The 56,730-nt window shown below is 42.3% G+C and carries 62 protein-coding genes; 14 read left to right on the top strand and 48 right to left on the bottom strand.

Annotation, left to right across the window (positions count from 1 at the left end; genetic code table 11):
* Positions 1-537 precede the first annotated feature (537 nt).
* Positions 538-1,452 carry a class I SAM-dependent methyltransferase gene (locus tag Q3W56_RS17510; protein WP_302896321.1) on the top strand — a complete coding sequence of 305 codons (915 nt, stop codon included), beginning with the start codon at positions 538-540 and terminating at the stop codon, positions 1,450-1,452.
* A 74-nt stretch (positions 1,453-1,526) separates the two neighbouring features.
* On the opposite strand, the gene Q3W56_RS17505 is transcribed toward Q3W56_RS17510, so the two are convergent.
* The 3 genes from Q3W56_RS17505 to Q3W56_RS17495 form a co-directional block, all read right to left on the bottom strand.
* A complete protein-coding gene (locus Q3W56_RS17505) occupies positions 1,527-1,955 on the bottom strand; it encodes a GNAT family N-acetyltransferase (RefSeq protein ID WP_302896320.1) in 429 nt (142 codons plus the stop codon).
* Between the two features lie 25 nt (positions 1,956-1,980).
* Complete coding sequence (suhB, locus tag Q3W56_RS17500) at positions 1,981-2,778, bottom strand: inositol-1-monophosphatase (RefSeq protein ID WP_302896319.1); 798 nt, start codon at positions 2,776-2,778, stop codon at positions 1,981-1,983.
* Positions 2,779-2,915: 137 nt separating this feature from the next.
* Positions 2,916-3,104 carry a hypothetical protein gene (locus tag Q3W56_RS17495; RefSeq protein ID WP_009967148.1) on the bottom strand — a complete coding sequence of 63 codons (189 nt, stop codon included), beginning with the start codon at positions 3,102-3,104 and terminating at the stop codon, positions 2,916-2,918.
* Between the two features lie 238 nt (positions 3,105-3,342).
* On the opposite strand from Q3W56_RS17495, the gene Q3W56_RS17490 reads away from it, so the two are divergent.
* Complete coding sequence (locus Q3W56_RS17490; protein WP_302896318.1) at positions 3,343-3,981, top strand: YktB family protein; 639 nt, start codon at positions 3,343-3,345, stop codon at positions 3,979-3,981.
* A gap of 31 nt (positions 3,982-4,012) precedes the next feature.
* Here the strand turns inward: Q3W56_RS17490 and Q3W56_RS17485 are convergent, their stop codons facing one another.
* A complete protein-coding gene (locus Q3W56_RS17485; protein ID WP_019714280.1) occupies positions 4,013-4,279 on the bottom strand; it encodes a UPF0223 family protein in 267 nt (88 codons plus the stop codon).
* 184 nt (positions 4,280-4,463) lie between these two features.
* On the opposite strand from Q3W56_RS17485, the gene speA reads away from it, so the two are divergent.
* Positions 4,464-5,936 (top strand): arginine decarboxylase, encoded by a 1,473-nt coding sequence (speA, locus tag Q3W56_RS17480; protein ID WP_019714279.1) that lies wholly within the window; start codon positions 4,464-4,466, stop codon positions 5,934-5,936.
* A gap of 33 nt (positions 5,937-5,969) precedes the next feature.
* Here speA and Q3W56_RS17475 read toward each other — a convergent pair whose 3' ends face one another.
* Positions 5,970-6,089, bottom strand: a complete 120-nt coding sequence (locus Q3W56_RS17475; RefSeq protein WP_079996350.1) for a GapA-binding peptide SR1P — start codon at positions 6,087-6,089, stop codon at positions 5,970-5,972.
* 420 nt (positions 6,090-6,509) lie between these two features.
* Between Q3W56_RS17475 and slp the strand changes: the two genes are divergently transcribed.
* Positions 6,510-6,884 carry a peptidoglycan-associated lipoprotein Slp gene (gene slp, locus Q3W56_RS17470; protein ID WP_019714278.1) on the top strand — a complete coding sequence of 125 codons (375 nt, stop codon included), beginning with the start codon at positions 6,510-6,512 and terminating at the stop codon, positions 6,882-6,884.
* 44 nt (positions 6,885-6,928) lie between these two features.
* On the opposite strand, the gene lpdA is transcribed toward slp, so the two are convergent.
* The 5 genes from lpdA to Q3W56_RS17445 all read right to left on the bottom strand — a co-directional run bounded on the left by lpdA (position 6,929) and on the right by Q3W56_RS17445 (position 12,979).
* Positions 6,929-8,341 (bottom strand): dihydrolipoyl dehydrogenase, encoded by a 1,413-nt coding sequence (lpdA, locus tag Q3W56_RS17465; protein WP_019714277.1) that lies wholly within the window; start codon positions 8,339-8,341, stop codon positions 6,929-6,931.
* A gap of 4 nt (positions 8,342-8,345) precedes the next feature.
* Entirely contained in the window at positions 8,346-9,674 is a 1,329-nt protein-coding gene (gene pdhC / locus Q3W56_RS17460; protein WP_302896317.1) for a pyruvate dehydrogenase complex dihydrolipoyllysine-residue acetyltransferase, read from the bottom strand.
* Between the two features lie 114 nt (positions 9,675-9,788).
* On the bottom strand, positions 9,789-10,766 hold the full coding sequence (gene pdhB / locus Q3W56_RS17455; protein ID WP_003222291.1) for a pyruvate dehydrogenase complex E1 component subunit beta: 978 nt from the start codon (positions 10,764-10,766) through the stop codon (positions 9,789-9,791).
* 3 nt (positions 10,767-10,769) lie between these two features.
* Positions 10,770-11,885 (bottom strand): pyruvate dehydrogenase (acetyl-transferring) E1 component subunit alpha, encoded by a 1,116-nt coding sequence (gene pdhA, locus Q3W56_RS17450; RefSeq protein WP_003222294.1) that lies wholly within the window; start codon positions 11,883-11,885, stop codon positions 10,770-10,772.
* Positions 11,886-12,307: 422 nt separating this feature from the next.
* Positions 12,308-12,979, bottom strand: a complete 672-nt coding sequence (locus tag Q3W56_RS17445) for a YkyA family protein (protein ID WP_302896316.1) — start codon at positions 12,977-12,979, stop codon at positions 12,308-12,310.
* A gap of 207 nt (positions 12,980-13,186) precedes the next feature.
* Here Q3W56_RS17445 and Q3W56_RS17440 point away from each other — a divergent pair, with 207 nt between their 5' ends.
* Both Q3W56_RS17440 and def read left to right on the top strand, forming a co-directional pair.
* Positions 13,187-13,339 (top strand): YjcZ family sporulation protein, encoded by a 153-nt coding sequence (locus Q3W56_RS17440; RefSeq protein WP_019714275.1) that lies wholly within the window; start codon positions 13,187-13,189, stop codon positions 13,337-13,339.
* A gap of 109 nt (positions 13,340-13,448) precedes the next feature.
* Positions 13,449-14,003 (top strand): peptide deformylase, encoded by a 555-nt coding sequence (def, locus tag Q3W56_RS17435; protein WP_019714274.1) that lies wholly within the window; start codon positions 13,449-13,451, stop codon positions 14,001-14,003.
* Positions 14,004-14,038: 35 nt separating this feature from the next.
* Here def and Q3W56_RS17430 read toward each other — a convergent pair whose 3' ends face one another.
* The gene (locus Q3W56_RS17430; RefSeq protein ID WP_302896315.1) at positions 14,039-14,812 is read right to left on the bottom strand and encodes a Cof-type HAD-IIB family hydrolase; all 774 of its coding nucleotides are present in this window, start codon (positions 14,810-14,812) and stop codon (positions 14,039-14,041) included.
* Between the two features lie 382 nt (positions 14,813-15,194).
* Between Q3W56_RS17430 and rnpZA the strand changes: the two genes are divergently transcribed.
* Positions 15,195-15,404 (top strand): RNA polymerase subunit omega 1, encoded by a 210-nt coding sequence (rnpZA, locus tag Q3W56_RS17425; protein ID WP_019714272.1) that lies wholly within the window; start codon positions 15,195-15,197, stop codon positions 15,402-15,404.
* Between the two features lie 5 nt (positions 15,405-15,409).
* On the top strand, positions 15,410-17,077 hold the full coding sequence (gene rnjA / locus Q3W56_RS17420) for a ribonuclease J1 (protein WP_019714271.1): 1,668 nt from the start codon (positions 15,410-15,412) through the stop codon (positions 17,075-17,077).
* A gap of 34 nt (positions 17,078-17,111) precedes the next feature.
* On the opposite strand, the gene ade is transcribed toward rnjA, so the two are convergent.
* The 5 genes from ade to abhA form a co-directional block, all read right to left on the bottom strand.
* Positions 17,112-18,845, bottom strand: a complete 1,734-nt coding sequence (gene ade / locus Q3W56_RS17415; protein ID WP_302896314.1) for an adenine deaminase — start codon at positions 18,843-18,845, stop codon at positions 17,112-17,114.
* Between the two features lie 154 nt (positions 18,846-18,999).
* Positions 19,000-19,665 carry a Ktr system potassium transporter KtrC gene (gene ktrC, locus Q3W56_RS17410; protein WP_019714269.1) on the bottom strand — a complete coding sequence of 222 codons (666 nt, stop codon included), beginning with the start codon at positions 19,663-19,665 and terminating at the stop codon, positions 19,000-19,002.
* 72 nt (positions 19,666-19,737) lie between these two features.
* The gene (locus Q3W56_RS17405; protein ID WP_302896313.1) at positions 19,738-20,565 is read right to left on the bottom strand and encodes a gamma-glutamylcyclotransferase family protein; all 828 of its coding nucleotides are present in this window, start codon (positions 20,563-20,565) and stop codon (positions 19,738-19,740) included.
* A gap of 16 nt (positions 20,566-20,581) precedes the next feature.
* A complete protein-coding gene (gene kinC / locus Q3W56_RS17400) occupies positions 20,582-21,868 on the bottom strand; it encodes a two-component sensor histidine kinase KinC (protein ID WP_302896312.1) in 1,287 nt (428 codons plus the stop codon).
* 193 nt (positions 21,869-22,061) lie between these two features.
* Positions 22,062-22,340, bottom strand: coding sequence for a transcriptional regulator AbhA (gene abhA / locus Q3W56_RS17395; RefSeq protein WP_019714266.1), 279 nt, complete (start codon positions 22,338-22,340; stop codon positions 22,062-22,064).
* Positions 22,341-22,623: 283 nt separating this feature from the next.
* On the opposite strand from abhA, the gene mreBH reads away from it, so the two are divergent.
* From mreBH to Q3W56_RS17380, 3 genes are all read left to right on the top strand, one after another.
* Positions 22,624-23,631 carry a cell shape-determining protein MreBH gene (gene mreBH / locus Q3W56_RS17390; protein ID WP_029317035.1) on the top strand — a complete coding sequence of 336 codons (1,008 nt, stop codon included), beginning with the start codon at positions 22,624-22,626 and terminating at the stop codon, positions 23,629-23,631.
* Between the two features lie 100 nt (positions 23,632-23,731).
* Positions 23,732-23,866, top strand: a complete 135-nt coding sequence (locus Q3W56_RS17385) for a protein YkpC (protein ID WP_019714264.1) — start codon at positions 23,732-23,734, stop codon at positions 23,864-23,866.
* 111 nt (positions 23,867-23,977) lie between these two features.
* Complete coding sequence (locus Q3W56_RS17380) at positions 23,978-25,210, top strand: aminopeptidase (protein WP_302896311.1); 1,233 nt, start codon at positions 23,978-23,980, stop codon at positions 25,208-25,210.
* A gap of 27 nt (positions 25,211-25,237) precedes the next feature.
* Here the strand turns inward: Q3W56_RS17380 and Q3W56_RS17375 are convergent, their stop codons facing one another.
* Together Q3W56_RS17375 and Q3W56_RS17370 are read right to left on the bottom strand one after the other, a co-directional pair.
* The gene (locus Q3W56_RS17375) at positions 25,238-26,149 is read right to left on the bottom strand and encodes a ketopantoate reductase family protein (RefSeq protein WP_302896310.1); all 912 of its coding nucleotides are present in this window, start codon (positions 26,147-26,149) and stop codon (positions 25,238-25,240) included.
* Positions 26,150-26,210: 61 nt separating this feature from the next.
* Entirely contained in the window at positions 26,211-27,830 is a 1,620-nt protein-coding gene (locus Q3W56_RS17370; RefSeq protein WP_019714261.1) for an ABC-F family ATP-binding cassette domain-containing protein, read from the bottom strand.
* Positions 27,831-28,011: 181 nt separating this feature from the next.
* On the opposite strand from Q3W56_RS17370, the gene Q3W56_RS17365 reads away from it, so the two are divergent.
* Positions 28,012-28,281, top strand: coding sequence for a hypothetical protein (locus tag Q3W56_RS17365; protein ID WP_019714260.1), 270 nt, complete (start codon positions 28,012-28,014; stop codon positions 28,279-28,281).
* A 35-nt stretch (positions 28,282-28,316) separates the two neighbouring features.
* Here Q3W56_RS17365 and sipT read toward each other — a convergent pair whose 3' ends face one another.
* The 16 genes from sipT to Q3W56_RS17285 form a co-directional block, all read right to left on the bottom strand.
* On the bottom strand, positions 28,317-28,898 hold the full coding sequence (sipT, locus tag Q3W56_RS17360; protein ID WP_302896309.1) for a signal peptidase I sipT: 582 nt from the start codon (positions 28,896-28,898) through the stop codon (positions 28,317-28,319).
* Positions 28,899-29,041: 143 nt separating this feature from the next.
* Positions 29,042-30,946 carry a PTS fructose transporter subunit IIABC gene (locus Q3W56_RS17355; RefSeq protein WP_302896308.1) on the bottom strand — a complete coding sequence of 635 codons (1,905 nt, stop codon included), beginning with the start codon at positions 30,944-30,946 and terminating at the stop codon, positions 29,042-29,044.
* 14 nt (positions 30,947-30,960) lie between these two features.
* Positions 30,961-31,872 (bottom strand): 1-phosphofructokinase, encoded by a 912-nt coding sequence (gene pfkB / locus Q3W56_RS17350; RefSeq protein WP_268400607.1) that lies wholly within the window; start codon positions 31,870-31,872, stop codon positions 30,961-30,963.
* Positions 31,869-32,624: a DeoR/GlpR family DNA-binding transcription regulator gene (locus Q3W56_RS17345; RefSeq protein ID WP_302896307.1), complete on the bottom strand. Its 756-nt coding sequence runs from the start codon at positions 32,622-32,624 to the stop codon at positions 31,869-31,871. Before Q3W56_RS17345 ends, pfkB begins: the two co-directional genes overlap by 4 nt.
* Positions 32,625-32,903: 279 nt before the next feature.
* A complete protein-coding gene (skiZ, locus tag Q3W56_RS17340; RefSeq protein ID WP_302896306.1) occupies positions 32,904-34,097 on the bottom strand; it encodes a sporulation-delaying-protein transporter subunit SkiZ in 1,194 nt (397 codons plus the stop codon).
* Positions 34,094-34,786: an ABC transporter ATP-binding protein YknY gene (gene yknY, locus Q3W56_RS17335; protein WP_044445151.1), complete on the bottom strand. Its 693-nt coding sequence runs from the start codon at positions 34,784-34,786 to the stop codon at positions 34,094-34,096. The genes skiZ and yknY overlap by 4 nt, the downstream gene beginning before the upstream one ends.
* On the bottom strand, positions 34,787-35,920 hold the full coding sequence (locus Q3W56_RS17330) for an efflux RND transporter periplasmic adaptor subunit (RefSeq protein WP_302896305.1): 1,134 nt from the start codon (positions 35,918-35,920) through the stop codon (positions 34,787-34,789).
* A gap of 4 nt (positions 35,921-35,924) precedes the next feature.
* Positions 35,925-36,620 (bottom strand): YknW family membrane protein, encoded by a 696-nt coding sequence (yknW, locus tag Q3W56_RS17325; protein WP_302896304.1) that lies wholly within the window; start codon positions 36,618-36,620, stop codon positions 35,925-35,927.
* Positions 36,621-36,734: 114 nt separating this feature from the next.
* A complete protein-coding gene (locus Q3W56_RS17320; RefSeq protein WP_302896303.1) occupies positions 36,735-38,549 on the bottom strand; it encodes an ABC transporter ATP-binding protein in 1,815 nt (604 codons plus the stop codon).
* 10 nt (positions 38,550-38,559) lie between these two features.
* A complete protein-coding gene (locus Q3W56_RS17315; protein ID WP_302896302.1) occupies positions 38,560-40,317 on the bottom strand; it encodes an ABC transporter ATP-binding protein in 1,758 nt (585 codons plus the stop codon).
* Positions 40,318-40,543: 226 nt separating this feature from the next.
* Positions 40,544-40,777, bottom strand: coding sequence for a molybdopterin converting factor subunit 1 (moaD, locus tag Q3W56_RS17310; RefSeq protein ID WP_302896301.1), 234 nt, complete (start codon positions 40,775-40,777; stop codon positions 40,544-40,546).
* Positions 40,770-41,243, bottom strand: a complete 474-nt coding sequence (locus tag Q3W56_RS17305) for a molybdenum cofactor biosynthesis protein MoaE (protein ID WP_302896300.1) — start codon at positions 41,241-41,243, stop codon at positions 40,770-40,772. The genes moaD and Q3W56_RS17305 overlap by 8 nt, the downstream gene beginning before the upstream one ends.
* On the bottom strand, positions 41,243-41,764 hold the full coding sequence (gene mobB, locus Q3W56_RS17300; protein WP_302896299.1) for a molybdopterin-guanine dinucleotide biosynthesis protein B: 522 nt from the start codon (positions 41,762-41,764) through the stop codon (positions 41,243-41,245). The genes Q3W56_RS17305 and mobB overlap by 1 nt, the downstream gene beginning before the upstream one ends.
* Complete coding sequence (locus tag Q3W56_RS17295; protein ID WP_302896298.1) at positions 41,725-43,017, bottom strand: molybdopterin molybdotransferase MoeA; 1,293 nt, start codon at positions 43,015-43,017, stop codon at positions 41,725-41,727. The genes mobB and Q3W56_RS17295 overlap by 40 nt, the downstream gene beginning before the upstream one ends.
* Positions 43,018-43,034: 17 nt before the next feature.
* Positions 43,035-44,054, bottom strand: coding sequence for a MoeB/ThiF family adenylyltransferase (locus Q3W56_RS17290; protein WP_302896297.1), 1,020 nt, complete (start codon positions 44,052-44,054; stop codon positions 43,035-43,037).
* Positions 44,055-44,104: 50 nt separating this feature from the next.
* Positions 44,105-44,704 carry a molybdenum cofactor guanylyltransferase gene (locus tag Q3W56_RS17285; RefSeq protein WP_302896296.1) on the bottom strand — a complete coding sequence of 200 codons (600 nt, stop codon included), beginning with the start codon at positions 44,702-44,704 and terminating at the stop codon, positions 44,105-44,107.
* A 135-nt stretch (positions 44,705-44,839) separates the two neighbouring features.
* Between Q3W56_RS17285 and Q3W56_RS17280 the strand changes: the two genes are divergently transcribed.
* On the top strand, positions 44,840-45,805 hold the full coding sequence (locus Q3W56_RS17280) for a coiled-coil domain-containing protein (protein WP_302896295.1): 966 nt from the start codon (positions 44,840-44,842) through the stop codon (positions 45,803-45,805).
* Between the two features lie 42 nt (positions 45,806-45,847).
* Here Q3W56_RS17280 and rok read toward each other — a convergent pair whose 3' ends face one another.
* The 3 genes from rok to ahpA all read right to left on the bottom strand — a co-directional run bounded on the left by rok (position 45,848) and on the right by ahpA (position 47,945).
* The gene (gene rok / locus Q3W56_RS17275) at positions 45,848-46,432 is read right to left on the bottom strand and encodes a transcriptional regulator Rok (RefSeq protein WP_268400593.1); all 585 of its coding nucleotides are present in this window, start codon (positions 46,430-46,432) and stop codon (positions 45,848-45,850) included.
* 442 nt (positions 46,433-46,874) lie between these two features.
* Positions 46,875-47,333 carry a thiol-disulfide oxidoreductase YkuV gene (gene ykuV, locus Q3W56_RS17270; RefSeq protein WP_302896294.1) on the bottom strand — a complete coding sequence of 153 codons (459 nt, stop codon included), beginning with the start codon at positions 47,331-47,333 and terminating at the stop codon, positions 46,875-46,877.
* Between the two features lie 69 nt (positions 47,334-47,402).
* Positions 47,403-47,945 carry a biofilm-specific peroxidase AhpA gene (ahpA, locus tag Q3W56_RS17265; RefSeq protein ID WP_041905277.1) on the bottom strand — a complete coding sequence of 181 codons (543 nt, stop codon included), beginning with the start codon at positions 47,943-47,945 and terminating at the stop codon, positions 47,403-47,405.
* Positions 47,946-48,191: 246 nt separating this feature from the next.
* Here ahpA and mscT point away from each other — a divergent pair, with 246 nt between their 5' ends.
* Positions 48,192-48,995 carry a small-conductance mechanosensitive channel protein MscT gene (gene mscT, locus Q3W56_RS17260; RefSeq protein WP_268400591.1) on the top strand — a complete coding sequence of 268 codons (804 nt, stop codon included), beginning with the start codon at positions 48,192-48,194 and terminating at the stop codon, positions 48,993-48,995.
* 35 nt (positions 48,996-49,030) lie between these two features.
* Here mscT and Q3W56_RS17255 read toward each other — a convergent pair whose 3' ends face one another.
* The 11 genes from Q3W56_RS17255 to Q3W56_RS17205 all read right to left on the bottom strand — a co-directional run bounded on the left by Q3W56_RS17255 (position 49,031) and on the right by Q3W56_RS17205 (position 56,107).
* Complete coding sequence (locus Q3W56_RS17255) at positions 49,031-49,276, bottom strand: YkuS family protein (RefSeq protein WP_268400590.1); 246 nt, start codon at positions 49,274-49,276, stop codon at positions 49,031-49,033.
* A gap of 60 nt (positions 49,277-49,336) precedes the next feature.
* Positions 49,337-50,461, bottom strand: a complete 1,125-nt coding sequence (locus Q3W56_RS17250) for an N-acetyldiaminopimelate deacetylase (protein WP_302896293.1) — start codon at positions 50,459-50,461, stop codon at positions 49,337-49,339.
* A 68-nt stretch (positions 50,462-50,529) separates the two neighbouring features.
* Complete coding sequence (gene dapD / locus Q3W56_RS17245; RefSeq protein ID WP_003218680.1) at positions 50,530-51,240, bottom strand: 2,3,4,5-tetrahydropyridine-2,6-dicarboxylate N-acetyltransferase; 711 nt, start codon at positions 51,238-51,240, stop codon at positions 50,530-50,532.
* 105 nt (positions 51,241-51,345) lie between these two features.
* Positions 51,346-51,801 (bottom strand): flavodoxin, encoded by a 456-nt coding sequence (locus Q3W56_RS17240; protein WP_302896292.1) that lies wholly within the window; start codon positions 51,799-51,801, stop codon positions 51,346-51,348.
* Positions 51,802-51,816: 15 nt separating this feature from the next.
* Positions 51,817-52,710, bottom strand: a complete 894-nt coding sequence (locus Q3W56_RS17235; RefSeq protein ID WP_302896291.1) for an exo-alpha-sialidase — start codon at positions 52,708-52,710, stop codon at positions 51,817-51,819.
* The gene (locus tag Q3W56_RS17230) at positions 52,700-53,176 is read right to left on the bottom strand and encodes a flavodoxin (RefSeq protein ID WP_302896290.1); all 477 of its coding nucleotides are present in this window, start codon (positions 53,174-53,176) and stop codon (positions 52,700-52,702) included. Before Q3W56_RS17230 ends, Q3W56_RS17235 begins: the two co-directional genes overlap by 11 nt.
* A 114-nt stretch (positions 53,177-53,290) precedes the next feature.
* Entirely contained in the window at positions 53,291-54,172 is an 882-nt protein-coding gene (ccpC, locus tag Q3W56_RS17225) for a transcriptional regulator CcpC (RefSeq protein WP_302896289.1), read from the bottom strand.
* A gap of 147 nt (positions 54,173-54,319) precedes the next feature.
* Positions 54,320-54,763: a cyclic-di-AMP-binding protein CbpB gene (gene cbpB, locus Q3W56_RS17220; protein WP_302896288.1), complete on the bottom strand. Its 444-nt coding sequence runs from the start codon at positions 54,761-54,763 to the stop codon at positions 54,320-54,322.
* Positions 54,764-54,901: 138 nt separating this feature from the next.
* The gene (gene abbA / locus Q3W56_RS17215; RefSeq protein WP_010886502.1) at positions 54,902-55,099 is read right to left on the bottom strand and encodes an AbrB antirepressor AbbA; all 198 of its coding nucleotides are present in this window, start codon (positions 55,097-55,099) and stop codon (positions 54,902-54,904) included.
* Positions 55,100-55,232: 133 nt separating this feature from the next.
* On the bottom strand, positions 55,233-55,751 hold the full coding sequence (locus Q3W56_RS17210) for a ribonuclease H-like YkuK family protein (RefSeq protein ID WP_268400581.1): 519 nt from the start codon (positions 55,749-55,751) through the stop codon (positions 55,233-55,235).
* A 116-nt stretch (positions 55,752-55,867) separates the two neighbouring features.
* Positions 55,868-56,107, bottom strand: a complete 240-nt coding sequence (locus Q3W56_RS17205; protein WP_003218671.1) for a YkuJ family protein — start codon at positions 56,105-56,107, stop codon at positions 55,868-55,870.
* Positions 56,108-56,730 lie beyond the last annotated feature (623 nt).

Genomic DNA, 56,730 nt, shown 5'->3' with positions numbered 1-56,730 from the left:
ATACCTAGCCAAGCGGAGCTAGGTATGCGGGAGCTCTTTTTCTGTTTTTGAAATCAGCTGAATATCCAAAAAAACAGCGTAAGACAAAAAAAGCTTGTAGAAAAACATCGTTTTCTCTACAAGCTGAGCCTGAAATGTCTCAGGCTTTTTTTTCGTTACGTGTTTTAAGGTTTTTCTCTTTTTTGTAAGCCTGTCATTCACCCCGAAAGGATGAGAATCAGCAGCCCTTGCTGATATGCGACAGATGGGAGCACAGTCGCTGTAGTACAGAGGAAGCAGCGATACGGCTACCTGCTCAACTGCAAAGATCAAAAACAGCAGTAAGCCAACGCTGAAGCATACAATATTAATCCGGGCTAAAGGGAGATTCTTCCGACAAAATTGGCTCAGGTGAAATAAGACGATCACATGACCGAAGAAAGAGCAAAAATATTGACAAAAAATTTTCATATGCTATAATTTACCATTAATATATTTATAGGTATAATAAGGTTCTCCTGGCCAGGGGAATCTTATTTTTTTTAGGAGGATCATTTCATGAGGAAAACTGAGTATAGCATAACGTCTTTAATTTCAGCTTTTGCCCGCTTATATCATAGCCGATATGACACGCCTCTCATCTTTGATGATTTTATTGCAAAAGACCTCATTAATGAAAAAGAGTTTACAAACATTAGCGAGAATATGGTTCAAGGAATATCGTTTTTCAACAAAGAGATGGCCGAACGTCTGCAAAATGATCCTGAAAACATATTAAAATGGGTTACCCAAATCCAGCTGTCGCCTACACCCTTAGCACGTGCTGCATATTGTGAAAAAGTTTTACACAACGAATTGATGCTGGGGGCAAAACAGTATGTCATTCTTGGGGCCGGACTAGATACTTTCTGTTTTCGGCATCCTGAATTGGAAAACAGCTTACAAGTTTTTGAGATTGATCATCCGGCTACACAGCAATTCAAAAAAAATAAGCTAAAAGATACAGATCTGACAATTCCGGGACATCTTCACTTTGTTCCTATGGATTTTACCAATGCGTTTTCGTATCAGCCTCTTATAGATGAGGGATTTGAAAACACAAAAACATTCTTCAGCCTTCTGGGAGTGTCTTATTATTTAACAAGAGAAGAAAATGCAAGCTTGATCAGAAATTTATTTTCTCATGTCCCATCAGGAAGCTCTATCGTTTTTGATTATGCTGACGAAACACTCTTTACAGCAAAAGGAACGTCAAATAGAGTTGAACATATGGTGAAAATGGCTGCCGCAAGCGGAGAACCGATGAAATCGTGTTTCACTTATCAAGAAATTGAAAATCAGTTAGAATCATCAGGTTTACTGATCTATGAACATCTAGCACCAGACGATATTAATGATCAATTCTTCAACAATCGAACAGACGAATTATCAGCGTTTGAAACGATTCATTATATTCATGCAGTAAAAAAATGATTTGTAATTCATCAGAGCCTCTCAATTTTTAGGAGGCTCTTTATGGTACTGGCATACAAAAAAAGCTGCTGTTATCATACAGCAGCTTCTGCTAAAGGCTTCACAAGGATCATAAACGATTTGCCTTTCTCATCTTTCTCCGTTTTCAGCTGTTCAAATCCGCATTGGCCCAAAAACAATATCCATTCACTGCGGTCAATGGGAACTGCCGCAAACATCGCTTTATGTTTGGCTCCGAGAATTTTGCTGATCTGTTCAATGATCATCCTCGCATGCCCCTTTTTTTCTTCAGCCGGATCAATCAGCACCGTTCCAAGCCACGGCTTTCCGTTGGAAGGCGCCCACTCGAGATGATAGCTGACGGCAATAGGCAGACCATCATTTTCCCATATAAGCCATGATCCGTTGTACATGGAGTAGGAGATCATATAACTTTCTGCATCTTTCTCCCCGAACTCCTCCTCTTTCCATACAGGATGAGCCTCCGCGAGCTTCTCTAACAAGCAGAGGTCATCCTGTACAAATGGCCTACTTTCGAGCATGAAGGTACTCTTCACATATCGTTTTATGTATAGAGGGGTTTCCGGCCAGCACACTGTGATTTTCTAAGAAGGTAAATGGCTCTCCCTCTATGGTCGTATAGATGCCCCCTACTTCATTTAACAGCACACAGCCGGCTGCATAATCCCATGGCGCAAGACGCATCGTGATGTAAGCATCTATTCTTCCTGCAGCGACATTTGCCAGCTCTAAAGCGGCAGAACCGTAGGAGCGTGTGCCTCTGACTCTTTTCACAAGAGGCGCTAACACACTTGGATCAATCCTTCTGTTTTCCGTTACCCATGTCGCATTAATGGCAAGAATCGCTTCTTCAATAGCGGTTTCTTTTAAAGGAGCCAGCTTCGTTTCATTCATATAAGCTCCTCTTCCGCTAAATGCATGATACAGCTCATCATGCACCACATCATAAATCAAACCGATTTTCCCTTCTCCGTTTTCAAAAATTCCAATTGAAATCGCAAAATTTCTTTGCTGATGCACAAAATTCATCGTCCCGTCAATCGGGTCGATAATCCAGACAACTCCCTCCAGTGAGTGGAGTTTGTCTCCTTGTCCTTCTTCTCCGAGTATGCGGTGTCCCGGAAACGTTTCTTGAATGCGTTCAATGAAAAACATTTCCGTTTCTTTATCAATATTGGTGACTAAATCATTCGGATTTGATTTCGTTTCAATTGTCAGCCTTTCATTCATGGATTGTTTCATTCTCGTGCCTGCTTCTCTTACCCATTTCTTTGCAATCTCATCAATTTCCGTCCAATTTGCCATTCGTGCGTACCTCTCTTCTATGTAGACCTTTATTTTATAGGATACTGATAACGGCAGTGAAAAAGCAAGGAAAATGAAAAATATTCCTTCTCACGTAAAAACGAACCATTCGCGCGGTTCGTTTTCACTATCGCTTGTTACCCGTTAAGACGAATCCATTCTTTTCTGAGTCGCTCAAGTTTGTTTTTGCTTTGTTCAATCTGTTCTTCATTTTCTTTTTGCATTGCTTCATATAGGGTTGCCAATTCATAATCAACCTCTAGTCTCCAGACAGCTACACGATTGTTTTTCTCTTCCTTAAATCCCTCTTTTACAACTTGCCTCATTGTCTTTCGCCCCTTCCAGAGATCATTTGTTTGTAAAAAAGCATCCCATTTTGCCATTCAACAATGATTACTTCTTATATCGTATGTTTGTTCTATTTACGCGTAACACGATTCTGAAAATTGTGTGTTTACCTACTGGTTTATTACCTCATTTCCCCTTTCTTCAAACGCGCTCAATCTTTTTGACGCTCGTATGAACTGTGATAAAATATGTTTACTAGCATGAAGGAGGAAAACCATGACACAAATTCGTTTTACGGAAGAAGACTTTAACACATTTACAATAGAAGGCTTAGACGCGCGCATGGAGGTATTAAAAGAGACGGTCCGTCCAAAACTTACAGCTCTAGGCGAACATTTCGCCCCAACTTTATCAGCTTTAACCGGAGACGAAATGTTTCCTCATGTGGCCAAGCACGCAAGAAGATCCGTCAATCCTCCTGCTGACAGCTGGGTCGCATTTGCAAACAGCAAAAGAGGCTATAAAAAACTGCCGCATTTTCAGATTGGTTTATGGGAAACCCACGTATTTGTGTGGTTCGCGATTATTTATGAATCCCCTATCAAAGAAGAATACGGCAAATTGCTTGAAGCGAATCAGGAAACCATCACTAAGAATATCCCTGACAGCTTCGTTTGGTCCGCAGATCATACAAAACCTGGCGTACACAAGCAGTCTGAAATGGACAAGGAACAGCTGAAGACGCTGTTTGAGCGGTTGCAGACTGTTAAAAAAGCTGAGCTGTTATGCGGCATCCAGCTTCAAAAAGAAGAAGTGCTGAATATGAATAACCAGGAATTCCTTCAGCGTATCGATGATGCCTTTAAGCAACTTGCTTTTCTGTACCGCTTCACCCAAAAAGTATCACAAGCATAAAAAAGAGCCGGAGTATCCCCGGCTCTTTTTCTTACATCTTAATCTTCGCCTGATCAGATTCCCTTGCCTGTTTGACCGTGCGATAAGGAGAGTATGTACTTTGTTCTTCAAACTCGCCGCATATCTTTTTTTCCTCAGCCTTTCCCGGTACTATTTCCTTGAATCGGCGGTAAGCGTTAAGCAGTTCTTCACGATCTGCACCTTTTTCGTATGCAAGCTCAACCTGCTGAAAAAACGCGATCACATCCACTGCTTCTTCGGTTGTCCAATCTTCATTCATCGGATATTGGTATTCCATTTTATTCACTCCTTATAGATTTGCTTCTCTTAAAAGAAAGCATCTTCATTTGATCATAAATTGTTCTTTACATTCTTTCAAGTTCATAATATAATTCATTTGTTTTACGTCTAAAAAACGGTTGAGAAACTGATTTTAATACACACTATTATGCATAGGTATGATTACAAAGGTGGGAAAACAATTGTCGCAACATGAAACACCCTTATACACAGGACTGAAAAAGCATGCAAGCAGACAGCCTGTACAATTCCACATTCCCGGCCATAAAAAAGGGGCAGGAATGGACCCAGAATTCAGACAATTTATCGGTGAAAACGCGTTAAGCATAGATTTAATCAATATTGAACCATTAGACGACTTGCACGCGCCAAAAGGCATCATTAAACAGGCACAGGATCTGGCGGCCGAAGCATTTGGCGCAGACCACACATTTTTTTCTGTTCAGGGAACAAGCGGCGCCATTATGACAATGGTGATGGCTGTTTGCGGACCTGGAGATAAAATTATTATTCCAAGAAATGTGCATAAATCAATTATGACAGCTATTGTATTTTCCGGAGCAATTCCAATCTTTATTCATCCTGAAATTGACAATGAATTAGGCATCTCCCACGGCATTACACTTGAATCTGCCAAACGGGCGCTTACCGAGCATCCAGATGCAAAAGGGCTTCTCGTCATCAACCCGACATATTTCGGTGTTGCAGCCGACTTAAAAAGCATCGTAGAACTCGCTCATTCGTTTGATGTGCCGGTGCTTGTTGATGAGGCACACGGCGTTCACATTCATTTTCACGATGAATTGCCGCTTTCAGCCATGCAGGCAGGAGCAGATATAGCTGCGACTAGTGTACACAAACTGGGCGGATCACTGACGCAAAGCTCCATTTTAAACATGAGAGAGGGCCTTGTATCCAAGGACAGAGTGCAATCCATTCTGAGCATGCTGACAACAACATCAACTTCTTATTTGCTTCTCGCCTCTCTGGATGTTGCCAGAAAACGCCTTGCGACAGAAGGCCATCAGCTTGCTGAGGAAACACTGAAGCTTGCCAGCCAGACGAGAGACCGCCTCAATCAGATTGAAGGCATTTATTGTGTCGGTTCTGAGATTCTTGTTTCAAAAGCAGCTTACAGCTATGACCCGACAAAATTGATTATCTCTGTTAAAAGTCTTGGACTCACAGGCCATGACGTAGAAAAATGGCTTCGTGAATCCTTTAATATTGAAGTTGAGCTTTCTGATCTTTACAATATTTTGTGTATTTTCACCCCTGGTGACAGCCAAAATGATGCAGACCGGCTTGTAGAGGCTTTAACAGAGATTGCACATCATATGTCAGAAAAAGATGTAACACATCAGCCAACTGAAGTTCTTCTCCCAGGAATTCCTTTATTGGCAATGACTCCACGTGATGCTTTCTACGCAAATACGGAAGTCATCCCTTTAAGAGAAGCAGTCGGACGGATTATCGCTGAATTTGTAATGGTATATCCACCTGGTATTCCAATCTTCATTCCAGGTGAAATAATTACAGAAGACAACATCAGCTACATTTTCAAGAACCTTGACGCAGGTCTCCCTGTTCAAGGACCTGAAGACTCAACTTTAAAGATGATTCGGGTCATTAAAGAACAAAAAGCGATTCAATAAATAAAAAGCATGCGGCTTGAGCCGCATGCTTTTTTACTCTTCATCAACGGGATATTGACATTGTCCGCAACATGTTCCATATAATGTAGTCACTTTCTCATCTTCAAAGTAATGAATGGCTTCGTTGCAATCTTGGCAAACAATCGTACCCATCTCTCATTCCCCATTTCTTTGAAATTTGAAAACGCTTAATTTCTTTTGTTGTTATTATATTAATATGTCACATTTAAAATGTCAACAACAAACTGTATAACACATTTAACTTAAATATCGATATATATAGCGTATTTTCTCATTTTTTCACCTATAATAATTTCTTCATACATCAGCATTAATCGATACATATGGCAAAAAACATGACATGATTCCATTTTTTCTTGAACTTTAATGGAAGAACACAGTAATAAATTCTATATAATACCAGATTGCTATTTTAAATGATGGATATGATATGTAATCTCACTTTAAAAACGGTTTCAATTATATAACAATTAGGTAACAAGGAGCAGATTAAGCTGCCTCTCATGATAAACTAAAGCTAGTTTACTATTGTTTATACAGAGGAGAAGATAGATGCGATATCGCGCGGTATTTCCCATACTGATAATAGTATTTGCTTTATCGGGCTGTACGCTTACCACCATCAATCCAGTGAAAAAAAGCCGGATTGATAACATTCATCATACACAAATCTTGTTTTTTTCTAATGAGAACCAAATTGACCAGGAAGCATCCTATTACGATGCACTGCTTGATTTAGAAAAAGACTATCCCGAGCAAATAGATAAAATGAAGGTCTATGATAACAAAGAGGGCTGGGAAGATGAGATTGAAACCGTCCCTACCCTTATGGTCGTTGATCAGCGTCATGTCGTGGTGAAAATAGAGGGATGTGTGAAAAAGAAAGAAGACATCATTAAACCATTGCAGCATGTGCTGTCAAAATAAAAAAACAGCCCCGCTTTAAGCAAGGGCTGTTTTTGATATTAGCATTATTTTACGATGTGAATCGGACTTCCGATTGCCACTTCAGCTGCTTCCATTGTGATTTCGCCCAATGTTGGGTGAGCGTGAATTGTCATCGCGATATCTTCAGCAGTCATGCCGCCTTCGATCGCTAAGCTTAACTCAGAAATCATATCAGAAGCACTTGCGCCGGCGATTTGCGCACCGATCACAAGACCGTCCTCTTTACGAGTAATTAGCTTCATGAAGCCGTCTGTTTCGTTGAGGGAAAGCGCACGGCCGTTTGCTGCAAATGGGAATTTAGCAGCAACAATGTCAAGACCTTCTTCTTTCGCCTGTGCTTCAGTATAACCAACTGATGCAAGTTCAGGCTCAGAGAAGACAACCGCAGGAATACCAAGGTAATCGATTTCTGCAGGCTCTCCAGCGATAGCTTCTGCTGCGATTTTACCTTCGTAAGATGCTTTGTGAGCAAGCGGCGGTCCTTCGATGATATCACCGATTGCATAAATGTTAGGTACGCTTGTACGGCACTGTTTGTCAGTTTTCACAACACCGCGGTCCGTCATTTCAATACCGACTTGCTCAAGGCCAAGCTCATCAGTGTTTGGACGGCGTCCTACAGTAATCAGTACGTAATCAGCATCAACAGTTTTTTCTTCACCTTTTACTTCAAAAGTAACTGTTACACCGTCCGGTCTTTCTTCAACGCCTTTAGCCATCGCATTTGTATGGATTTCAACATTGCCTTTTTTCTTCAGTCTGCGGGTAACAAGAGAACTCATTTGTTTTTCGAAACCAGGAAGAATTTCATCTCCGCCTTCAAGAATAACGAGCTCAGTGCCAAAGTTAGCATATGCAGTTCCAAGCTCAGTTCCAATGTAGCCGCCGCCGATAACAACGAGCTTTTTAGGAATTTCTTTAAGAGCCAAAGCGCCTGTTGAATTTAGGACACGCTCAGTATATTTGAAGTTTGGCAATTCGATAGGACGAGAACCAGTTGCAATAATTGCGTTTTTGAACGTGTATGTTTGAGCAGAGTTCTCATCCATAACACGAACTGAATTGCTGTCTACAAAGTAAGCTTCACCTTTTACAACATCTACTTTGTTCCCTTTAAGAAGACCTGCAACACCGCCAGTAAGCTTGTTTACAACAGAAGTTTTCCATTCTTGAACTTTTGTGAAATCAACTGATACGTTCTCAGCAGTGATCCCCATGTCGTCAGAATGCTTTGCATTCTCATAACGGTGGCCTGCATTGATCAGCGCTTTTGAAGGGATACATCCAACGTTTAGACAAACGCCTCCAAGAGTTGCTTTTTCAACGACTGTTACTTTTTGTCCAAGCTGTGCAGCGCGGATGGCAGCTACATAGCCACCAGGTCCCGCACCAATCACAAGAGTATCTGTTTCAATAGGGAAATCTCCTACTACCATAACATTACGCCTCCATTAAAATTAATTGTGGATCGTTCAGTAAACGCTTGATGTGATTTAATGCATTTTGCGCAGTTGCTCCGTCGATCATACGGTGGTCGAAGCTGAGAGAAAGAGCTAAGACTGGAGCGGCTACGATTTCGCCATCACGAACAATCGCTTTTTCTGCAATGCGTCCGATACCAAGAATCGCAACTTCTGGATGGTTGATAACCGGAGTGAACCATTGTCCGCCGGCAGAACCGATGTTTGTAATTGTGCAAGATGCGCCTTTCATTTCAGCTGGAGCAAGCTTGCCTTCACGAGCTTTTGTTGCAAGGCCATTAATTTCATCAGAAATTTCAAAGACAGATTTACGATCTGCATTTTTCACAACCGGTACAAGCAAGCCTTTTTCAGTGTCAGCAGCGATACCGATGTTGAAGTAATGTTTTTGGACTACTTCTTCTGTTTTATCGTCAATTGACGTGTTTAAAACAGGGAATTTTTTCAGTGCAGATGTAAGAGCTTTTACAACGTAAGGCAAGTAAGTCAGCTTGATTCCTTGATCAGCAGCAACCTGTTTGAACTGTTTACGATGTGCAACAAGGTTTGTTACGTCCACTTCGTCCATTAACGTTACGTGAGGAGCTGTGTGTTTAGAGTTAACCATCGCTTTCGCAATTGCTTTACGGATACCGCTCATTTTTTCGCGTGTTTCTGGGAATTCGCCTTCTGGAGCTGGTGCAGCAGCCGGTTTAGCAGCTGTTTCTTGTGGTGCAGCTGTTTCTTGCGGCGCAGCTTCTTGCGCTCCTCCGTTTACAAAGCTGTCGATATCTTCTTTTACAACACGTCCGTTATTGCCTGAACCAGTAACTTTACGGATGTCTACGCCTTTTTCACGAGCATATTTACGTACAGAAGGCATAGCGATCACGCGTTTGTTCGGGTCAACTTCGGCTTGATCCTGCTGTCCTGCGCCAGTTGCTTTTGCAGGCTCTTGTGCTTGCTCTTCTTTCGCAACGTCTTGTCCAGCTTCTGCTGTTGACTGAACTTGTGCTTCAGTTTTCGCATCATCTGACTCTTCGCTGCCTTTAAATTGAAGGTCTTCGTAACCAGGTGCATCAAACGTAATGATCGTTTGCCCAACAGTTGCAACCGTTCCCTCTTCAACTTTTAATTCTAATACTTTTCCTTTAACAGGTGAAGGAATTTCTACTACTGCTTTATCATTTTGGACTTCAGCCAGTACATCATCCTCGTTTACCTCATCGTTAGGCTTGACAAACCATTTTACGATTTCGCCTTCGTGGATACCTTCCCCGATATCTGGAAGTTTAAATTCAAATGCCACAGTTCTCGACCTCCTAGTTTGATTAAGCAATTTTAAAGTTTACAACGTAAGCATTGAAAACAGATATATAATAGAGGGAAAACGTTCATCTTCCCTCTCGATTATGCAGTTTGATTAAAATTCAAGTACTTTTCTTGCTGTTTCAAGAACATCTTTATGGTTTGGAAGCCATACGCTCTCCGCTTGAGAGAAAGGAAATACTGTATCAGGCGCAGCCACGCGAAGTACAGGTGCTTCCAAGCTCAAGATCGCACGGTCATTAATTTCTGCTACTACGTTTGCAGCAATACCGGCTTGTTTTTGTGCCTCTTGAACAACAATCGCGCGTCCTGTTTTTTCTACTGATGCAATGATTGTATCAATGTCAAGCGGACTTACAGTACGAAGGTCGACAACTTCAGCAGAAATGCCGTCTTTTTCAAGCTCCTCGGCAGCCTTTAATGATTCATGAACCATTGCGCCGTAAGTGATGATTGAAAGGTCAGTACCTTCACGTTTTACGTCAGCTTTGCCAAGCTCAATTGTGTATTCTTCTTCAGGAACTTCTTGACGGAAAGAACGATAAAGTTTCATGTGCTCTAAGAAAACAACAGGATCATTGTCTCTGATCGCAGCAATTAAAAGTCCTTTGGCATCGTAAGGAGTTGATGGAATAACAACTTTGATACCTGGCTGTTGTGCAACAAGACCTTCTAAGCTATCAGCGTGAAGCTCAGGAGTATGAACACCGCCGCCGAACGGAGAACGAATTGTTACAGGTGAAGTCCAGCGTCCGCCAGAACGGTAACGCATACGAGCCATTTGGCCAGAAACTGAATCCATTACTTCGTAAACAAATCCGAAGAATTGGATTTCCATTACCGGGCGGAAGCCGTTTAAGCCTAAACCAAGGGCAAGACCACCGATACCAGATTCAGCAAGTGGCGTGTCAAACACACGGTCTTCACCGAATTCTTTTTGCAATCCTTCTGTCGCACGGAATACGCCGCCGTTAACACCAACGTCTTCTCCGAAAACTAAGACATTTTCGTCATTTTTCAGTTCTGTGCGTAACGCATCCGTGATTGCTTGAATCATTGTCATTTGCGCCATGGCTTACTTCGACTCCTTCTGTGTATAAATTTCAAATTGCTCCTCAAGGTTGTGAGGCATTTTTTCGTACATGATTTTCATTAAATCAGTTACTTTTTGCTTCGGCTCAGCATCAGCTTTTTTGATCGCTTGTTTAATTTCTTCTTTCGCATCCTCAATTACTTTTGCTTCTTCTTCTTCAGACCATAGGCCTTTGTTTTCAAGGAACGCACGGAAGCGTACAAGCGGATCTTTTTGTTCCCACTCATTCTCGATTTCTTTTGTGCGATATTTAGTCGGATCGTCACCAGCCATTGTGTGCGGGCCGTAACGGAATGTAAGTGTTTCAATAAGCGTCGGGCCTTCGCCGTTGATTGCGCGTTCGCGTGCTTCAGCAGTTGCAGCGTATACAGCAAGCGGATCCATTCCGTCTACTTGTACGCCGACAATACCTGCAGCTACAGCTTTTTGTGCAATTGTTTCAGCCGCAGATTGTTTTTCAACCGGAGTTGAAATCGCATAGCGGTTGTTTTGTACTACGAAGATTGCAGGTGCTTTATAAGCGCCGGCAAAGTTAATTCCTTCGTAGAAGTCCCCTTGTGAAGCCCCGCCGTCACCAGTGTAAGTGATAGCAACAGCTTTCTTACCGCGTTTTTTAAGACCTAGCGCAACACCGGCAGTTTGAATGTATTGAGCACCGATAATGATTTGTGGAGAAAGGGCATTCACATCATCAGGCATTTGGTTTCCTCTGAAATGTCCGCGAGAGAAAAGAAACGCTTGATATAATGGAAGGCCGTGCCAAATTAACTGAGGCACATCACGGTATCCAGGAAGAACAAAGTCTTCTTTTTCAAGCGCGAAATGCGTTGCAATCTGAGAAGCTTCTTGACCCGCAGTAGGAGCGTAGAATCCGAGACGTCCTTGACGGTTTAATGAGATAGAGCGCTGATCAAGCACACGCGTAAATACCATGCGGCGCATTAGCTCTTTTAATTGATCATCTGTTAAATCAGGCATCGCCGCTTCATTCACGACTTCTCCCTTTTCATTTAAAATTTGGAACGTTTCGAACTGCTTCTTAATGGCATCAAATTGCTTTTTACTATCAACGATAGCTTTTTTCGTTTTTGCAGCCATACTAAGTCACCTCTTCCTTTCTTTTAAACAGTCATTAGACGTGCATTCCTTTTATACATACAAACTTAGGGTACCCTAAAGTATTAGCAGTAAGTCGTATATATTTTAGCCGATCCCCAGTTTGCCAAAACCTTTTATGTAGGATAGTTACACTCTGCTTTGAACTGTATTATTTCGAAGTTGTAAAAAACTAATACAACACCGCTTAACATGGATTAGTTTACACCAAATAAAGAAGAGCCGTCAATCGTTTTCATCGCTGATTTTTAATAAATGTATTCGCTTTACATTTTCAATAAAAAAACAGATGCCAGCTGTACCTAAAACTGTACTAGTATACATCACCTTACTGTACTACAATAGAAATGGAAATTTTGAACGAAACTGACGTCTTGTTTATTTAAAAAAAGAGCTGTCCATAGTCAGCTCTTTTTCACGTAATAGCCAGCGGCATCATATAGATCTTCCCGGGCTTTATTATATTTTTCTGTTTGTTCATTAAATTCTCCGCTGTATTGAAGAACCTTTTCATAAGAAGTATTGACTTTATCAATCTGCTTATCCAGATCATCTCGCGCCAAGTCTTTATCTTTCAGCTTCATATACAGCTTTTTATTAAGCTGAAGCGCTTTTTTATATTCCTCATACATCGAGCCATATGATGCATATCTTTTCTTCATATGGCTTACTGCGGCATCGGCCTTTTCTTTTATGTGTTTATCCTTAATTTGATCAGCAGACGTTTTTGCTTCCTCAAACTCCGATTCCGACTTTTTGATACTGTCATTTTCAATCTTCAGATGTGCTTCGCGCTTGCTGACATTTTCTAGCGCTTTGTTAGATAAAGCAACAATTTTTTTATAGTCATCCATGTTGAGCTTCATAACATCATCATAAAGCTTATTTTCTTTTGCCTCTAATTCTTCGAGCGTTCTCTGTTCTTCTAGAAACGGCTTTTCCAATTCCGCAGCTTTTTCTAATGAATGATGAAGTGAATCAACCGGGTCCTGTCCCATGCATCCCGTTAATATCAGTGTCATCACACAAAAAGCTCCGATTTTCATTCCGGGCCGCCGTTTAATTGCGTCTTTCACGTTAAATCCCCCAATCTTGACAGTTTCTACTATAAAATCCATGTGGACGTTTGGCAATAGCTATCCTGGATGGGGCAGCTCTGAAATCAAAAAAATGAAAAATCAGGACAGATGACCATACAACTTTTTTGTTTTTACATAGGTTATAGTAGACGCTATGCCTACTTCTAAAGGCTCTGGCGTAATTAAAAGAGGAGGTTTTGTAATATGTATGGATATGGTTACGGTGGAGGCTGCTGCAGTTATGGTGGTTACGGATATGGCGGTTATAGCCACGGCCGCACCTTTGCGCTAATCGTTGTTTTATTCATTCTGTTAATCATTGTCGGAGCTGCTTATTTAGGCGGAAGCTGTTGCTAATTACACAGGATGAACTTGACCAGCCATAATTGGCTGGTCATTTGTTTCGTTGCACCTTTGTGAAGAAATCCGATATAATTTACATATTAAGCTTTAGGAGTGAAGTTTCTTGATTACTATGGAAAACATCGTACGTGACGGCCACCCAGCCCTCAGAGAGACAGCCGAGCCTGTTGAGCTGCCTCCGACTGATGCAGAAAAACAGCAGCTGGCCGACATGATCGAATTCGTTAAGAACAGCCAAAATCCGGAATTAGCCGAAAAATACAAGCTGCGTCCAGGCGTAGGACTCGCAGCTCCTCAAATTAATATCAAAAAACGAATGATCGCTGTTCATGCGGAAGATGCTTCCGGTAAGTTATACAGCTATGCTTTGTTTAACCCTAAGATCGTCAGCCATTCTGTTGAAAAAAGCTACCTAACAAGCGGCGAGGGCTGTCTGTCTGTTGATGAAGCGATTCCCGGTTTTGTTCCCCGCTATGCTCGCATCAGAGTGAAAGGAACAACCCTTGAAGGTGAAAACATTGACATCCGTTTAAAAGGATTTCCGGCAATTGTGTTTCAGCACGAGATTGATCATCTGAACGGCGTTATGTTCTATGATCATATTGATAAGGAGAATCCTTTCAAAGAACCTGAAGATGCAATTGCGATTGAGCGCTAAAAAGAAAAACGGCTGGCACAGTGCCAGCCGTTTCTTTATTTTAAGAGACCCAGTTCTTTCACAGCGTATGCAATTCCATCCTCGTCTACCGGCTTGGTTACAAAGTCCGCAATTTCTTTCAATTCAGGAACAGCATTTCCCATAGCTACGCCGGTCCCGACATACTCAATCATTTGCAGATCGTTTAATCCGTCGCCGAAAGCATATGTATCGCTGATATCAAACGGTAGACGCTCGATCACTTTTTTGATCCCTTCCGCCTTCGAACCTCCATGCGGCAGAACATCAGTCGAATACTCATGCCAGCGCACTAAATCAAATTCAGGAAAAGCGGCATAAGCTTTTTCTTCTTCATCCTGGCAAAATAATAAAAGCTGAAAAATTTCTTTCCCTTCATAGAAAAGGTCATCAGTTTCTGGATAATCAGTTTTAAGGCTTCCGATTCCCTCCAAAACATGAGGATGATCCGCAACAGTTGCTTTCATCGTGTCCTCAGCCATAAATACGACAGGATGTTTGCCCTTTCCCGCCTGCATTAATAAGCGCCTGATTGCCTCTTCAGGCAGCGGATTTTTATAAATCACTTGATTTTCAAAGACAACATACTGCCCATTGTAGGAAATAAATGAGTGTATGCCCAGCTCCTCCAAAATTGGCTTAACCATAAAAGGAGACCGCCCGCTGGCAATAAATACATGATGCCCTTGACGTTGCAGCTCCGCTACCGTTTTTCTCGTACTTTCCGGTATATTCTTGTCATGATCATATATCGTACCGTCAATATCAAAAAAGATTAATTTTGAATCCATCTAACGTCCCCTTTATCGTCTTGATCTGCAATTCCCACCCTCATCATACAAAAAGATTGCCATTCAGCAAACTATTTCGTTCAAAAATTATGTTAAATTCCATTAATAACCACGAAAAATCTTTTTCAACCTCCGTATACTATTCATATAAAAAACTCTGGACAAATGTTTTTTAAAGGAGGGACTGACACCAATGCTGCGCAAATTAAGAAAGAAACTCAGAAGACAATGGAACGGAATGCTCCGCAAGAAAGCCATTGCCTGACAAGGGATCTTTCACTTTTTGAGAGATCCTTATTTTGCTCAAGGCTTTCCTTATATTCCGTTTTCGAATATAATAGAGTAAGCGAGTCTAACATACGGCATTTAAGGAGAGATTTGGATGATTTATAAGGTATTTTATCAAGAAAAGGCTGACGAAGTACCTGTTCGGGAAAAGACAGATTCACTTTATATTGAAGGCGTATCTGAGCGTGACGTCAGAACAAAGCTGAAAGAGAAGAAATTTAATATTGAGTTTATCACACCTGTTGATGGTGCATATTTAGAATATGAACAACAGAGCGAAAATTTTAAAGTATTGGAGTTATGAGCGGTATGAAATTTGTAAAAAATGATCAGACTGCTGTTTTCGCCCTCGGAGGTTTGGGCGAAATCGGTAAAAATACGTACGCAGTTCAATTTCAGGATGAAATTGTTCTGATTGATGCAGGGATCAAGTTTCCCGAGGATGAACTGCTCGGCATTGACTACGTGATCCCTGATTACACGTATTTAGTCAAAAATGAAGATAAAATTAAAGGGCTTTTTATCACCCACGGGCACGAAGACCATATCGGCGGTATTCCGTACCTGCTCAGACAAGTGAATGTTCCTGTTTACGGCGGTAAACTCGCGATCGGCTTACTTCGGAATAAACTTGAAGAGCATGGATTATTAAGACAGACGAAGCTGAATATTATCGGTGAAGATGATATCGTAAAGTTCCGCAAAACGGCTGTGTCATTCTTCAGAACAACACATAGTATTCCGGATTCTTATGGTATAGTTGTAAAGACGCCGCCAGGAAACATCGTACATACTGGAGATTTCAAATTCGACTTTACTCCAGTCGGAGAGCCAGCAAACTTGACAAAAATGGCCGAAATCGGAAAAGAAGGCGTTCTGTGCCTCCTTTCAGACAGCACAAATAGTGAGAACCCAGAGTTCACTATGTCTGAACGCCGTGTCGGAGAAAGCATTCATGACATTTTCCGCAAGGTAGACGGCCGTATTATCTTCGCTACGTTTGCGTCGAATATCCACCGCTTGCAGCAGGTAATTGAGGCTGCTGTATTAAAAGGAAGAAAAGTTGCCGTATTTGGACGCAGTATGGAATCGGCTATTGAAATCGGACAAACTCTCGGATATATTAACTGTCCTAAAAATACATTTATTGAGCATAACGAAATCAATCGTTTGCCTGCCAATAAAGTAACAATTTTATGTACAGGAAGCCAAGGGGAACCGATGGCGGCATTATCAAGAATTGCAAACGGGACACACCGCCAAATTTCAATTAATCCTGGAGATACAGTCGTATTTTCTTCGTCCCCTATCCCAGGCAACACAATCAGCGTAAGCCGGACGATCAACCAGCTATATCGCGCGGGGGCCGAGGTTATTCACGGACCTCTTAATGATATCCATACATCCGGTCACGGCGGACAGGAAGAACAGAAGCTGATGCTTCGTTTAATCAAACCTAAATTCTTCATGCCGATTCACGGTGAGTACAGAATGCAAAAGATGCATGTCAAACTTGCAACAGATTGTGGCATCCCTGAAGAAAACTGCTTTATCATGGATAATGGTGAAGTATTGGCGCTTAAAGGCGATGAAGCTTCAGTTGCCGGTAAAATCCCGTCCGGTTCAGTATACATTGACGGAAGCGGCATCGGTGATATTGGCAATATTGTGCTTCGCGACCGCAGAATTCTTTCTGAGGAAGGTCTTGTCATTGTGGTTGTCAGCATTGATATGGATGGCTTTAAGATTTCAGCGGGACCTGATTTGATTTCCAGAGGATTTGTGTACATGAGAGAATCTGGCGACTTAATCAATGACGCTCAAGAGCTTATCTCAAACCACCTACAAAAAGTGATGGAACGAAAAACGACTCAATGGTCTGAAATCAAAAATGAGATTACAGACACGCTTGCGCCGTTCTTATATGAAAAAACGAAACGCCGTCCGATGATCCTACCGATCATCATGGAGGTTTAAAAAAAGATGCACTCCAAAGTGAGTGCATCTTTTTTTATTGCAATGCAATATGCTGAAATGATTTTACATCAAATAATCCTGTTGTCGTCATTTTGATGTCAGGAATGACAGGCAAAGCTAAAAACGACAGCGTCAAAAATGGATTAAACCCGCCTGTGAAACCGACTACCGACAATTTATCATGCAGCGTCAGTAAGCTTTGATTCACTTGTTCTGCAGATTGGTCGGATAATAACCCCGCAATCGGCAGCGGAACTGAATGAAGCTCTTCTGCATTTTTAATGACCGTTAACCCTCCGCCAATTTCCTGCAGCTTATTTACTGCAGCCGCAATATCGGCATCATTTGTTCCGACGGCAATAATATTATGGGAATCGTGCGAAATGGTTGTAGCAATCGCTCCGCTCTTTAACCCAAATCCTTTCACAACACCAAGCCCGATTTCTTTTAAGCCAGTATGCCGCTCAACAACTGCAATCTTTAACAAGTCGAGCTCAATGTCAGACTCAAAGTCACGAGCATTAGGAGCCTCGACATGTATCAACCGTGTTTCCAGCTGATTTGGAATAATTTGAATCACATTGATCTCCTGCTTTGAATCAATTGGCATATAAAAATTCTGTTTGTTAAGAGGAGCAGCAAGCTTAACAGAATTAAGCAGTACTGGTTCTGGTGCCGCCGTTGAAGCGCTATTTTGATACATTACTTTGCTGCCTTCAGCAACAGTCTGTCCTTTGACCATCGTCATTGTGACAGTGACGTTTTCCAGATCAGATACAAAGAGCAAATCAGCGTCAAAACCTGGGGCAATCGCTCCCTTTGTATCTAATCCATAGCATTCCGCTGCGTTAAGGCTTCCTAATTGATAGGCTAAAAACGGGTTTAGTCCAGCTTGAATGGCCATTTTCACCTGATGATTCACACTACCCTCTGACAATAAATCATCTACATGCTTATCATCTGTACAGAAGAAGAAACGGCGCGCGTTCTTTTCATTCACCGCCGGCAGCACATTGAGAGTGTTTTTGGCGACTGACCCTTCACGCATCATCACATACATTCCCCTTCTAATACGATCAAGGGCTTCTTCCTTCGTCGTTACTTCATGATCGTTTAAGACCAATGCGGTTCTATATATGTTAATGAGATCTGTAGATAACCCCGCCAAATGACCGTCTATCCGCTTTCCTGCAATACGGGCATCAAGCAGTTTCTGCACCATATCTTCTTCAGCCTGCTGAACCGACACATAATCCATAACTTCAGCCAGCCCCAATACTTCTCCCTCTTCGTAAAAAGGCTTTAAATCGGCAGCTTTTAGCACTGCGCCTGATCGCTCAAAGCTTGCGGCAGGCACACTGGAGGGGAGCATAAAATGGATATTCAGCGGTGTTTGCCGAGCCTGTTCAATCATGAATGCAATCCCTTTTTCCCCAGACACATTCGCGATTTCATGCGGATCGGTAACAACGGTCGTCACGCCATGTGGCAGTATCGCTTTAGCGAATTCTATTGGTGTAACCATTGATGACTCAATATGTACATGTCCATCAATAAAACCCGGAACAATCATTTGCCCCTCCGCATCAATGATATTTTCGCCTTCATACTCGCCGAGGCCTACAATGACTCCATCTGTAATCGCAATATCTTCATATATCCACTCTTGATTATATACGTCCATGATTTTTCCGTTCTTAATGACGATATCAGCTTTTTGTCTTCGGGCTGAAGCATTCAGCCTATTGACCAGCGCTTCTTTATTCATATAGGCCCCTCCTCTTTTATTATATGGTACAATATGCTATCGGAACGCCTATGCTTAGTCAATAAAATTTTAAGAAATTGACGCTCATTTCTTTAAAGTTGTTATATTCTGATAATAGTAAAAACACCGCCCTTTGGGACGGCTTATTTTACTGCTATTTGGTATGAAGAACTCTTTTTTCGAAACGGGAAATGTCTGTATCTGATCCAATAACGATGAGGATATCTTCTTGATGTATCACTTCCGTCGCAAGAGGTGATACGATGACTTCCTTGCCCCTTTTGATAGCTACGATGTTAATACCGTATTTCGCACGAATATCTAAATCGAGGAGTGTATTTCCCGCCAGGCGGCTGTTAGCCACGATTTCAACAATACTGTGCTCTTCAGACAGCTCCAAATAATCAAGTACGTTGTTGGACACAATGTTATGCGCAATACGTTTTGCCATATCGCGTTCCGGGTGGATGATGTGATCGGCACCGATTTTAGAGAGCACTTTTTCGTGATAATCGTTCTGTGCCTTCACTGTAATGGTATGAACGCCAAGTTCTTTCAGAATGAGAGTTGTTAAAATACTTGCTTGAATATTTTCTCCAATTGCTACAATGACGTGGTCAAAATTTCGCAGACCCAAATTTTTCAGGACAGATTCGTCTGTTGAATCACCGATAACGGCGTGGGATGCGATCTTGGCATACTCGTTGACTTTATCTTCATCGATATCCATCGCCATAACCTCGACGCCTTCTTCGCTTAATGCTTTGCAAATACTGCCACCAAAACGGCCAAGTCCAATTACTGCAAATTCTTTTTTCATAATGGTGCTCCTTTACCTGACTTCATATTGATCAAATTTTATCATATTCTTCTGTAACAGTGTTAATTTCGTTTAACCTTTTGGGAGCGAATTCATATGCCGCTTGAGCTTTTCAGCAAACCCCGGTGACAAATACATCTCCGCTCCGCGTTCAATTTCTATCTGATAGTGCTGAGGCGGGGCAGTTTCCGCTTCTTTTTGGAGGACGAGAAAGGTTAAGCAGTCTGTGTAGCGCCTTCCGTCTGCCTCAACGTCTACAAATGCCGGCCGATACGTGAGAGATTCAACACCTTCCCTTTTGTACAGATAGGAGAGAGCAGAGAAAGGAATACGATATAAAACGCCTTCTGTTGTTCCACCGTCTTCCATCATATCCGCTCTTGACCCGTCTTTCCTTTTTAGGGTGAATCGGGTTGTGTACCCTTTTAAAACAGCTCTCCCCACTGGATCTTGAAAATAGTGATCGACTCCTGACTTCTGAAAGCGGACATTGTCCATGCAGGACCCATAGGCAAAATAATAAACAGGATTTTTCGATTTGCTGATCATCTGATGTTCTTTCCAGTCGCCGCTGTTTATTATCGGAAAGCCGGCACACTCATCTTTGTTCATAAAATAAACAAGCGCTTTTTTGATCCCGGCATCCGTTTCTACATGCACTGTTTGTTTATCATAGCCTTGATAAAATTGATCGAGCTTATGTATACATAATTCGTCTGCTTCATATACCTCGCCGCATATATAGCCCTCATTTTCAAAAACGGCTGCGGGTCCCTCTTTTGCAGCGAACAGACATCCCTTCGTCCTGGCCTGCTCATTGATACATGCCGATTGAGCAAGCAGGTGATGACTTTCTTCATGTTTTCTTAATGTCCCGTATACAAACAGAAGCGAGTTCATCTTCATGTTCCCCCTCTCAGGTGTCTGATGTTAAAGGCAAAACAACTTGAAAGACGCTGCCTTTTCCAGGTTCACTTTCGATTTTCAATTCCCCGTCATGTTCTTTCAAAATTCTCAAACAAATGGCAAGTCCGAGTCCGGTGCCCTTTTCTTTTGTTGAATAAAAAGGTTTGCCAATTTGTTTAAGCTTTTCCTGCGGCATGCCGTTCCCTTCATCTTTAACGCTTATCACTGCATGAGAGGCTGTTTTAGCAGTCGAAATGGTTACGACACCGCCTTTTGGCATTGCCTCAATTCCATTTTTTATGATATTGATAAACACCTGCTTCAGCTGATTTTCGTCTCCGTTAATGATACAGCCATCTGTCTCTTTGAAATCTTTTTCTATGACAATATTGGACAGAATAGCATTGGTATCAAGCAATGTCGTGACTTGTTTCAGTATCTCGTTAAGCTGATGCATTTTAAATGTGACCGCCTGCGGTTTTGCAAGCAGCAACAGCTCGCTGAGCACCAAATCAATTCTTTTAATCTCTGAAAAGATGATGTCAAAATAGCCTTTTCTTTCCGGATATTGTGTTTTCATAATCTGAAGGAAACCGCTGACAGATGTTAAAGGGTTTCTGACCTCGTGTGCAATACCAGCAGCAAGCTCACTCGTAATTGACAGTTTTTGAGATTCTCTCGCCAGCCGTTCATTAATCTCAATGAGCTCATCTTCAGCCTCTTTCCGCTCAGTAATATCTGACATTGTACCCAGGCTGCCTGTAAATTGGTCATCTCGGTCGTAGTAAAGTTTATAATGAACTTCTCCCCAAAAAATCGTGCCGCTCTTTTTCACGTATTTTGCCGTAAACATGCCAGAAGACGCTCTGTTTTGAATTTGGCTGTTAATGTGGTCGGCTACGTGCTTTTCTTTTATGAAGTAATCATTATACATCGTTCCCATACATTCACTGATTGAAAAGCCGGTTATGGATGCCCACGCTTGGTTTAAATATGTAATTTCGCCTTTTGCATTCGTTTGAAATACGATTTCTTGCAGATTATCCATGATGCGGTTTTTTTCTTCAGAAAGCTGTTTATACTTCCATTCATTATCCTTCATTTTCTTAATCAGCTGCTGTTTCTCATCGACGTAATAAGCCAGCATCCAAACACTTACTATCGTGACTGCAGTATACACAATATCAACAGGCCAATTAATCGGATTTTTGCCTATAATATAAAATAAATAATCCCAAAACATAATAAATATCATTGCCAAAATGATGGAAATGATACGAGCTTGATATTTTCTCATATGACCACCTGCCGCTTGTGTTTCTCTACTTATTGTACCATTATTCGACAAAATAATTGAGTAAAATATGTAAAGTATCCCAAATCATTCATTACCTAATATTCATGATGTCATATTTTAGGCGGCTGTAATCAGAAATTGGCACGAAAAAAAGACGGAGATTCTATCGCTCCGCCTTTTTCATAACATGATATTATTCTTTTAAAGCGGCTTGAATTTCTTCGAGTAGCAGCTGTGCACCTTCAGGACTTAACGTAATTTTACCGTTGCCGTATTCTTTATTTTCTGAAGTGATTTCTCCGGTCATTAAACAGACGCCCTGAGGCTTGTACTTTTTCAAGATAATTTTATCTCCGTCAACAAAAAACTCAATGCTGTCTTTTATAGCAATATCAAGTGCCCTTCTTAATTCTATCGGCATGACAATACGACCTAATTCATCTACTTTTCTTACAACACCTATTGATTTCATAAAAACCCTTCTTCCTTTAAATGTGTCTTTTCTCATGTAATGTTTAAGGATGTACCTCAATATATCGTAGACGTACGAAACTTAGAAAAAGTTTCCCGCTGTCTATAAAGTATTACAAGATATTCTTTCCATAAAACCGAAAAATGTATTACTTCTGTTACACAGTTCCGCATTTTTTTACAAAAACATTTCTTTACCGACGCACACCCCCAAAAATCGCTTCATTTCTTAGAAACTTTAAATGTAGAATCATATAAAATCAGGATAAAGATTGGGTGAAAACATGTTTCAATCAACTGAAATTGGGATTGACTTAGGAACAGCTAATATACTTGTTTACAGCAAAAATAAAGGGATTATCTTAAATGAACCATCTGTTGTCGCAGTGGATACAACAACAAAAGCAGTTCTTGCAATCGGGGCTGACGCGAAAAACATGATCGGTAAAACACCGGGAAAAATTGTCGCTGTCAGACCGATGAAAGATGGCGTTATCGCAGACTATGATATGACAACCGACCTGCTAAAACACATTATGAAGAAAGCCGCAAAAAGCATCGGCATGTCTTTCAGAAAACCGAACGTAGTCGTTTGCACACCTTCAGGCTCAACAGCAGTAGAACGCCGGGCCATCAGTGATGCGGTGAAAAATTGCGGCGCTAAAAACGTCCATTTAATTGAAGAGCCAGTAGCAGCCGCGATCGGGGCGGATTTACCGGTCGATGAGCCGGTTGCCAATGTGGTAGTGGATATTGGCGGAGGGACGACAGAGGTCGCCATCATTTCCTTCGGCGGCGTTGTTTCCTGCCACTCTATCAGAATAGGCGGAGACCAGCTTGATGAGGATATCGTTTCTTTCGTCCGGAAAAAATACAATTTACTGATTGGCGAACGCACAGCTGAGCAGGTGAAAATGGAAATTGGCCATGCCTTGATTGAGCATGTTCCTGAAGCAATAGAAATTCGGGGACGCGACCTCGTGACAGGCCTTCCAAAAACCATTATGCTTCAATCTAATGAAATTCAAGATGCAATGCGTGAATCTCTCCTCCATATACTCGAAGCTATCAGAGCTACACTTGAGGACTGCCCCCCTGAATTGAGCGGAGATATTGTTGACCGCGGCGTTATTTTAACAGGCGGCGGCGCGCTCCTTAACGGGATTAAAGAATGGCTCACAGAGGAGATTGTCGTGCCTGTACACGTGGCGCAAAACCCGCTTGAATGTGTGGCAATCGGCACCGGCCGTTCTTTAGAAGTGATTGATAAGCTTCAAAAGGCGGTTAAATAGTCTTTTCCTGAAAAAATCTTACATACAGTAAATTTCTTGCTTCTTTTTTCCTTACTCCCTTCATATTGTGGGGAATGGAGAAACGTTAAGGAGGAAACAGATGCTAAGAGATTTAGGAAGAAGAGTAGCGATCGCAGCCATTTTAAGCGGAATTATACTTGGGGGCATGAGCATTTCTTTAGCAAATATGCCCCATTCGCCTGCAGGCGGCAATGTAAAACTGAATCATCCGTAATATCGAAAAACCCAAGACATGTTGTTTTGGGTTTTTCACTTTGGCCTCCTTTCTTTCCTAAATAGGATCATATTTGATATGATGAGAAGAAAGTTTAAGGAGGAATGACTCATGGATTCATTTTCACAGAAATTAAATACATATGCGCAACTGGCTGTAGAGGTCGGCGTAAACGTCCAAAAAGGCCAGTATGTAGTTGTAAATGCTTCAACAAACGTACGGGATTTTGTCCGCTTAATTGTGAAACATGCATATGAAAAAGGTGCAAAAAATGTCACGGTGAATTGGCAGGATGACGAAGTCTCCAAATTAAAATATGAACTCGCGCCGTTTGAAGCTTTTGAAGAATACCCTGAATGGGAAGCAAAAGGCAGAGAAGAGCTCGCTAAAAAGGGAGCCGCTTTCATCTCTGTTGTGTCGTCAAACCCAGACTTGCTAAAAGGTGTAGATTCTAAACGGATTGCTGCCTTCCAAAAAGCAGAAGGCAAAGCATTACATACATACAGACAATATATTCAATCAGACAAAGTCAGCTGGACTGTCGTAGGTGCGGCGTCAGCGGGCTGGGCTCAAAAAGTCTTTCCTGGCAAATCAGAGGAGGAAGCTATTCAGCTTCTGTGGGAAGAAATTTTTAAAGCGACGCGTGTAAACGAAGACAACCCTGTTCAAGCGTGGATGAATCATGATCAAAATCTTCATGAAAAAGTTGACCATTTGAACGAGAGACATTACGCTGCTCTACATTATCAAGCAGAAGGAACTGATTTAACAATTAAGCTTCCTAGGAAACATGTTTGGGCAGGTGCTGGGAGCGTGAGTGAGAGCGGCCATGAGTTTATGGCCAATATGCCGACAGAAGAAGTATTTACGCTTCCGCAAAAGGACGGGGTCGACGGAGTGGTATCTAGCACAAAACCGTTAAGCTACAGCGGAAATATTATTGAAAACTTCACCCTCACGTTTAAAAATGGCCGTATAATTGATATTAAAGCCGAAAAAGGTGAGGACATTTTAAAAGAACTGGTGGAAACAGATGAGGGTTCTCACTATTTAGGTGAAGTGGCGCTTGTTCCTTACGATTCACCTATATCACAATCAAATATTCTTTTCTATAACACATTGTTTGATGAAAACGCATCAAATCATTTGGCGATCGGAAGTGCATATGCCTTTAACATTGAAGGCGGAAAACAGATGTCTCGTGAGGAGCTTGTTAAAGAGGGTTTAAATGAAAGCATTACACACGTGGACTTTATGATTGGTTCTAAGGATATGAATATTGACGGAATTACGTCAGACGGAAAAAGAGAGCCTATCTTCAGAAACGGAAATTGGGCTTTTTAAAACAAAAGGAGGCTTTTCGCCTCCTATTTATTTTTCTGCTTCATACATTTGCAGATTGGCATAAACCGTTTCTAATATAGGTGCTGCAAGAGATAAACGCTTTGCTTTTTCAAGCAAAAAGCCATGCAGGTGGTCGCCTTCAGTCATTTGTCCGTTTTCCATATCACGAAGCATGGAGGATTTCATATGATAAGACATCCTTGTCATCGTACGGAAGCTCTCTTCTTCAAGATCCGAATTTGCAGGAACGCCTTCTTTTCGAAGAATAGCACCAATTTCCCCAATAAGAGTTTGGGCCGTGTGACGTCCGCCTTCTGTCTCGAGGATCGGGCCAAGCGGTCTTTGAAATAACGTTGTGATCCCCGCCTGCGCCGCAATAAACAGATACTTTTTCCAAATATCCTTCTCGATATTTCCGCTGATGATGACCTCTGCCTTCACGCCTGAAAATGCCTCTTCAAGCGCTGTTATTCGTTCCGTTCGCTCTCCGTTCCATTCGCCGAATACAAAACGATGCGAGGCGCTCGTATGATGAATTTCTCCCTTGTTGTCTAAGGCGCTTTCTATAAAGCATAGACCGCCCAGCACCTGTTTTTTTGAAAATGCCGTGAACAGCTGCTCGTAATGGCGGTACCCATTTAAGAAAGGGATAATGACAGATTCGCGGTCGATAAACGGTTTGACATCGTCTATCACCTGATCAAGCGAATATGCTTTAGAAGCGATGATCACGACGTCAAAATGTCCTGTTTCTCCGGCACTGATTAAGGCGGGCTGAAATGATACATCCCCTTTTTCACTATGGATGACAAGCCCGGTTTCTTTTAACTGTTCAGCTCTTTTATGGCGTACGAGAAATGTCACATCATTGCCCTTCTCTGCAAGCCGGCCGCCTATATATCCGCCTACTCCTCCTGCTCCGACAACTAAAAATTTCATGCTGTGATCCCCTTTCAACTCTATGTATCAAAAAGAAGCAGAGGAATCTCTGCTTCTTTTATTACGCGTATAGTTCAGCCAGTTTTTTCTGCACATCAGCATTTTCAAGGAACTCATCATAGCTCATTTGCTTATCGACGATGCCGTTAGGTGTAATTTCTATAATTCTGTTGGCAATTGTCTGTACAAACTGATGGTCATGGGATGTGAACAGCATAGCGCCTTTAAAGCTGATTAAGCCGTTATTGAGCGCTGTAATGGATTCTAAGTCTAAATGGTTGGTCGGCTCATCTAAAATTAAAATATTGGCGCCAGAAAGCATCGCTTTCGACAGCATACAGCGAACCTTTTCTCCCCCGGATAGTACATTTGCTTTTTTGTGGACTTCTTCTCCAGAGAACAGCATGCGACCTAAGAATCCGCGCAAAAAGCTCTCACTTTGGTCATGAGGAGAATATTGGCGAAGCCAGTCTACAAGATTCAGATCACTGCCTTCGAAATATTCGCTGTTGTCTTTTGGAAAATACGCTTGAGATGTCGTAACACCCCATTTAAACGTTCCGCTGTCAGCTTCCATTTCCCCGGAAATGATTTTAAACAGCGTAGTAATAGCCATTTCGTTGCGGCCAGTAAAAGCAATTTTATCTTCTCTATTCATAATAAAGCTGACATTGTCGAGCACCTTTACACCATCGATTGTTTTCGTTAAGCCTTCCACCCGAAGAACATCATTTCCGATTTCCCTTTCCGGCGTAAAGTTAACGTAAGGATAGCGCCGTGAAGATGGTTTAATATCATCCAGCGTAATTTTTTCGAGAAGTTTCTTTCTTGATGTAGCTTGCTTAGATTTAGACGCATTGGCGCTGAATCTAGCGACAAACTCTTGAAGCTGTTTAATTTGTTCTTCTTTTTTCTTGTTCGCTTCTTGAGAAAGCTTTAATGCCAACTGGCTTGATTCATACCAGAAATCATAGTTTCCGACATAGATTTGGATCTTGTTAAAATCAAGGTCAGCAATGTGTGTACACACTTTATTTAAGAAGTGACGGTCATGGGATACAACAATAACAGTGTTTTCAAAGTTAATCAGAAACTCTTCCAGCCACTGAATCGCCTGAAGGTCCAAGTGGTTCGTCGGCTCATCAAGCAGCAGAACATCCGGCTTGCCGAATAATGCCTGTGCCAAGAGCACTTTTACTTTCTCTGAACCGCCAAGGTCTTCCATCTTCTTCGTATGAAGATCTTCTGAAATACCAAGGCCTTTTAAAAGGATCGCAGCTTCACTTTCCGCTTCCCATCCGTTCAGCTCAGCAAATTCACCTTCGAGCTCAGCAGCACGAATTCCATCCTCATCTGAGAAATCTGGCTTCATGTAAATGGCATCTTTCTCCTGCATGACTTCATACAGGCGTTTGTGGCCCATGATAACCACTTTCAGCACTTCATACTCTTCGTACTCGAAATGGTTCTGCTTCAAGATGGCAAGACGCTCGCCAGGACTCATATGAACATCGCCTGTCTGAGGCTCGATTTCGCCTGAGAGCACTTTCAGAAACGTTGATTTACCAGCACCATTTGCACCAATTAACCCATAGCAGTTGCCTGGGGTAAATTTAATATTAACCTCTTCAAATAACTTGCGATCCGCAAACCGCAAGCTTACATTATTTACAGCAATCATTTATTATCCTCCATCATGTCTATCATCAATAAAAGTATACCATGAATGCAGGGCAAGAGAAATGATTCCCTGATAAAACAAGAGAGAAAACACTTATACACCCAAACCGGCCAGCTATGTTACAATGAAACAGAGAGAATGCATCCGGCTGGAAAATTACACACTCTCATGGAGGAACACGTTGAGGCTTTTAACACTTATTGAATACTGTTTATTGATCTTTTTTACGGGCTTTTACCTTGCTGTAACTGGCTTTACCGCCAAAGATATCGGCTTATATATTGGAATAGCCCTGATATACATATTTTCGCACATTTTTGCTAAACGACTTTTAGAAAAGCGCGGAAAAGAGAACAAACAGGTTCACCTTTTCTTCAGTGTACTGGCCATTATCGGTTCAGTGTTCATTACTGTATTATGCATTGCATTGGTCGCTTCTTTTTCAAATTAAAAAACGCCTGCTGTCCAAAGGCCAGCAAGGCGTTTTTATTTTGTTTTACGCATTTCGTTAAACGGGAAAAAGACAAACTTCGATGTGCCGACAATCCGGTCTTCCGCAATCAGTCCCAGCCCATTTCGACTGTCCATTGAATTCAGCCGGTTATCTCCCATGACAAAATATTTGCCTTTCGGAACCTTAACCGGTCCAAAGTCACCTGTCAGACTGACTCCAAGTTTTTCTGCTTCCTTTTTGTTTTTAGACAAGTAGGGCTCGGCTACTTTTTTTCCGTTTATATAAAGCGTGTCATCCTTCATTTGAACGGTTTCTCCAGGCTTTCCAATCAATCTTTTTACGTAATGGATTTTTGAAGTGTCACCATTGATAATGACGATATCTCCGCGCTTTAGCTCACCGATATAGTTGACTGTCTTATTCACAAACAGCCTTTCACCATCATGTAATGTGGGATACATAGATGAACCATCAACTAAATAAGGTTCAAACAAAAAGTGACGGATCAGGAGAGCCAGCAGAACCGCGATGACAATCGCTTTTCCCCATTCCAAGTACGTATTGGTTTTTTTCTTCGCCGTTTTTTCAATTTTCGTGTTTTTTTCCTCGGTCAAAGTGTTTCCTCCTAGACGATTGCTATATCAGTTGTTTCCCTTCTTTTACTTTATCATAAAAGATAATAAAATACATAACTTAACCGCGTTCCAGTAAGCAGGATAAAGAAAAAGCGTCCTTTAGAATCAGGACGCTTTTTTTCTTATTTCTCTGTTACAGGTTTTTTAATGATACCGAGGATAATGGCCATCACGACAGCACCAATCACGATACTTAATAGATAAAGCAACGGATGGTTAGTGATGAAGGCTACGAACACCCCTCCGTGAGGTGCCGGAAGCGTTACACGGAAGAATTCAGTTAATCCGCCGGCAACAGCTGCACCAACGACAGCAGCTGGGATGACGCGAAGCGGATCAGCCGCAGCAAACGGGATCGCTCCCTCTGTTACGAATGCAGCACCCATGAAGTAGCATGTAATACCTGCTTCACGGTCACGCTGAGAGAACTTGTTTCGGAAAATTGTTGTTGCAAGTGCGATACCAAGCGGAGGAACCATACCGCCGGCCATAATCGCTGCATGAGGTGCATAGTTGCCTGCATCGATCATCGCGATACCGAAGGTAAAGGCTGCTTTATTAAGCGGACCGCCCATATCGATCGCCATCATACCGCCCAAAATAATACCCATTAATACAAGGTTGCCAGTACCAAGGCTTTCAAGCCAGCTTGTTAAGAAATCCATAAATGCTGCTACCGGTGTATTCACAACAAAACGCATAATAATACCAGTTAAGAAAATACCAAGCAGCGGATAAATTAGTACAGGTTTCAGCCCGTCAAGTGACTGCGGAATAAAGACGAATGCTTTTTTCAAAAGAACAACGATATAACCAGCCAGGAATCCGGCAATTAATCCGCCTAAGAATCCAGCATTTGCTTGAGTAGCCATAAAACCGCCGACCATACCAGGCGCAAAACCAGGACGGTCTGCAATACTCATTGCGATGAATCCGGCAAGAACAGCCACAATTAATCCTAATGCATTGTCACCGCCGATAAACTTAAGAGCTGCAGCAAACGTGTTGTAAGTAGGATCATCCGGATTGGAAGAATTTATACCCCAGAAGAATGAAATCGCAACGAGGATACCGCCGCCGACTACGAACGGAAGCATGTTGCTGACACCGCTCATCAGATGCTTATAAAACGCGCTTCCGATGCTGCCGCCAGATTTCCCACTCGCTCCATCTTCATCGTTTGAAGCTGAAGAACCGCCGCCGCTGCCTTGATAAATCGGCGCATCTTGGTTCATCGCTTTTTCGATAAGCTCTTGCGGGCGTCTTATACCTGCTGTAACAGGTACTTGAAGCACGCGCTTGCCTTTAAAGCGCTCCATTTCAACCTGCTTGTCCGCTGCGACAATGATTGCAGGTGCATCTTCAATTTCTTGAGCAGTCAGCTTGTGCTTAATACCGCTAGAACCATTTGTTTCGACCTTAATGTCCACACCAAGCTCTTTCGCTTTTTCTTTAAGGGCGTCCGCAGCCATGAATGTGTGTGCAATACCTGTTGGACATGCAGTCACCGCAAGGATTTTTCCTTTTCCGGCAGGTGCTGGTGCCGCTTCTTCTTCCTCCTCTTCGTCATCATCTTTATCGTGCTGGTTAATGATGTCGATGATGGCGTCTTCAGACTCAGCTTCAAGGAGCTGCTTGCGGATTTCTTCACGCATTAACAGCGTTGAAAGTCTTGACAGTGCTTCAAGGTGAGTGTTGTTTGCGCCTTCAGTCGCCGCAATCATAAACACCAGGTGAGCCGGCTGGCCGTCTAATGATTCATAATCGACACCGTCTTTTGAACGTCCGAACGCGATCGCCGGGTTGATAACGCTTGCCGTTTTTGCATGCGGGATAGCGATCCCTTCACCAATACCCGTTGAGCTTTGGCTCTCACGATTTAAAATGGCTTCTTTGTAGGCTTGTCTGTCATTTAACTTTCCAGCCTTATCAAGAACAGTGACCATTTCATCAATAACATTTTCTTTTTCTTTGCTCTCAATATTAAGCTTTATCGTATGCTTCGTTAAAAGCTCAGTTATTTTCACTTTTGTTTCCTCCTCTATAAACGTGTGACCTTAACTTCAGGAAGAAGCTGCTGGACAAATTCTTCTGTTCCTAGTTCTTCAGAGAACGCGGTGGCACTGCCTGATGTCACTCCTAAGCGGAATGCCTCTTCAAGCGGCAGCTGTTTGGAAATACCGGCAAGGAATCCTGCAACGACGGAATCTCCCGCTCCGACTGAGTTTACCAATTTCCCCTTTGGCACGTTAGCAAAATAAACAGCTCCGTTCGTAAACAGAAGCGCTCCGTCTCCTGCCATGGATACGATTACATGCTCAGCGCCTTGTTCTACAAGCTTTTTCCCATAAGGAACAGCTTCTTCAACAGATGTAATTGTTGTGCCGAACATTTCTCCAAGCTCATGATGATTTGGTTTCATCAAAAACGGTTTCATTTCTGTCGCTTTCAAAAGCGCCTCGCCTGAGATATCCAGAACAACTCGCGCGTTCTGCTGTTTGCAGGCCTCTGCGATTTTTTCATAAGTATCATGAGGCAGTGAAGATGGAATGCTTCCTGCAAGGACGACGATATCTCCCTCTTGCAGAGATTGGAACTGTTCTAAAAAGGCTTTGAAATCTTCATCTGAAATTGTTGGTCCCTGCCCGTTAATTTCAGTTTCTTCACCAGTTTTCAGCTTTACATTGATACGGGTATCTTCTTTCACTTCAGAAAAAGCTGTTTCCAGGTTTTCTTCCCGTAAAAATGTTTTGATATATTCTCCGGTAAATCCGCCGACGAATCCGAGTGCTTTAGACGGTACATGGTGTCTTTTCAGCAGTCTCGATACGTTGATGCCTTTGCCCCCTGGATACTTTGTATCGTATACAGAACGGTTCAGGCCTCCTACAGTAAAATCTTCAACGTGAACAATATAATCGACAGATGGATTAAGTGTTACAGTGTAAATCATGGTTTCACTACCTTTACGACAGTTTTTTCTTGGTAATTATCGAATGTAAGCTCTTCAGCGTCAGTCGTAATGATTGTTGCGTCGCCTATTCCGGCGAATGCCGAAAATGAAATTTCCCCGAATTTCGAAGGGTCTGCTAAGACGTAAGCGTGTTTTGCCTGTTTGACAGCTTTCTGTTTTAAAAGAGCCTCATCAGGATCCGGCGTTGTGAAGCCAGCCTCTGCATGGACACCGTTTGTCCCCAGAAAACTCTTATCAAATCTGTACTGATTCATGGCAATCAGCGAAGCGCCTCCAATGACCGCGCCCGTTCTGTGCTTTACGTATCCTCCAAGCAGATAAAAAGAAATTTCTTTCCTTATTAATGCTTCGATATGCATCACCCCGTTTGTGACAACGACAATATCTTTGCTTTTATCCATAAAATCAATCATGTGCAACGTCGTCGTGCCTGCATCAAGGTAAATGCAGTCCCCTTCTTCTAAAAGTGAAGCAGCTTTTTCAGCAATCTTCAATTTGTTGTGAAGGTTTTTGGATGATTTTTCAAGCATATCGGGTTCAAGTCTGATATCGGAAAGCTTGGCCGCTCCCCCATGAACACGCTTTAAAAAACCGCGTTCTTCAAGTGTTGATAAATCTCTTCTAATTGTTGATTCAGAAGCATTTGTCAGATTTATGAGCTCTTGAATTTTTACCACATCATACTTTTCTATTTGATCAATAATCAATTGATGCCGTTCAGGAGTTAACATGCTTCACCTCCTAATGAAAACGTATTCATTTTGAATACAATTTCATTGTAAACGCTCTTTTCAGTTTCGGCAACTAAAATCATTCAAATTCATTCAATAACTATCAAATTCTTTCACGTTTCTCCATATTAACGTATGTCTATAGGGTTTGTAAACTGTAAATTCGACAAAAATAAGGACAATTGTACGACATTTTCTTCTTATTTTAATGAATAAAGTCTTTTATATTCATAGTAGAAATCATGAAACATAAAAAAACCTCATGCATGTTGCATGAGGTTACTCGTAACGCAGCGCTTCAATCGGATCAAGCTTTGCGGCTTTATTTGCAGGAAGCATGCCGAAAATAACACCAATGAGCATACTGAACAGCACGCCCCCGCATACAACCTGCCAGGATATGAGTGACGGCCAGCCCGCAATAGCTGAAACAAGCGATGCCCCTCCGTATCCAATTCCAATCCCAATCAGACCGCCAATCAGCGTTAATACGACTGATTCAATTAAAAACTGAGTCAGAATCTGTCCCCTCGCCGCACCGAGTGATTTTCTGATTCCGATTTCCCGCGTTCGTTCCGTAACTGATACGAGCATAATATTCATGACACCGATTCCGCCGACCAAAAGAGAGATGCCTGCAATTGAGCCGATAATCGTCGTCATAATCGCCGTTACTTTGCCAATCCCGGCAGCGATCTCTTCTATATTCATCACTTGGTACGAATCCTCTGTGCCATGATTGTCATTTACCAGCTGTACCGCTTCTTTTCCAGCTGATTTTATGTCGTCTGCTGATTCGACTTGAAGTGATACGTTACTGAAATTACTTGTGCCAAAAGAGGCTTTCATCATATTAAATGGCACATACATTTCACTTAAACCGAAAGAAAGCAAGCCTGTTTCTTTTTTCAGCACGCCGATAATTTCAACAGGCTGGCCGTTGATCCAGACTACTTCACCGAGAGGGGAGGTTTTATCAAACAGCTCCTCAGCCATCTTTTGAGAGATGACTCCGGCTCTTTTTCCCGCGAGAAAATCATTGTCGGTAAAGGTTCGGCCGCTTTCAATTTCTAGAGAATTAACATTCATGTATCCATCGTTGATGCCGTTAACCGTAACATCTGTTTCTTCCTCGTGATAACGCGCTGTCATACTTTCATAAGTGGATGCAACGACTTGTTTGATGCCCTCTATCTCTTTTAAACCTTTAATATCGTTTTCTGTAAATGTAGATTCTGCTAAGGCGTTCGGATTGCTTGCAAGTTCCTCATCGCTTGGCATATAGTACAGCTCCACGGTATTTCCCGGTCCGCTGATCGACTGCTTCAGCATTTGCTCGCCGCCCTGTCCTACTGCTACAACAACAATGACAGAGCCTACGCCAATGATAATGCCGAGCATTGTTAAGATCGATCGCATTTTATGGGCAAGGACAGAGCTTAGAGCCATTCTGATATTTTCTAAGAGGCTCATTCTCCCACACTCCTTTGTCCGGAGCTGGCAGGGACAATGTTTCCGTCACGCACCATGACGATCCGATTCGTGCAATCTGCAACTTCCGGCTCGTGAGTAACAAGAACGATTGTCGTTCCCTCGGCATTTAATGCCGTAAATTGATCCATAATTGCCGCGCTTGTTTTCGTATCCAGCGCGCCGGTCGGTTCATCAGCTAAAATCAATTTTGGCTCATTCACGATCGCCCTCGCAATGGCCACCCGCTGCTTCTGTCCGCCCGACAGCTCATTAGGCATGTGGAGCATTCGATCAGCTAACCCGACCTTTTCCAACGCTCTCTCAGCCCGCTCTTGCCGTTCTTTCTTGCCTATACCGGAATAAATCATCGGCAGCTCAACATTTTTTTTTGCGTTCAGCCGCGGAAGAAGCTGAAATTGCTGAAATACAAAACCGATAGACCGGTTACGGACGGCCGCCAATTCTTTATCTTTATATGAAGAAATATCTTCGCCGTCTAATTTATAAGTACCGGAAGTCGGCCGGTCAAGACATCCGATAATATTCATGATCGTCGATTTCCCTGATCCTGACGGCCCCATAATCGAGACATATTCCCCTTGATGAATGTCCAAATCAATAGAATGGAGAACATCAAACGTTTCCCTGCCGATCTGGTAGCTTTTTCGCACGTTAGAAAGCTGAATCATTTATGCTTTCACTTCCGTTCCATCGGTCACCTGATCAGAAGGATTCAAAATGACTTGATCATCCTGAGAAATTCCCTCTTTAATTTCTGTCAGATCATCTGTTACTTCACCGATTTTGACATCAACTCGTTTTGCTTTTCCGTCTTTTACTGTATACACATAATATTGATCATCTTCTTTTTTGACTGCCTTTGAAGGAAGCGTATTTGCTTTCCGCTTATCTGTTTCAATATTCATGATGAATTTAAACCCTGGCTTTCCTTCTGGAAGATTCCCTTTTATTTTCACTTGAAGCGGGTACTGGACCGCTTGATCTGTTCCTTGTGCGGCAGTGCTTTCCTGCTGATCCGGAACAAGGCCGACTGCGGAAACTGTGCCTTTCCATGTTTTATCCTGAATAACATCTGAAGTGAGTGTGACCTTCTGGCCTTTTTTGACTTTCAGTGTATCGTATTCAGACAATTTTCCTGAGACGACTAAATCTTTCGGGTTGCCGATATGTATGACAGGCTCTTGAATATCTGACTTTTTTGATGCCGCATCTTGGTTGACAGAAATAACGGTGCCTTCGATTTCGCTTTTCACTTGAAGATCTGACACCCGATTGGCAAGTGACTGCCGCTGAAGCTCGGTTTGTTTTAATTCGATCTCAGCGGTTTTTTCCTGCATTTGAAGCTCCGTCCGCTCAGATTCAATTTGTTTTTCTGCTTCTTTCTGTCCAACCTGTTTTTTCAGTTCTTTTTCTTTGCTGTCTAAGGCTTTTACCTTTTCTTGAATTTGGTCAATTTGGAGCTGGTTCGATTCAGCCGTTAACTGGTTCTGTTCTTTTTCAAGGCTCAGCTGCTCATTTGTATAAGTGATCAAAGGCGTGCCCTTTTTAACTTTATCGCCTTCCTTCACTTTGATGTCTTCTAATGTCCCTTTATCCGCTTCATAAAACACATACTGTTCATTTGAAAATTTAAGTGTGCCGGGAACCATAACCGTTGACGAAATTTCTGTTTCTTCAAGGCCTCCCGTCTGTATCTTCTGGCCGGCACTGCCGCTTGTCGGAGCGGCAGACCGGTATATATTGATTCCAATAAAAAGCGCGACTAAAACAGCGATTCCAATCCCGATCCAGACTTTTTTCATGAGTTTATGCACCCGCCAAAGAATTGATTAAACCTGCAAAAAACGAAAAAGCAACTAAAATTCCAAAAAGGATAATTGCTGTAATCCATCCGGCTTTTTTGGAGATGCCCCCTGTTTTGTGAAGACCGATTGCTAATAATACAAAACTCCATATGCTGAAAATTTCAAATGAATTTAACACGCTGGCCAGAGCCCCATCTGACGGGATAATTCCTGCTAATGACGTCATGCTGTAAAGCGGATTGGCACTGGTTGTGAAAACAACGATTCCGTTAACCAATAATCCAAGACTGCTAATCAAAGAGACAAACAGACCGAGCGAAAGCATTTTTTTGTATGTCGTAACTCCGCCTGAGATTTTTACACAAAGCCAATAAATAAGAGGAGCAATAAATAATGCTGCGATACCGCCGAAAATCGCGCCTGCCATTCCTCCAAATTTGGTGATTGTTGCGAATATTTCAATTTCTTCAGCTGATAACCCTTGAGTGTTCGTGTTTTTCATAAGCTCACTATAATCCGTACCGAGTGATTGTAGTACCGCGCCAACGATGATAATTGCTGCAACAATAAATAGCGGTCCCCATACAGCCGGTTTTTCTCTTATTCTTTCAAATTGAATGGACGGACTTGTGATCACTCCAAAAAGTGATGGCTTTTCAGTCGCCATTCCGCTATTTTTTTCTACATTTGTTTCCATTACAAAACCTCCTCGAGAATATCTAACAAATAGTACGGGAGAGTTATTAAAAAGTTTCATGTTTTTCAAATAAATTTCCAAATACCTTCAATATATATCTGAAGGCTTTTTATATTATTCTATCACTGTGCTGTATTGCGCTTTCACAAGCCCGGCATAGATGCCCCCTTCAGCGAGCAGCTGCTCATGGTTTCCTTCTTCCATTTTCTTGCCGTGATCAAGAACAATGATGCGGTCGGCGTCGCGGATCGTGGATAATCTGTGGGCGATCATCACCGCTGTACGCCCTTTCAGCAGCGTTTTTAACGCCTGCTGAATTTTCACCTCCGCCTCTGTATCAATACTTGCCGTTGCTTCATCAAGGATGATAATAGCTGGGTCGGCGAGCAATGCTCTTGCAAAGGAGATGAGCTGGCGCTGCCCGGCAGACAGTACGCTTCCCCTTTCCTCCACCTCTGTTTTGTATCCTTCTGCTAAACCAGAAATAAATTCATCCGCTCCGACTGCTTTAGCTGCTTTCATCACTTCTTCGTCTGAAGCACCCGGCCGGCCAAAACGTATATTTTCCATGATGGTCCCAGAGAAAATAAATGTATCTTGTAGCACAATGCTGATTTGAGAGCGCAGACTGTCAAGAGAGAGATCCTTTATCGGAATGCCGTCTATTTTAATTGTGCCTCCCGTGGCATCATAAAAACGGCTGATTAGATTGGCGATCGTCGTTTTCCCGCTCCCTGTATGTCCGACAAGCGCAAGCGTCGAGCCCGCCGGGATAGAGAAGGAAACCGCATGAAGAGCTTTTCGTTTTTCATCATACGAAAATTCAACCTCTTCAAAACGGATCTCCCCAATTATTTTGTTCTTATGAATGGCATCAGGCTTCTCCTTGACATTTGGCTGTTCATCCAGAAACTCAAAGATCCGTTCGGATGATGCCATCCCCATTAACAGCTGGTTATAGACCTGGCCCAATCTCGAAATAGGTTCCCAAAACATGCCCAGATAGAAGGCAAAAGAAACAAAGACGCCAATCGTAATGGTTTCATTCATGATGAGTGTGGCGCCATACCAAATCAAAACAGCCGTTCCAATTGCATTCGTCATTTCAACCAACGGACGAAACATGGCATTTTTCCTTGTTGCTTCCCGCCATGATTGGTAGTTCTCCTGATTGACACCGTCAAAATACGCCATGTTTTCTTTTTCCTGCGTAAATGCCTGCGTGACACGGATGCCTTGAATGCTTTCGTTCAGATGAGAATTGAGCTTCGATTGCTTAAGTCGCACCGTTTGCCAGGAGCGGCGTATTTTTTTTCTGAGACTTGTTGAAATAAAAAACATAATCGGCAGTGTCACCATAATGGCGATAGTCAGCTCCGGACTCAGCGTAAACAAAATGATGATAACGCCGGCCAGTAGGAGCAAGTCCGTCAATAAGTTGATGACCCCGCTTGTAAAGAGCTCCTGAAGAGAGTTAATATCATTCATAATCCTGACCAAGATTGATCCTGCCGACCGCTGATCAAAAAATCGATGGGATAAGCGCTGAACATGGGTAAATAAATGCTGGCGCAAATCGTATATCACATGCTGGCCAAGTTGATTCATCCACCTGATCCTTAACACATTGGCGGCATAATTGAGCACATATAAACCGCTAATGATAAAAATGAGCTGGGTCAGCAACTCCGAGTTTCTCGCTGTAATCGCTTGATCGAGAACATAAACACCGATCAGAATGGGAATCACAAGCTTTACGGCAGTCCCAATCAATACGGTGAGAAAGGCAAGCGGCAAAATTGTTTTTCGATAAGGTTTGACATAACTCAGCAGCCGCCACATTTGAGCCCAGTTAAACGGCTTTTCAATGATTTCATCAGAAGTATAATAGAAACGTTCCAAAATCCCCTGTTTTTTTGCTTGTTTCATATGGCCCTCCCTATCCGACCTGATGCGGCTCATTGATCATTTTGACATCACGGTATTGCAAATCATAAATTTTTTTATAGTAGCCGCCTTTTTCAAGAAGATCGTGATGTGTTCCCCTTTCACAAATGCGCCCTTTATCAAAAACGAGAATTTCATCGGCGTGCTTCAGTGAAGAAATACGGTGAGCGATGATAAAGGTTGTGCGGTTTTTCATGACCTCTTTTAAGGCAAGCTGTATGCTGTGCTCTGTTTGCATATCTACTGCGCTTGTGGCATCGTCCAATATTAAAATAGTTGGGTTCAAACAAATAGCTCTCGCAATGGCGATTCGCTGTTTTTGTCCGCCGGAGAGCCCCATTCCCCTCTCTCCCAGCATGGTGTCATATCCATCAGGAAGCTCCATAATAAAGTCGTGAGCCTGCGCCCTTTTTGCCGCTTCGATGATGTCTTCCATTGAGGCATCCGGCCTCCCGTACGAAATGTTTGATCGAATTGTAGATGAAAACAGAAAAGATTCTTGAAGTACGACCCCGATATTAGAGCGAAGGGTTTTTAACGAATAATCTGTAATGGGTTTGTGATCAATGGCAATCATTCCGCCAATAGGGCTGTAAAATCTGGTGAGGAGCTGTGTAACTGAGCTTTTGCCTGAACCTGTCGGGCCCAATAGTCCGATTACCTTCCCGCTGTTTGCCTCAAAGCTTACATTGTACAGCGCGTTTGTTTGTTCTTTTCCGTATGCAAGAGAAACATTTTTGAAATGGACATTGCCGGTTAATTTTTGTTTATGCAAAACATGGGCTCGGTCTGTAATGTCTTCTTCTTTCTCCAGAATTTCCAGCAGGCGTTCACCTGACGCTTTTGCTTGAGAGAACATATTGATGACAAACCCTAAGTTCATAATCGGCCACATCATATAATTGACTAGGCTGAAAAAAGCGACAAGCTCGCCGGGATTAAGCTGATTTTGCATGACCAAGTAGCCGCCATAAGAGAGGAGAGCTACAATACAAATATTACCAATGAATTCCATTAAAGGGAAATACGCAGACCAAATGGATGATGTTTGTAAATACTGTGCCCTGTATTCCGCATTGGCCTTATTAAACGTGCTGATCTGAAAATCTTCCCTGGAAAGAGATTTAACCGTATTGATGCCACTGATATTTTCTTGGACTTTTGTATTGAGTTTCGCAAACGATTTACGGATGCCTCTAAAGGCTGGATGGACCCTTTTGTCAAACTGATATACCGCAACAGCGAGAAATGGCAGAACAGCTATAGTCACAAGCGTAAGAGGAACAGAATAGTAAAACATAACCGACAGGCTGATGGCGACCAGCAGGCCGAATCGAATGAGCTCAGCGAGACCGTATGATAAGAAAAAACGAAGCCCTTCAACATCAGCTGTCAGCCTGGACATTAAATCTCCTGTTTTTGCGTTATCATAATAAGAAAAAGAAAGCCGCTGCAGTTTTTCATACAGTCCATTTCTTAGCCGATAAACGGATTTGATTCCAAACATATCACCTAAATATTGATGAAAAAAAGTGGCGGTTCCTTTCAGAACCATTACCGCAATAAACCCCAAGCTGACCCATGCTGCAAGCTGATACTGCCTCCCCAGTACGATTTCATCAATCGTAATTTGCAGGATAATCGGGTAAACGACAGTAATCGCAGTCATCAAAAGCATGGCTAGAAGCGACCACATGAACACCTTTCTGTACGGCCAATAAAACGTTTTTAATCTTTTAAATGTCTCCATAACCAGCACCTTTCCAATTTTTATCATCTTTACTATATCGATACCCGAAATACATTTCTATTGATTTTCAAAAATTCAGTCTAATGATGGAGTGGGTCTCTTACTTTATAGGGAGTCACTTATATGTAGAAATAAACGCTTACAGAAAATCATTGTATGCTGAGGATGCTTGGGGATATGCGAAAAAAATACAGAAAAACCGGATGGCTGAATGCCGTCCGGCTTTTCATCCGCCGCTGACCGGTGGAATGATGGCTACCGTGTCACCTGAAGATACGGAGGTATTTTCTTTTACATAGCTTTCGTTAACGGCAATCATAGCTGTATCAATGGATTCGAGGCCGTATTGTTCTTTTAGACTCGCTTTTATTTCGTCTGTCGTTGATTGTTCCATATCTATTTCCAATGCTTGTGTGCCAGCCTGTTCGGCAAGCCCCGCAAATAAAAGAATGTTAATCATGCTGCTCTTCCTCTCTTAGATCTGGTTTTCCGTTCGGGTAAGGTGTTGTTTCAAGCTGGTCGCCAATCCATTGCTCCCCGTCTTCCCAAATTTCTTTTTTCCAAATGGGCACAATCTGTTTAATTCGTTCGATCGCATACTCATTTGCTTCATAAGCAGCTTTTCGATGGGGAGAAGATACCGCGATCACGACCGCTGCTTCACCGATATCCAGTACACCTATACGGTGCGTGATCGCCGCTGAAGCGCCTTCCCACTTTTCTTCGATTTCAGCGCCGATTTGAGCCAGCATCTGCACGGCCATCGGTTCATATGCCTCATATTCAAGCCGAACCGTTCTTTTTCCGTTGGTCCATTCCCGAACCGTGCCAATAAATGTAGTAATTGCCCCTGCTTCCCGTTTCTCCACTTTTTTGATGATGTCTTCAGTAATAATGGGTGTTTTCGTAACCTCAAACCGTTCCATTATGCAGATTCTCCCTTCAGCTGTGAGAGCACAAAATCAACGGCAACCGGATCATCCACATGAAAAACCGGTAATTCCTGATGCTCTGTCATATGCTCTTTTTTTCTATAAATGATGGCAATTGTATTTACTGTCTGCAGCGCTTCTAGATCTTCCTTTTTGCTTAGTATGACTACTTTAGGATAAGGGGCTTTTTTAAAGCCTTCTATCAGAAGGCAGTCTGTTTCGAGAAACTGATATAACTCGATCAGCCGGGGCAAATCCCAATTCCGTCGGGCAGTCAGCTGTAACACACCAGCACCTTCTACTGCTGTCACATCAGCACCAGCCGCCTGGTAACGGTCAGTGTCTTTTCCTTCAGTGAACGTTTTCGGTTCACCGCCGTGACCGTGATGCTTAAGGCAGCCTAAATTGAGCCCCTGTTGAGAAGCTTTTTTAAGAATACGCTCGATAAACGTTGTTTTCCCGCTGTTTTGAAATCCTACAACCTGGACGATTGGGAAAGGACAGACCAAGGCCACTCACTTCCATTCTCTTCTCTGATGAGCAGCACTTGAACCGTTCGGCCTGATTCATATCCTCTCGTGCCGCCCGGCAGAATAATAAACGCATTGGCCTCTGCAAGTGACGTGACGGAGCTGGATTTATCTAATCCGACAGGTGCCGCCAACAGCTTTCCTTCCTGATGATAAACGAAAGCACGGACAAATCGGGTAAACGGGTTCGGCTTTGGAAAATCCTTGGTCAAAACAGCTTCCGCACAAATGGGGTACGGTTTTTCATTGAGAAGCCATGTCTGGATCATCGGTTTGACAAACAGTTCAAAGCCGACATAGCATGCTGACGGATTACCCGACAGGCCAAACAGCAGCATACCGTTTGCATGCGCCACCGTCGTCACGCTGCCCGGGCGCATGGCAACTTTATTAAAGAGCACATCCGCTCCGAGTTTTTCATAGATCGCAGGCAAAAAGTCAAAATCACCCACTGACACGCCGCCAGTTGTAATCAGGAAATCAACCTTTTTCATCGCATCTTTGACCGCGGCATAGCTTTTATCCAGATCATCAGAAATTTTCCCTAAATAAAGCGGTGAAGCGCCTGCTTCTATCACTTGCGCATACACCATACTGGCATTGCTGTTGCGGATTTTCCCTGGCTCCAGCGGATCACTGACATTCAGCAATTCGGTACCAGTTGCGATAATCCCGACAACAGGCTTTCTCACAACAGGCACAGATGCGTATCCGAAGGTTGCCAAAAGCGCAGTCACTCCGGGTGTCACCCGGGTGCCCTTTCTCAATAAAACACTCCCCTTTTGAGCGTCTTCACCTGTTTTTGAGATATTGTCCCCCGTCTGGAAGCGGCGTTTTAAAGACATAAACGATTTCCCATTCTCCTCAAAGGTTTGCGTCAGCTCTATCATGACGACAGCATCTGCTCCTTCAGGGATTTGCGCACCAGTCATAATCCGCATTGCCTGAAACGGGCCAAGTTCTTTTTCAGATACAGCCCCCGCTCCAATATGATCTATAACCTCAAACCGAACTGGGTTCTCACGTGAAGCTTCAGCCGTATCGCATGCTCTGACAGCAAAACCGTCGTATGGCGAACGGTCAAATGCAGGTACGTGATGATCCGCTGTTACATCTTCAGCTAAAAATCGATGAAGACTCTCTTCAAGCGCCACCCATTCTGTCTCCCCTTGTTTTTGCAAATGGCTGACACGCCGAACTGCCTCTTCTACCGGTATCGGTGTTCTTTTCTCCAGCATTCTGACCCCTCCTGTTGTTACAACCCAATTACTCTTGCCAACACGGAATTGGCTTCTTTCACATCATTTGTTCCATGCACCAGTGCCCGTCCGTCATTGAAAATGACGATTCTGAAATCTTCGTAAAAAATATGCAGCAAAAACGCATTGGCCTCTACCTTGCCGATTGTTTTCAGCCGCTTGATGAGCTCCTGTTTCGGAATTCTTGTTAATGATTCCGATCTTACCTGAACTGTATCTCGGCCGCACAGGACAGCGGCTTTTGGTGTGTTCCAGTCCTCTAGATAAGGATAAACCGCATGTGCCCCGCAAGACGGACAGTCCTCACGGCGTACATGATCAACGTTAATCTTCATATGTGAGTTGTTCCAGACATCGAATGTCACAAAACCGCGCTGTATCGCTTCTGTTTGTCCGGTTAACAGCTTCAAAGCCTCAGCCTGCTGATAAGCTGAAACGATATGCACAGCGGGCGAAATGATGCCAGCAGTATCACACGTCGCCCCACCGACAGGAATTTGCTCAAACAAACAAGACAGACAAGGGGTTACTCCCGGAATAATCGTCATGAACATCCCCTGACTGCTTACACAAGCACCATAAACCCACGGTGTCTTAGTTTTCTGGGCTAGATCATTTATCAGCATGCGGGTTTCAAAATTATCTGTCGCGTCGATCACGACATCTGCTTTTTTAATCATCGGCTCGAGCGTTTCAGCTGTTCCTTCTGCAACATACGCCTCAATATGTATTCCGCTGTTAATCGCTGATAGATGCTCTTTGGCAGCGATGGCTTTTGGCATACGGAGCTTGGCATCGCTTTCTGTATAAAGCTGCTGCCTTTGCAGGTTGCTCCACTCCACATAATCACGGTCAATAATGGTAATGGTACCGACCCCCGCTCTTGAAAGCCCTTCAGCGCCTGCAGTCCCAAGCGCTCCAGCTCCGACAACCAGCACATGGCAGTCTCCCAGTTTTTTCTGGCCTACTTCGCCTATTTGCTTAAATCTGATTTGCCGTGAATAACGCTCCTCCATCAAACCTGTTCTCCTTACCTTTTATGTCATCTTAACATGTTTTTGCTCCATCAGTCCCACCTGAAGGAGTCCGTTTTTTCTTCCAAACGCCTAAAATCATCACGTGTATTAACGTTAATAAACTCTGGCGGATTTGCTCCGATCTCTTCAGCCTGTACGTAACAAACCGAAATTCGGCCTAACAAATCTGATATTCTTAATCTCTTCTCAGAGAGCTGATCATATAAAATCGGCATAATTCGTTTATGGTAAATCGCAATCAATGGCTGCTCGCGTCCGTCTGAAATCGGGACGACCGCGTCTATCCCCTCAGTCATCAGACGCTTGAGCTCCAGCATCGTTCTCCTTTGTATCAGCGGCGTATCACAGGATAGAACAGTATAAAGATCACCGTCTGTCTTTTTAAAAGCGGTATATATACCAGCCAAAGGCCCCATTCCTTGAAACGCCTCAGCATCTTGATACACTTCAATTTCACCGTTTTCTTGAAATCTATCAATAAACTCAGGACGGCTGATGATAACCGTATGTTCTCCAAGTGCCTTTTTTGCCCATTCGTAAAACATCTTGCCTCTCCAATTCACAAACGCCTTCGGTTCTCCGAAGCGCCGTGAAGCTCCTCCTGCCAGCAGTACATTTATATGCTTCATGCCATCTCACCTCTAGTTCGTTAAAAGCATAGCAAAAGCAAAGCCCCAATGCCAATGCTTGTCTGTTTATTAAACAGGAATAGCTGTTCAGTATTTGCATATTGTAGTGTTAACATCATGAGGGAGATGGTTCGAATGAAAAGATCAGGTCCTTTTTTCCACGACGTGTCTCAGGAGAACCTTTATTTAAAATCAGAGCTTTCAAGGTGCCATAAGCTGATTTCCGAACTTGAAGCAAGCTACTTCCATCAGAAAAATAACAAGCTTCTCAAAGAAAATAATGATATGAAACAAAAGCTTCAGCAGCTGTCTGCCGAATTAACACAAATGTCAACAAAAGAAAAACACGCCTCCCATACCAGCCAAACCCTGCACCAAATAAGAGCTGAGCTACTTGATAAAATCGTTGCTTTGCAGGAGCTTCTTTCTGCTGAAACCTATAAACGCAAAGCCGAAATAGTAGAAAAACATAAACTTCATATTGCTAATATCAAAATTGAAGAAGAAAATAAAAATCTTCATAAACAAATCAGCCATCTTCAGGCCTCTATTGAGCAGGAACAAGGCGCACTGCTTCAGGCAAAACAGCAAACCGAATTGATAAAAGCCGAAAACGGCCGTCTAAAAGAGCAAATGGCAGAAAAAGAATATCAGCTAAAAAATATTAAAATAGAAGTTGATCATATGAAAGATCGAATCATAGAAACGAAAGAAAGGCTGCTAGAAATAGAAAAAACGAAAGAAATATTATTTCACGAAACTATTATATCGTATAAACGGCAGCTTGATGAAAGCGATGCCTGGATTTCTTCTCATTTTGCCGATATTGATGGCGGCACGAAACAAAAAGAAAAAACGGCAGAAGAAGCTCCAGCAGTCTACGCGCAGCCAAATCATGTAGAAACCATACTTGAAGATGTCACCAAACAGATACATTCGCTTCAAAAACAGCTTGTCCGCGCCCAATCATCAGACCAAGCCATGAGCCATACAATCGAAGAGCTGAAAAACAGAGCCGCTGAAGAAAAGCCATATCAAAAGTGGGTATATAAACTTAATCTTGAAAAAGAAAACAAACCTTCACAGAAAAAACCTCAATAAAAAAAAACTGCTTGAGCCATGCCAAGCAGTTTTTCTGTATCTTTATTCATTTGCTGATTCAGCAGATTCAGTTGACTCAATTTCGCCCTCTAAAATGTACTGGCCGCGATATGGCTTTTTCACTTCCGGGTACATTTTAATTAAGCTTTGCATAAACGTTGTCATATTAGGAATTTCAAGACCGCTTTCTTTTTCAATCTCTTTTTGAAGCTCAGAACTCTTAATCGCCGCGTTGTGGCGTTTTAATGTTTTAATGGCTGCTTCACGCAGCTTAGCTGCTTTTGATCCCGGTCTTGCCGTCCCTCTTCTTCTTCTTGTTGTTCCGTCTGGTATACCGGCAGGAAGAGAGGAAATAGATTGAAGCTGAGGCTGAACAGACTGCTGCTGTGATTGCGGCTGATAGCTTCTGATTTCCTGAGCCGCTAGCTCAGCGAGAACCGGCAGAGAGTCAGGTTTTTTTTCAGAACGGATATCCTTTTTGATTTCGGAAGGGCTTCCATTCCTGTCCAGCTCTCTTAATTTTGCGTATATTTTATCACGTTCAATTTGATATTCACGAATGACTTTCACTTCAGCTTCATTTAATTGTTCTAACCGCAAGCGCAAAGCTTCTCTTTCATTAAACATCCTCAATGTACCCCCTATCAAAATTAACATCTTTAATTAAGATATTAGATTACAAAAGTAATTTTATCAACTATTATTTTAGCATTTTACTATTATATTTACTCTATGAAAAATTCCTTATTTTCTAAAAATGTTTTATTTTTCAAAAGAATCCTTTATTCACAAGGGATTAAGAGGCTCCAATTCCATTTGGTATAATGTTGAAAAAATATATATTACTTACTTCTTTAAAGAAATTTAGTGTAATATCTACAATTTTCGAGCTATGGGATATGAAATATATCTAAAATTGAGGAAAAACATCAAAAATTAACTGTTTTTTAGCGATTCAATCAAACAAAACATCATTTTCTATGCCCGAATTTGGAAAAATAATCTTCTTACTCTTCTTCGTTTGCTTTCTTTCACAAAAAAAACCTGATGAGATCAGGTTTTTGAGGAACTATTCAGATGCCTGTTCTGTTTCAGTCAGAACACGGTTCACACGTTTTTCAAGCATTTGCATACCGCTCCCGCCGGCTTGGAAGTGACGGAGCTGTCCTGTTTTATCAAACACATAGTATGCAGGCACATATTCATTTTCAAATGCATCGGTTAAAACATGATCACTGTCGACAAAAATCGGCTGAGTGATGTCATGTTCAGCAGCTACTTCTTTAATTTTGCCGAGGTCAAGGTCATCTTCGGAGCGAGGCATATGCACCGCTACAACGTTCAATTTATCTTGATATTTATCACGAAATTCATTCACTTGCGGCATCGCTTCTTTGCACAGATGGCAGCTGATGGACCAGAAATGAATGAGTGTCGGCTTTTCCCCGATCAATTGTTCTCTCGTTACTTCACCATTGAACCAGGCTTTCTCCCCAGTCAGTTCAGGCATTGGCTGACGTAATTTCATTGCTTTATCCTCCTTTTAAACAGAAAGGCCTAACGAATATCTTAGACCCTTTTTCGTCCTTAGAAAGAATTAAAGTGTTTTTTGGCCTGGTTTCCAGTTAGCCGGGCAGAGTCCGCCAGTTTGCAGCGCTTGAAGAACACGAAGCGTTTCATCAACGTCACGGCCAATATTGTTATGGAAAACAGTTTGATATTGAAGCTCGCCTTCAGGATTGATGATAAACAATCCGCGCAGGGCCACACCTTCTTCTTCAATTAAAACGCCATATTCACGGGATACCTCGTGGTTTGTATCAGCAGCAAGCGGATACTTCAACTTGCCAAGGCCGTTTTCTTTGCGGTCTGTATTAATCCACGCCAAATGAGTATGGATTGTATCAGTTGAAACCCCGATGACTTCAGCATCAAGATCTTCGAATTCGTCATAGCGGTCAGACATTGCTGTAATTTCAGTCGGACAAACAAAAGTGAAGTCCATTGGATAGAAGAACAACACTGTCCATTTGTCGTTTTTCATGTTTTCCTCAAGACTTACTTTGCCAAATTCTTTACTTGCAAGGACTGCTTCCATTTCAAAACGAGGAGCTTGTTTACCTACCATACGTTCTGCCATATGTATCCCTCCAATTTATAGTTTGGCGGCTTAAAAGCCGGAATCACATGAAAATAAAGGGTGTTTACCCATATTTCGTTAATAACATCACAATGTCCATTATAAAGGAGCGGATTTTCCGAGTCAATTTTTAACAAATATTGTATGTCTTTGGTTTCGACTTTTTTGGATAAAGAGTTTAACATATTCATGCATAGGGTAACTCACCTCAATGTGCAGCAATCAATTCAGAAAAGGAGCTCCAACATGGATTTTATTAAACAATACGATTGGACGGGACTGATTACAAATGCCGGTATCCTGTTCATTAAACTCGTCATTATGGTATTGCTCTACTTTATCGTTCGATCTTTAGGCATAAAAATCATTAAACATCTGTTTGCAAAATTCGAGGAGCAGCACAGCTTGTCTATCGGACGTGCACATACGCTCCGAAGTCTGACTCTTAACATATTTGCTTACATATTAATTTTTATATTTTTTGTCATGGTTCTTGATTTGTTCCATTACGATCCAAGTGCTCTTTTAGCGGGAGCAGGAATCGTCGGACTGGCTGTCGGATTCGGCGCCCAAGGACTTGTCAGCGACATCGTGACAGGTTTTTTTATATTGCTTGAAAAACAATTGGATGTTGGAGATTATATTACTGTTTCCACCTTTGACGGAATTGTTGAGCAGGTTGGCTTAAGAACCACTCAAATCCGCAGCTTTGACGGAACCCTCCATTATATCCCAAACAGAAACATTACAAACGTGAGCAATCATTCGCGGGGAACAATGCAGGCTTTGGTTGATATAAAAGTGCCTGCTGAAAGAAACATTGATGAAACAATTCATATTTTACAGCAAGTATGTGAAGAGACAGCGGCCGCTCTCCCGCAAATAAAAGAAGGCCCTAATGTCATCGGAATTCAAGAACTGGGCACTTCTGAAATTGTGATTAGAGTCATTGCCAAAACAGAAAATATGGAACAATGGCGGGTCGAGCGCGTGCTTAGAAAGGAAATAAAAACTGCGCTTGACCGTGCTTTTCCTAAAGAAACAGAATAAATAAAAGAACCGAAGCTTTTTGCTTCGGTTTTTATTTACTGAATTCTGCTTTCAACTTCGCTGCAAATTTCGTCAGCAGTCATCCCGGAAGCTGTAATGACAGGTGCTTGTGTTACCGTATCGGCTATCCCTTGCACATTATTATCAAGACCTGTTACGACACAGCAGTCACAGCCTTTTGCATCGTCAGGGCTTTTCATCATTACAACGTCATATCCTTTTTCTTTTAATGCAGCTTCTACATCTGATAACGATTGTTCAATTCCAATTTTTTTAGCCATTATGAACACCTCCGTTTACTAGAGTGCTCATTTTATGGAATTTTATTCTTTCATTTATAGTTAATTGGCATAAACAGAAAAATAACCTGTCATGACGTTAACCGCTGTTTCTATCGCATTTTCATCAGGATTCAGCTTTGCGTGATGAAGTCCGTGTTCAGAGCCTGCACCAAGCCAGAACATGAAGCCGGGATATTTTTTCAGCATGTAGCCAAAATCCTCTCCAGTCATTGCTTCTTTTGCTTCGATTACTGTTGCCAGTTGATGTTCAGCAACAAAAGACATAAATTCCTCTGTCAGTCCGCTCGTATTGTAAACCTGATGATACACTGACGGGTATGTCACTTTCCCTTTGCAGCGGAATCCGATTTCGATTCCTTTCACTATATCTTCAATCCGCTCCTTTACCTTCTTCATTGATTCTTCAGAAAGCGTGCGGATCGTGCCTTCCAAGTGAGCCGTTTCCGCAATGATATTTTGTGCTGAGCCGCCGGTAATGGTACCAACTGTAATAACGGCGCTGTCCAGCGGATCTGTGTTTCTAGAGATGATCGTTTGCAGCTGGGTGACAAGTGTGCTTGCGGCTACAACCATGTCCTCGGCCAAATGCGGATAGGCTGCATGTCCCCCTTTGCCTTCCAGATCGATGACAAGCTCTGATGTATTCGCAAAAAGAAGGCCGCTTTTTGTCGCGATCGTGCCTACTGGCAGCTCTGGAGCAATATGCAGCGCAGTGATGAAATCAGGCTGCCATTTTTTTAAAACGTCGCTCTCAAGCATTGGTTCCGCACCGCCAGGTCCTTCTTCGGCCGGCTGAAACAGAAACAGCAAATCATGTTTGACCGGATGGTGAACGAAATGGTCAATAATGCCGAGTGCAATCGTCATATGCAAATCGTGTCCGCAGGCGTGCATGTTACCGTGATGCTCTGATGCGAACGGAAGACCGGTTTGCTCTTCGATGGAAAGCGCGTCGATATCCGCTCTGTATGCGAGCATTTTTTCCGGAGCCGTCCCGTTGATCTTTACAAAAAGCCCTGTTCGCCATTTCTCAATTTCCATTCTGTCTTGCGGATATTGTTCCAAAACATTTAATAAATATTGCTGGGTTTTGAACTCCTGAAATCCAAGCTCCGGTATACGGTGCAGATCTCTGCGGATTGCGATGAGCTCCTCTTTCTTCATTTTCATTCCTCCTGCTATACGAATAAGGCGTGGATATATTATCCACGCCTTTTTTATCAAACCATTCCTTACAGCTGGCGTAATTCCTGCTTGATTTCAGTTTTGCCTTTTGTTTTCTCATCAATGTCTTTGATTTTTTTAGCAGGTGTTCCTGCAACGACAGTGTATGGCTCAACATCGTTTACCACAATTGCTCCCGCAGCAACAACCGCTCCTTTACCTACTGTTACGCCTTCAAGCACAACAGCATTTGCGCCGATCACAACGTCGTCTTCAATGACAACCGGTTTTGCGGATGGCGGCTCAATAACGCCAGCAAGCACAGAACCTGCTCCGATATGGCAGTTTTTGCCGACAGTAGCTCGTCCGCCCAAAACAACGTTCATATCGATCATTGTGCCTTCGCCGATAACTGAACCGATATTGATAGAAGCACCCATCATGATGACTGCGTTATCACCGATTTCAACTTGATCGCGGATGATCGCGCCCGGCTCGATACGCGCTTTGATATTTTTAAGATCAAGCATTGGAATCGCAGAATTGCGGCGGTCATTTTCAACCACATAGTCTTCGATTTTGCTTTGATTTTCTTCAATTGCTGTTTGGATTTCGCTCCATTCACCGAAAACGACACCAGTGTTTCCATTGATAAAAGCTTTCGCAGATTCGCCGAAATTGATTCCTTCCAGCTCACCTTTCACATAAACCTTTACAGGTGTAGATTTTGTACTATTTTGAATAAATGAAATAATTTCATTTGCGTCCATCATTTTCATATGTATAGTCCTCCTCCTGATTTTCTACCTCATTACTGTATCAAAGGAAAGATATAAAGACAAGAAAAAAAGGAACAGCCGCTTTAGCAGTTCCCATTGGGTGAGTCAGACAGCGATTCCGCTTTTCTTTGCGAATTGTCTCCCGAACTCTATTAATTCTTCCTCTTCTTCACCTTCTGGATTATTTTCGATTTTTACCGAAGGCAGCACAATTTCGCCTCCGCGCTCTTTTATTTTTGCTTCGAGCGTATCAACTGCTCCGCAGAAAAATTCATATGCTGTATCACCGGAACCGAATACAGCGCATGTTTTACCGGAAAAATCAATTTCATCCATATCTTCAGCAAGGTCTAAAAATTCATCAGGCAGATCTCCGTCGCCCCACGTATAGGACCCTATAATAATATAATCATAATCGTTAAACAGCTGTGCATTATCAATATCCATCGCTTCAAAACGGTCTGCTTCCACTTCCGCCACCTGAAGCCCCTTCTCAATCAAATCTGCCATCGCTTCAGTGTTGCCTGACATTGTTGCATAAACGAGCAAAATCTTTCCCAATACCTAATTCCTCCTCTAATGAATCATTGCTGAAACTTCGTACGGCTGGACAAATTCACAATCATACAAGCCTGCACAAAAGAAATTCTCTTTCTGATTAGCCACTCTCCACCCATGCCCCTTAATGGTATCGAACCATTTTAACGCTCGGGCGTCCAGATCAGCCTGGTAAATTCTCGAATAACCATTTTCATCTTGTGTCGTTGTGACATATATAATTCCATCATCCTCTGAAATATCAAGAAATGATTCTTCTTTTCTGATCATGCTTGATTGTATGGTGAATTCTTCATCAGTCGAAACATTACGTACAGTGACAGCACCGTGCTTTCCTTTCACAGAACCCATCGCCGCCACTAGCCAATTCTCCTTGAACACGAGCATGGATGCCGTCATCCGGTTTTCTTCTTTCTTTACAATTTGGACAGTATCACGTTTAAAATCGTAAGACCAAATGCCCCCAAAATATTCGTGTATTTGCGTGCCGATGAAAAGATTGCCGCCGTGCAGGCACAACGAACGAATTACAGGGGGGTGATCAAATTCCGCAAAAGGTCTAGCTACGCGCCATGAAACGCCAAAATTATCTGATACATAAATGCAATGCTTGCCATGGGCGCAGACAAATCCGTCGTCTCGGCCTGTAATCGCCCACACTGTTGCATTTGTCGGAAAGTTAGACATCGTCCAGGTTTTCCCTTCGTCAGACGAGCGAATGACCGTTCCCTTTTCACCGACGCCAAATAAGTAAGGCCCTATGTAACTGATGCAGTGAATTTTGCTTTTCAAACGAAAAAGCTTTCTCCAGCCCTGTTCCAAAGAATAATGAAAAATGCCGTCTCTTTGTACCGCCACAAAATAACCAGAAAATGCCGATGCTGTGACAGCAGTGGCTCCTTTATGAAACATGGCTTTTTTCCTTGTTCATATAATCTGCCCATGCTAGAAAATCTTTCGCAAACGCTCGGCAGCTTTCCACATCTTCATCCGTTTCAGGCGCTAGTTCGATTTTCAATGTTTCCTGGTAAACAGCAGCTCCCGCCTCTTGCAGCATGACACTGAACAAATTGACCGCTTCACAAAACTTCGGATAAGAATAATCTCCTGATCCGAAGCAAGCTGTTTTTAAGCCGTTAAGCTGAAGCTGTTTGACCTCTTCAAAAAAATCTTCCGCTTCGTAAGGCAAATCGCCGTCGCCCCATGTATACGTGCCAATCAGCACATAATCATAGGATGTTAAGGCAGAAACATCCGCATCATCTATCTCAATGCAGTCGATATCCAACTCATAATCCTGAAGCGTTTCTTTTATAATGACGGCAATGTCTTCTGTATTTCCTGACATGCTGGCATATGTAATCAAGGCTTTAGCCATGTTATCACCTCATTAATTGATAATGATTTTCAATATCGTATGTATTACTTTAACTGATAATGAATATTATTATCAATAAAAATAAAAATAAAAAAGACAGCACATCGCTGTCCTTTAAAATGGATTTTCTTGATCCAGCATCCCCTTTATCACTTGAACAAAAGCTTGAACTTGCTTCAGCTCAAAGGCAGGTTCATAGCCTAACAGCCATGTATCCCGTCCGATTGGATGCTCTTTCATGTCTAACAGAGGCATTTTATTGACTTTATCTTCGTTTTGAAGGGTAACAGACGGCAAAATGGCATAACCGATTCCGTGCAGCGCCATCTGTTTGCACGTTTCAATCTGATCAACCAATATCGTCTGTTTTGGCGACGTTTTAAATTTTTGATGCCACCAGTGCTGAATTTCCTGAAAATAAGTGCTGTCGCTTTTAAATTGGATAAACGGCCGTTCTGTATGGGCGATATCTTCGATGCAGGAAATTTCTGTGTCCACTAAATACAGGTGATCTGTCATTAAGTAATCTTTACGGCCCTTCCACTCAGGGTTGCCCCTAATAATGCCGATATGAACCTGATCCTCATATAAGCTTTTCAGCATTTCGCTGCTCCAGCCGGTAATGAGTGAGACCTTTGCATTGGGATACCTTTCCACATACGTCTTCAAGACTTTAGGGAGCCAATGCTGGCCGATTATGGAGGCGACGGCAAGCTTCAGTGTGCCGTGAATTTCCCCTTCAAGCTCATCGATATTTTCTCTTATTCTTTCCTGCTCTAACGTCACATCATTCGCAAACTGAATGATTTTCTCACCGGCCGGCGTTACCGTTAACCCTTTTTGGGATCTTAAAAAGATTTTTGTGCCCCACGCCTTTTCAATGGTTTGTAAGCGCTGAGATAAAGCCGGCTGAGATACAAAAAGTCGTTCCGCCGCCTTTCTCATATTTAACTCCTCAGCTAAAACTACGAGCATATGAAGCTCTTGAAGCTGCATGTCGTCCTCCTTTTTATGTTCAATAAGTTTCTCTTATCTCTCATTCTAATAAAATCTTCGTTTCTGATTCAAGCCCTATTCTGGTTTAAAACTATGTATGCGCTTTCTTTCTTGCTCTGGCCATATAATAAAAATAGGCCGTGAAGCCTACTTATTCAATGAGCGTATATGCTTATTCAATTCCTTTAAAACCACTCTTCTTGTAAAAATTCCTTCAAACACCTGCTCATCATTTTCAACACAGACAAATCCGTTATTAATGACCATGCCGAACCCCTTCATAATCGGATCATTTATATGGAGGCGTGGAATATCAGTCAGCATGACTTCTTCGACAGTAATTTGGTCAAGCTTTTCAAACTCGATTCGCTCAAGCCCAAAAATGCTGTTCATGATCATATTTGTACCGACTAAGCCATGTAAACGATAGGAAGGATCAAGGACCGGAATGGCTGTGTATCCAGTTTTTGTCAGGACTAATAATGCATGCTCAAGGTTGTTGCCGACTTGAACGTGCGCCACTTTGTCCGCCTCAATCATAAATTGTCCGACTGTTGCCTCAAGAAGCTGGTCTGATTGTAAGCTTATCATGTTTTCGACCCCTTTTCAGTTTCATCAACAATACATTCCCTATACTACAATAATATAAACTTTATCAGTATTTGTCGAAAAGTTTCCTTTCAATAAAAAAGATACTCTTTATGCGAGTATCAATTATAAGGTGCTCCATTAATTTTCAAATCGAAATCGGTCGTATAGCGTTACAAGTTTTTTGTAGGTGGTTCCGTCAACGTTTTTGGTTCCTGTCTCTATATCGTTGATCTCACTGCTTAATAGCTCGATGGCATACTCATGGTTGATCAGGATATTCAGCAGAAGTTTTTGTTCTTCTTCTGTAAATCGTTCACCAATAAGACTCATTCGCAATCAGGCCCCCTGTTTTATACTGAATACCTCTGAAAGCAAGACAACTTACTTTCAGCTCTACCGCTAGAATAAGTAATCAGAAAACAAACGTCAACCGCATAATTCGACATTTCCCTTAGCTTTTCAGCCGGAATTATTTTGTAAAACGATTTGCATAGCTGAAGGCAGTGTATGAATCCGGTTTTATTTTCGCCTCAATCCCCATGGAAGTGATACGTCCTGTCATTTCTTGAATCAGTTCTTTTGTAAGCCCTTTTTTCCCAATATCCAAGTGAACCTCAAAGGTAAGATCCGCCCCTTCACCGGTAAAGGGCAGGAGCAGATCGGTAATATCCATTAAGTGCCCATCAAGAATATGAGCGGCCGTTTCTTGGCTATACGCCGTTTCTAACGAAATCTTCTCCCGAAGGCTATGTATGGGTCTATCGACTGTATGATTTTTCAAGCAGCCCCAAGCTCCCTTGCCTGTACGATGCAAATGCAATGCGGTAATAAACTTTGTGTAATCGCGGTACACTTGTGAATCGGTTCCGATCGATAACACATAGGAAGAACGGGGGTCCTTTCGAACAAAGGCTTTAAGCCGTTCCACCACAACTTGAAAGGTCATCTGTGCTTCTGAAAGATTATAAAACAGAAAAGAATCAGCCATAATGACACTCCTTTTCAAGGATTTACAACCATGAAACAAGTATGTTCCCTACTGTTTATTTCAATTACTTTTGCAAAAACGGAAGCTTGTTCCCATTATTTCAGGAATCTTACCTCTTACTGAAGAAGTTCAAAGATTTCGATGGAAACCATGTCGATATTATCAAACGGATATGTGTTAGGTTTTTCACCTTTTTGGAAAACCGTCAGTTCAAACGTTTGATTTTTTTCGAAATATTTAACACTGCATATTTTCTCACCATTTACTTCGAAATAACGCTGCATTGGCTCGTTAGCCGCTTCCGCCGTTTCTTGTAGACTTTGCAGCCGTGTGATGATACCCATTAATTGTGACATTCTAAAAAAAGACTCCTTTCAAAAAGCAACTTCAAATCAACAAGTATTTATTATAATACAAGTTCTATTGAGCATCATACCATAAAGTCGGACAGGATGGCATTTTCACTGCTGAATTTAAAAAAGAAAAAAAGTGAAAAAACTATTTTTTATTAGTTTGAGGCTTTTTTTGAATGTCATGCACACAATTACGATTTTTTTGATATGCCCGCAGAGTCAAGAAAGCTTTTTTCAATTTCATCAAATAAAAAATATTGCAATATGTAATGATTCAGAGTGGTTTATCGGGTTAATATCTCTTGCACGGCCGGTTAGCATTGGTACAGTGATCGAGCGCTGAAAGAACATTTTTGTTCCTTCCATTGTTCAGCGTTTTCCCCTAGTTAGGTTTATTGTTTTATGGATTGTCTTATGCTTTGCAAAATAAAAAAACTTGGCGGGGGTGGGACTGACTCCATAAGATGAGACAAATAAAAACACCTTCAAGTTTGAATACGGATGATTGTTATCCGACATTAGACTTGGAGGTGTTTTTTCTATGAGGACAAGAGTGAGTTATTCGGTTGAAGTGAAACAGAAGGCTGTAGAAATGAGATTGGCAGGCGTGCCTATGAAAGAGATCA

The sequence above is a fragment of the Bacillus sp. C28GYM-DRY-1 genome, from assembly GCF_030519405.1.
GTDB lineage: Bacteria > Bacillota > Bacilli > Bacillales > Bacillaceae > Bacillus > Bacillus spizizenii_A.
The sequence above is the reverse complement of the archived record's forward strand: the minus strand, read 5'-3'. Positions and strand labels throughout refer to the sequence as shown.

What these genes read in the sequence shown, in the direction of transcription:
- yknY (WP_044445151.1), bottom strand. Translation starts at nt 34,786, where the DNA reads ATGATTCAGCTTTCTAACGTGCGAAAAAGCTACCAGATCGGCAGGGAA.
- Q3W56_RS17235 (WP_302896291.1), bottom strand. Translation starts at nt 52,710, where the DNA reads ATGTTTCATAAAGGAGCCACTGCTGTCACAGCATCGGCATTTTCTGGT.
- Q3W56_RS17510 (WP_302896321.1), top strand. Translation starts at nt 538, where the DNA reads ATGAGGAAAACTGAGTATAGCATAACGTCTTTAATTTCAGCTTTTGCC.
- Q3W56_RS17230 (WP_302896290.1), bottom strand. Translation starts at nt 53,176, where the DNA reads ATGGCTAAAGCCTTGATTACATATGCCAGCATGTCAGGAAATACAGAA.
- Q3W56_RS17205 (WP_003218671.1), bottom strand. Translation starts at nt 56,107, where the DNA reads ATGTCACAATTAATGGGTATCATCACACGGCTGCAAAGTCTACAAGAA.
- ktrC (WP_019714269.1), bottom strand. Translation starts at nt 19,665, where the DNA reads ATGAAAAAAGAATTTGCAGTAATTGGACTTGGCCGTTTTGGTGGCAGT.
- rnjA (WP_019714271.1), top strand. Translation starts at nt 15,410, where the DNA reads ATGAAATTTGTAAAAAATGATCAGACTGCTGTTTTCGCCCTCGGAGGT.
- moaD (WP_302896301.1), bottom strand. Translation starts at nt 40,777, where the DNA reads ATGATTAACATTCTTTTATTTGCGGGGCTTGCCGAACAGGCTGGCACA.
- pdhB (WP_003222291.1), bottom strand. Translation starts at nt 10,766, where the DNA reads ATGGCGCAAATGACAATGATTCAAGCAATCACGGATGCGTTACGCACA.
- Q3W56_RS17405 (WP_302896313.1), bottom strand. Translation starts at nt 20,565, where the DNA reads ATGAACTCGCTTCTGTTTGTATACGGGACATTAAGAAAACATGAAGAA.
- Q3W56_RS17345 (WP_302896307.1), bottom strand. Translation starts at nt 32,624, where the DNA reads ATGTTAACTCCTGAACGGCATCAATTGATTATTGATCAAATAGAAAAG.
- Q3W56_RS17250 (WP_302896293.1), bottom strand. Translation starts at nt 50,461, where the DNA reads ATGAAGAAAGAGGAGCTCATCGCAATCCGCAGAGATCTGCACCGTATA.
- dapD (WP_003218680.1), bottom strand. Translation starts at nt 51,240, where the DNA reads ATGAAAATGATGGACGCAAATGAAATTATTTCATTTATTCAAAATAGT.
- Q3W56_RS17320 (WP_302896303.1), bottom strand. Translation starts at nt 38,549, where the DNA reads ATGAAACAAGCAAAAAAACAGGGGATTTTGGAACGTTTCTATTATACT.
- Q3W56_RS17440 (WP_019714275.1), top strand. Translation starts at nt 13,187, where the DNA reads ATGTATGGATATGGTTACGGTGGAGGCTGCTGCAGTTATGGTGGTTAC.
- ykuV (WP_302896294.1), bottom strand. Translation starts at nt 47,333, where the DNA reads ATGAAATTACGTCAGCCAATGCCTGAACTGACTGGGGAGAAAGCCTGG.
- Q3W56_RS17485 (WP_019714280.1), bottom strand. Translation starts at nt 4,279, where the DNA reads ATGGAATACCAATATCCGATGAATGAAGATTGGACAACCGAAGAAGCA.
- Q3W56_RS17280 (WP_302896295.1), top strand. Translation starts at nt 44,840, where the DNA reads ATGAAAAGATCAGGTCCTTTTTTCCACGACGTGTCTCAGGAGAACCTT.
- Q3W56_RS17495 (WP_009967148.1), bottom strand. Translation starts at nt 3,104, where the DNA reads ATGAGGCAAGTTGTAAAAGAGGGATTTAAGGAAGAGAAAAACAATCGT.
- yknW (WP_302896304.1), bottom strand. Translation starts at nt 36,620, where the DNA reads ATGGAAACAAATGTAGAAAAAAATAGCGGAATGGCGACTGAAAAGCCA.
- Q3W56_RS17210 (WP_268400581.1), bottom strand. Translation starts at nt 55,751, where the DNA reads ATGGCTGATTCTTTTCTGTTTTATAATCTTTCAGAAGCACAGATGACC.
- Q3W56_RS17375 (WP_302896310.1), bottom strand. Translation starts at nt 26,149, where the DNA reads ATGAAATTTTTAGTTGTCGGAGCAGGAGGAGTAGGCGGATATATAGGC.
- Q3W56_RS17315 (WP_302896302.1), bottom strand. Translation starts at nt 40,317, where the DNA reads ATGGAGACATTTAAAAGATTAAAAACGTTTTATTGGCCGTACAGAAAG.
- slp (WP_019714278.1), top strand. Translation starts at nt 6,510, where the DNA reads ATGCGATATCGCGCGGTATTTCCCATACTGATAATAGTATTTGCTTTA.
- pfkB (WP_268400607.1), bottom strand. Translation starts at nt 31,872, where the DNA reads ATGATTTACACTGTAACACTTAATCCATCTGTCGATTATATTGTTCAC.
- suhB (WP_302896319.1), bottom strand. Translation starts at nt 2,778, where the DNA reads ATGGCAAATTGGACGGAAATTGATGAGATTGCAAAGAAATGGGTAAGA.
- rnpZA (WP_019714272.1), top strand. Translation starts at nt 15,195, where the DNA reads ATGATTTATAAGGTATTTTATCAAGAAAAGGCTGACGAAGTACCTGTT.
- Q3W56_RS17370 (WP_019714261.1), bottom strand. Translation starts at nt 27,830, where the DNA reads ATGATTGCTGTAAATAATGTAAGCTTGCGGTTTGCGGATCGCAAGTTA.
- cbpB (WP_302896288.1), bottom strand. Translation starts at nt 54,763, where the DNA reads ATGATAAGCTTACAATCAGACCAGCTTCTTGAGGCAACAGTCGGACAA.
- lpdA (WP_019714277.1), bottom strand. Translation starts at nt 8,341, where the DNA reads ATGGTAGTAGGAGATTTCCCTATTGAAACAGATACTCTTGTGATTGGT.
- skiZ (WP_302896306.1), bottom strand. Translation starts at nt 34,097, where the DNA reads ATGAGCCTCTTAGAAAATATCAGAATGGCTCTAAGCTCTGTCCTTGCC.
- Q3W56_RS17380 (WP_302896311.1), top strand. Translation starts at nt 23,978, where the DNA reads ATGGATTCATTTTCACAGAAATTAAATACATATGCGCAACTGGCTGTA.
- Q3W56_RS17490 (WP_302896318.1), top strand. Translation starts at nt 3,343, where the DNA reads ATGACACAAATTCGTTTTACGGAAGAAGACTTTAACACATTTACAATA.
- rok (WP_268400593.1), bottom strand. Translation starts at nt 46,432, where the DNA reads ATGTTTAATGAAAGAGAAGCTTTGCGCTTGCGGTTAGAACAATTAAAT.
- ahpA (WP_041905277.1), bottom strand. Translation starts at nt 47,945, where the DNA reads ATGGCAGAACGTATGGTAGGTAAACAAGCTCCTCGTTTTGAAATGGAA.
- abhA (WP_019714266.1), bottom strand. Translation starts at nt 22,340, where the DNA reads ATGAAATCAATAGGTGTTGTAAGAAAAGTAGATGAATTAGGTCGTATT.
- Q3W56_RS17305 (WP_302896300.1), bottom strand. Translation starts at nt 41,243, where the DNA reads ATGGAACGGTTTGAGGTTACGAAAACACCCATTATTACTGAAGACATC.
- ade (WP_302896314.1), bottom strand. Translation starts at nt 18,845, where the DNA reads ATGAATAAAGAAGCGCTGGTCAATAGGCTGAATGCTTCAGCCCGAAGA.
- Q3W56_RS17475 (WP_079996350.1), bottom strand. Translation starts at nt 6,089, where the DNA reads ATGGGTACGATTGTTTGCCAAGATTGCAACGAAGCCATTCATTACTTT.
- mscT (WP_268400591.1), top strand. Translation starts at nt 48,192, where the DNA reads ATGGATTTTATTAAACAATACGATTGGACGGGACTGATTACAAATGCC.
- Q3W56_RS17330 (WP_302896305.1), bottom strand. Translation starts at nt 35,920, where the DNA reads ATGAAAAAAGTCTGGATCGGGATTGGAATCGCTGTTTTAGTCGCGCTT.
- kinC (WP_302896312.1), bottom strand. Translation starts at nt 21,868, where the DNA reads ATGAGAAAATATCAAGCTCGTATCATTTCCATCATTTTGGCAATGATA.
- mreBH (WP_029317035.1), top strand. Translation starts at nt 22,624, where the DNA reads ATGTTTCAATCAACTGAAATTGGGATTGACTTAGGAACAGCTAATATA.
- Q3W56_RS17430 (WP_302896315.1), bottom strand. Translation starts at nt 14,812, where the DNA reads ATGGATTCAAAATTAATCTTTTTTGATATTGACGGTACGATATATGAT.
- Q3W56_RS17290 (WP_302896297.1), bottom strand. Translation starts at nt 44,054, where the DNA reads ATGGAGGAGCGTTATTCACGGCAAATCAGATTTAAGCAAATAGGCGAA.
- Q3W56_RS17255 (WP_268400590.1), bottom strand. Translation starts at nt 49,276, where the DNA reads ATGGCTAAAAAAATTGGAATTGAACAATCGTTATCAGATGTAGAAGCT.
- Q3W56_RS17385 (WP_019714264.1), top strand. Translation starts at nt 23,732, where the DNA reads ATGCTAAGAGATTTAGGAAGAAGAGTAGCGATCGCAGCCATTTTAAGC.
- Q3W56_RS17295 (WP_302896298.1), bottom strand. Translation starts at nt 43,017, where the DNA reads ATGCTGGAGAAAAGAACACCGATACCGGTAGAAGAGGCAGTTCGGCGT.
- Q3W56_RS17285 (WP_302896296.1), bottom strand. Translation starts at nt 44,704, where the DNA reads ATGAAGCATATAAATGTACTGCTGGCAGGAGGAGCTTCACGGCGCTTC.
- pdhA (WP_003222294.1), bottom strand. Translation starts at nt 11,885, where the DNA reads ATGGCTGCAAAAACGAAAAAAGCTATCGTTGATAGTAAAAAGCAATTT.
- ccpC (WP_302896289.1), bottom strand. Translation starts at nt 54,172, where the DNA reads ATGCAGCTTCAAGAGCTTCATATGCTCGTAGTTTTAGCTGAGGAGTTA.